We start from the raw sequence: 52197 nt of genomic DNA on the forward strand, positions 1-52197 counted from the left end.
CCGGTGGACCTCCGCAAGGGGATCGACGGCCTTGCGCTGGCCGTGCAGGAGATGGTCGGGCTGGACCCGTTCTGCGGCGCGGTCTTCGTGTCCCGTGCGAAGCGGGCCGACCGGATCAAGCTGCTGGTCTGGGGCCAGACCGGGATGGTGCTCGTTCACAAATGCCTGGAGGGGGCCGCGTTCGTCTGGTCCCCGATACGCCTGCCGCCGCTGTTCGCAGGCCGTGGCGCAGGTCCATCCCCGGCGAACAAAAAAAGCAGTCGGCGCGAAATCGTTTGAGCTCAGAGGATTAACCGGGCGGTGCGGCGCGTATGTCGGATACGAACCCCGAATCCGGCCGGGGCAGCGGCAGCGCCCCACCGCAATGCCGACAGGATCCGGCCTCCAACGCCAAAGGAAAGGAAAGACTGATGAAAGCTGTCCCGAAACCCAACCTCGCCGGAGCCATCGCCTCGTTCGGGGCGGTGCTGATCGTGATCAGCCCGTGGGTGTCCAGCCTCTATGGCGGTGGCGCGCGTCTGGCCTTTGTGCTGGGGCTGGCGGGCGTCCTGGTGGCGGCCAAGGCGCTCTTGCGTCCCTCGGCTGTCGATTCCCTGCTGATGATCGGCGCCGGAGGAGTGGCCGCCCTGTTCGCGGTCATCACGGGCGGCGCCGCGATGTGGCTGCTGCTGCCGGGCGCAGCGGCGATCCTGGGCGCAGGGCTGTGGCTGCGCGCCGCTGATCGGTCCAGCGGGGGGAATACGCTTGGCACGTCCTGACAGGCCCGATGCCCCCGTTACAAAGGCCGCCCTCCGGGGCGGCCTTCTTCATGTCAGGAATGCCCTTTGAAAGAGCCTGCGGGCGAAAACCCGCAGGCATGGCTCAGGGACAGGCTCAGCCCTCCTGAAGCCGGGTCATCAGGTCCAGCCACGGCTCAAGCAGCGGCTGCGTCTCATCGCTGGCCGCGCCGTCCAGCAAATGTGTCCGCAGCCTCTCGGCCAGCCTGAGGCGCCAGTCGGGGGCCAAGGTAATGCCCTCGTCGCGCGCCCATTCCAGAACCTGCGGCATGAAGGGCCGCGACTGGATCAGCACGTCCGAGAACATGCGCTCGGGGCGGCGCTCGATCCGGTCCAACAGGGCAGCCAGCCGCGCCTTGGGCAGCAGATCCTCGATCGTCTCGACCTCGCGGCCGGAAATGTCGTCAAGCCGCACCAGCCGCTTGGCGTCGGCGACGGCCATCGCGGCTGCCAGTTCGGCGCCTGCCGTTGTGCCGTCCACGACCAGGCTGGGAGGGCGCGCGTCGGCTCCGCCCAGCATTCGGGCCAGAACCGGCATGACGCCCAGCCCACAGACCGGTGCAAAGATCAGGTCGCGCCGCGGCCGGAACCGTCCCGAAGCAATGCAGAGCGTGCGGATCAGCGACAGATAGGTCTGTTCGACCTGTCCCTGCACCAGCACCGGCTGCGCGCCCCCAAGCGTGGCCTCGGCCACCGCAAGGTTCAGCGCCGCGCGCACCACAAAGGCCGCCCCGCGCTGACTGTCGCGCCCCTCGCCCTCCAGCAGGTCGCTGCTGGCGCGGGTAGAGCCGTCGCGGTCCACATAGACCTTGCGCGCCCGCGCCAGCCTGTCCGCGTCGATGAGAAACGGCGAATGCGTCGTGTAGATGATCTGGTTGCGTTCGGCCAAGGCCTCGAAAAAGGCCGACAGGTCGCGCTGCGCCAGAGGGTGCAGCGAATGGCCCGGCTCGTCCAGCAGCAGAACGCAGTTTTCGTGCCGACCACGCGCCTCGTGCAGAAAGACCAGAAAGAAGCTGAGAAACCACTGAAGCCCGGTGGAGCGGTGCTCCAGCTCGACCTCTTGCGGGCGGCGGCTGTCCGAGACCCATATACGGAAATGATTTCCATCTGCCTCGAACCGGAAGCGGTAATCACCCTGCAGCCACCATTCGCCAAAGCGCTCGGTCAGCTTGGTTCCCGCCGATTGCAGCAGGATCGAACGCGTGCGTTTGGCCTCGGCGATCCTGGCCAGCAGGTCGGCATCGGGGGCATCGTTCTCGCCCCTGGCCCGCTGCCACAGCGTGCGGATCCGCGCCTTGTGACCCTCTTCGGCGATCTGGCGGCGTTCGGCATCCTCGCGCAGGTCGCGAAAATCGCGGCCCAGTTCCAGGATCTCGGAGGCCTGAAGCCCGACGAAGTCGAACAGCACCCGCAGCGTGCGCGCCTTGGCGGCCTCCTTCGCGCCCAGATCGGCGCGGCCCATGTTCTCGACGACATGGGGCAGATAGATCTCGCTGTCGAGATTGCCGTAATTCGAATAATAGACGAAGCGCGGCAGATGGTCGATGATCCATTGCCGGACCTCATCGCGGCTGGCCGGGTCGGGTGACATCATCGCCGCCATCTGCTGGCCAAGCGTCTTCTGCAAGGCGCGCAGATGAGGGATGACCAGGCTGCTCGCCGGCGGCATGGCCGGGATCAGCGCGCCCACCGCGTTGCGCGCAAGGCGCAAATCATTGCCTGTGACGCGGGCAGGGCCGTCGATCTCGGTCAGCAGACGACCGACAAGTTCCAGCGCCTCGGCGCGCAGATCGGTGCCGGCGGGGACGGCTTTCAGCGCCTTCAGCGTGTCGCGCAGGGCCTCGACGGCAAGGCGCAGCGCCTTGCCCTCGTCCCGGATGGCGGCGGGCAGGGCGGCCTGATAGCTCCCGTCATAACAGCGCGAGACGCTGACACGGCGGGCCTGTTCAACGGAAACGCCCGCCAGCGCGGCCAAGGTCTCGGCCTGTGTGCCAGTATCGAATTCCGCCGTGACAAAGGGGAATTGCCCCGGCGCCGCCCGGATCGCGGCGAAAAGGGTCTTGGGGTAATCCGAGGTCGGTTGAAGCTCGCCCCCGCTGGCCGGGTTCAGCTTCCACAGGGGGAGCAGCAGGTTGGTCTTGCCGGATTCATTCACGCCGATCAGGGCCGTGACGTGATCCGCCGAAAGCCATCCGGAATCCGTGACCGAGCGGAAGTTGCTGACCCGGTATCGCAGCAGCGTCAAGCCCTTGGATTCGGTTCGTGCCGACTGGTCCGTCATGGCTTCCTGCCGGGGGAAGTTGCTTTCATGGCGCATGTTCTCCTGCCTTTCGTGATGTCAGAGGTTTCCTTCGGTTACGGCACCCGATGTGCCGGGCGAATCGGGGATCACGCTGGCGCGCGGCTCCGAAGCCAGATGAAGCGCCATGACCAGCGCAATGAGGACGAGGATCGCGGTTTGGGCCAGCCGCCATTCGAGGGTCCGCGCGGCGATCTGGCGGGGCACCTGCACCGACAGGCGGCGCAGCGCGCGCTGCCGGACCGCCACCACGCGCGTCAGCCGGGCGCGCGCGGCGCGGAAGGGTGCCAGAAGCTGCGCGGCAAAGACTGCCGGCCCGATCCGCCGCGCATGAGCGTCCAGCCCCGCGCCAAGCGCGATGGCCAGCCCCGCCGCCACGGGCCAGAGCGGCCCGGTGCCGGCTTGGGCAAGGGGCGCGCCGGCCGAACCGGCCAGCCAGGGCCAGAGGGCGGGCAGCATGACCGCGCCTAGGGCCAGCCCGAGGAAGGGCAGGGCGATGGCCTCGGGCGCCACGGCCTGCGGTGCGGGCGGCGACTGGCGGGCCAGCAGGAACAGGTGGCGCGCCATCAGCAGCGTCGTCGCGATCCCCGACAGTGTCAGCGCCACCACCAGCCAAGGAAGCCACACGGCCGAGCCTGCGGCCAGTGCGGTCTTCAGCGTCTCTTTTCCCAGGGCGCCCGAGGTGGCGGGCAGGCCCGCCAGCACCAGCGCGGGCAGGGCCAGCGCCACCAGCATCAGCCAGCGCCCCCTGCCGTCCGGCTGCGCGGCAACCGCGCCCACGCCAAGGAACAGCGCCCCCTTGGCCAGCGCATGATGCGCCGCCAGAAAGACCAGCGCCGGCAGGATCGCGGGCCAGGCCTCGGGCGCCAGCAGGCCCGCACCGAGGCCGAGCGCGATGATTCCCATCTGGCTGACGCTGGAATAGCCCAGAACCGCCTTGGGATTGGTCTGCTGGACGCCAAGAAGCAGCGCGGCGAAGATCGTGACCAGCCCCGCCGACATGACCAAGGGCCCCAGATCGTCGAAAGCGGTCACGCCAAGGGGCAGCGTGGCGATCATTCCAAACAGCCCCGCCTTGATCATCGCGCCCGACAGGACGGCGCTGGCCGGGACCGGCGCTGCGCCATGGGCTGGCGGCAGCCAGAAATGCAGCGGCACCAGCCCCAGCTTGACCCCGAACCCGGCCAACAGCAGCAACGCGGCCAGCCCGTCCGGTGCGGATGCGCGCAGGTCGGACAGAAGCAGCGATCCGGCCTGCGCCGCCGTCAGGGCCAGCCCCGCGAACAGCGCCAGCTCGCCCGCGATGACAAAGCCGATGTAGAGGCGCGCAGCCGATCGCGCCTTGTCGCTCCGCTCGTGCAGGACCAGCCCATAGGACGAAAAGCTCATCAACGCGAAGAAGGCGTAGAAGCTGGCGGCGTCGCGGGCAAGGATCAGGCCCAGATTGCCCGTCATCGCCATCAGGAAGCAGATGCCGAAGGCCGCCGCGCGCGGATCGTCGCGCATCCAGTGCCGCGCGGCGGAGCCGGCCGCGATCCACAGGACTGCCGTGAAAGCCAGAAACAGCCGCGAGACGGAGTCGAGGCCAAGTTCTGTTCCCAGGATCAGCCAGTCGCTCCGCAGGACCGGCGCGGAATCGGGCGCGGTCATCAGGGCCAGTGCCAGCGCGGGCATGGGGGCCAGCGGCACCAGCCGCCAGGCCGCCGCGCGCAGGGCGGGCGAGGCAAGAGCCACGGTCAGCAGGCCGGGCAGGATCAGGACAAGGGCAAGCGACAGGCCGGTCATGCGTTACTCCCGGTATTCCAGTTCGACGATGAAGCGGGTCCATTCCAGCGGGCTGAAGGGCGCATTGGCCATCAGCCCCGCCGCCAGCACCAGCGCCGCCGTCACCAGGGGCGGCGCGGCCAGCATCCAGCCGATGCGCGGGCGCGGGGCTTCGGCTTCGGGCGCATCGCGGAACCAGGCGCGGTGCAGCATGGGCAGGAAATAGAGCGCGTTCAGCAGGCTCGATCCCAGAAGCAGCGGGATCACCCAGTCCTGCCCGACGGCCAGACCGCCCTGCGCCAGATACCACTTGCTGACGAACCCCGCCAAGGGCGGCAGGCCGATCATGGCCAGCGCCGCCAGCGAGAAGGCCAGCATCGTGCCCGGCAGGGCGCGCCCGACCCCGTCCATCTGGCTGACGCGCTTGACGCCCAGGGCCTCGGCCAGGTTTCCGGCGGCCATGAACATGGTGATCTTCATCAGGCCCTGATGGATCAGATGCGCCAGCGCCCCCACCGCCGCCACCGGCCCGGCCAGCGCCACGCCAAGCGTGATGTAGCTGACCTGGCTGACGGTGGAATAGGCCAGCCGCTTCTTGATGTCGTCCTGCGTCATCGCCCGGACCGAGCCGTAGAGGATCGTCACCGCCGCCAGCGCGGCCAGAGGCATGGTCAGGCCGAGCTCGCGGACGGTTTCGATCCCGAAAACCTCGAAGACGACGCGGATGATGCCGAAGGCTCCGGCCTTGACCACAGCGACCGCGTGCAACAGCGCCGAGACAGGGGCGGGGGCGACCATGGCGATGGGCAGCCAGCGATGCAGCGGCACCAGCGCCGCCTTGACCCCGAGCGCCAGGATCAGGACCACGAACAGCGCCTGCGCTGCAAGGGGCTGGGCGGCTGCCACGTCCGCCATGATCCCGCCCGCCACGAAATCGGTCGTGCCCGCCAGAACCCACAGGCCAAGCGTGCCCAGAAGCAGCACCAGACCACCGGCCAGCGTGTAGATCAGGTAGATCCGCCCCGCCCGCAGCGCCTCGGCCGTGCCGCGATGGATGACCAGCGGATAGGTCGCCAGCGTCAGCAGCTCGTAGAAGACAAGGAAGGTGAACAGGTTGCCCGCCAACGCGACGCCCACGGTCGCGCCGACGCACAGGCTGAAGAAGCCGAAGAACCGCGCGCGGTGCGGCCCGCGCTCGAGATACCCGACCGAGTAGATGGTGGTGATCAGCCACAGGACAGCCGACAGCGCGATGAACAGGATCGCCAGCGGATCGGCCTGCAGGCGGAATTCCAACCCCGGCAGGATCGCGAAGGACAGGCCGTGGCGAGCGCCCTGGCCGACCTCCAGCGCCAGCCAGCCGACCAGCGCGACCTTGATCGTCGCCATGGTCAGGTTGATTGCCGTGCGCAACCGCGCCGCGCTTTCGGGCAGCGCGAAGATGACCGGCGCCGCGCCGAGCGAGGTCAGCAGGATCAGGATCAGAAGGGTCGCGGATTCGGTCATGGCATGGCCCCCCCTGCGCCAAGGTCGATGAAGGCGATGATCGGTCCGGCGGCCAGACCCAGCAGCACCGCCGCGCTTGCCAGGATCAGCGGCGCGGCATCCGCCCCCGACCAGCCGTGATGTTCGGCCAGCGGCCCGCCCCGCACCCGGTCAAAGCGCAGAAAGCCCGCAAGCACCCGGCTGAAATAGGCGACCGAGAACAGCGTGCCGATCATGGTGATCGCCACCCAGTGCCAGTAACCGGCCATCATCGCGCCCTCCATCAGCTGCCACTTGCCGATGAAGCCAAGGCTGGGCGGCAGGCCGATCAGGCTGATCGCGGCCAGCGCGAAGGTGACCTGCGCCAGGGTCGGGCGGATCGGACTGCGGTCCAGATCGCGGATGCGGTCATGGCCGATCTCGTCCTTGATGCGCCCGGCGGCCAGGAACATCGCGGCCTTGGCGATCCCGTGGGCCAGGATCAGCAGCGCGGCGGCTTTCCAGCTGTCCGAGAGGCCCCGTTCCCCCGCCCGTGCCAGCGCGACGAAGATCAGACCGATCTGCGCGACGGTGGACCAGGCGACGAGCAGTTTCAGCCGCTCGGCCCGCAGCGCCTGGATGCCGCCCCAGATGACGGCGCCCGCACCCATCAGGCCGATCAGGGTCAGGATGTCCTCGGTCAGGGCGGGCATGTAGCCGGCCAGCCGCAGCACGATGTAAAGCGCCCCCTTGACCACCAGCCCCGACAGCAGCGCGCTGGCGGGGGCGGCGGCATTGGCATGGGCGGCAGGCAGCCAGACATGCAGCGGAAACAGCGCCGTCTTGAGCGCAAGGCCCACGAACATCACCGCCAGCGCCGCCGTCATTGCGGCCGAAGGGGGCGCGGCAATAACGCCGGCAAAGTCCAGCCGGCCCAGTTGCAGATAGATCAGCCCGACGCCCAGCAGGAACAGCAATGCGCCCAGGATGCTGGCATAGACATAGTCCAGCCCCGCCCTCAGCGCCTCTCGCGTGCCGCCAAGGACGGTCAGGCCGACAGCGGCCAGGGCGATGATCTCGATCATCACATAGAGGTTGAAGAGGTCGGTCCCCAGATAGACCCCGTTCAGCCCGCTGAGCAGCAAGAGCCAGAGCGGCCAGAAATACTGGCGCTGGCGGGCGGTGCGATCGCCCGCAAAGGCGTCGATCGCGCTGACGCTGACCAGCAGGCCCACCATCCCGGTCAGGGCCAGCATCGCCACTGACAGCCCGTCTGCGCGCAGCTCGATCCCCAAAGGCGCGCCCCAACCGCCAAGCGGCACCGTCACCGCGCCAAGAGCGGCGACCTGATCGGCCATCATCAGCACGCAAAGTGTCGTCGCCGCGACGGTGGTCAAGCCCAGGCCTGCCGCCGCGCGCGGCAGGATGAAAGCCGCGACCGCGCCGAAAAGAGGCAGAATGATGGACAGGGTCAGCCAGTCAGGGCCGGTCATCAGCGTCCTCCAGATCATGCAAGCGGCGGATCAGGGCCAGCGCTGCGGCTGTTGCGCTGAGCATGACGACGATGCCGGTGATGACCAGCGCGTGCGGCATCGGATCGGGCGCAGCGGGCGGTTCGCGCCAGGCGCCCACGATCAGCACGAAGCCCGCCCCGACGGAACAGAGCTTCAGCCCCAAGAGCCGCCGCATCCGGTCCTGCAATGCGATGGCGCCCCACAGGCCGATGCCGAAGACGGCCAGGCCGGCCGCGCCGTAGATCAGGTCAGGGGTCATGGCGAAGATCTCCTTTCAGCGCGACCGGTTCGCGGCCGTGGAACAGGGCGGTCAGGGTGACGGCAATGGATATCGTCACCAGAGCTTCGATCAGCAGGATCAGCGTCTTGGCGTAGCTTGGCGGATATTCGAAACTGGCACGTCCTCCGCCGGCGACCAGCAGGGCCGTGGCAGCAAAGGCGACGGTGCCCAGAACGAACAGCAGTCGCGCCAACCCACGGTGATCGGGATGAGGCCGATAAAGGCCGGTCAGCAGCATCATCAGGCCGATCGCCGCCAGCATGGCCCCGCCCTGGAAGGCCCCGCCCGGCGCCTCGGCCCCGGCCCAAAGCACATAGACCCCGACCAGGGCGGCGGCAGGCAGGGTCAGCCGCGCGAACCCCTGCCATACCGGCCCAAGGGATGGTGCCGGCGCGGGACCGGCCCCGCGTTCGATTTGCCAGACGACGATGACAGCGCTCAGCAGCACCACGACCTCCATCAGGGTGTCATAGGCGCGGAAATTCAGCAGCACCGCCGTCACCGGATTTTCCACGCCGCTGAGAGGCATGGCCTCGGCCACGGCGATTTCCAGCCCCGTGACGCGCAGGGGCGAGCCGAGGATGGCGACGCCCAACCCCGCCATGACGGCCAGCGCCAGGCCCGCATTCAGCCAGGCGACGGCTCGTGGCACCGGGCGTTGGGCCACGGCGCCCGGTTGCCAGCCGGCCATGCCGCGCGCGCGCAGGTGATGCAGCGTCTTCAACAGCAGCGCGCCCGTCAGGCCCGTGCCGATGGCGGCTTCGGCCAGCGCAACATCCGGCGCGGCCAGCCGCACCCAGGCCAGAGCCGACAGCAGGCCGAAGACGACGAACAGCACGATCATCGCGAATGCGTCCCGCACCAGCAGGGCCGCAGCCGCGATCGCCACCACCGCCAGTGCCAGCAGCAGGTCAAACAAAAGCAGTGCGTCAGACATCGCGGGCCTCGCTATTGCCGCGCCGCGCATGGCGGGCGATCAGATGACCGCAAGTGGCGCCCGACAGGGCGGCAAAGGCACAGATCAGCGCGATGCGCGCGACATCGCCCGCAGACCCGGCCAGCAGCGCCGCGCCCAGCCCGATCAGCGTCAGGCCCAGCCCGTCGGCCTTGGTCAGCGCGTGAAGCTGGCAATGAAGGTCCGGAAAGCGCAGCAGACCGATTGTTCCGGCCAGAAAGAACAGCGTTCCCGCGCCGATCAGCACCATGGAGATGATTGCCGTCATCGCCCGGCCTCCTGGTTCGACAGCGCGACGAAGGCGACCAGTGCGACCGCGGCCAGGATGGCAAAGACCATCGCCACGTCCAGAAAGGCCGACTGGCCGGTCATACCCCATAGAACGAGAAGAATCGCGACAGCGGTCGTGCCCAGAAGCTGCCCGGCCATCAGCCGCGCTTCGGGGGCGGGGCCGCGGATCACGCGCACCAGACCTGCCAGCAGGCTGACCAGAAGCACAAGGACAACAAGGCCGAGATAGATATTCATGCCGCCACCTCGCCTTCCGGGAGGTGGGCGGTGAAGATCGCCGCGATCCGTGACTCCAGATCGGCAAGCGCGCGGTCGTGATCAAGCCGATTATCCAGAACGTGGATGACAAGCCGCTCGCCCTCGATCTCGGCGCTGAGCGTGCCGGGCAGAAGCGTGACCGCATTGGCAAGAACAATGCGGGGTGCGCCCTCGGGCAAGAAGGTGCGCCAAGACCGGAAGCCGGGCCGCAGCGGCATCCGCGGCGACATGGCGCGTAGCGCGACATCGACCGCGCCACGCACGGCCTGAACGGCGAACCACAGCGCAAAAAACAGTGTTGGCACCGGGGACAGCCGCCAGCGGCGTGAAGGCGGCATCGCCAGCAGAAGCCCTGCGGCGATGGCCAGCGCGGGCAGGCCGAAGACCCAGGCATCCAGCCGCCAATCCGTCAGCATCGACCAGATCAGCGCCAACAGGACAATGGGCAGGATCAGCCTGCGCAGGCGAATGCGCAACCCGGTCCGCTCAACCGGCCCGAACGGAGGCGACGGCTGAAGCGCGTGCGATCGCGTCGTGGTGGTAATGGCTGTCCGAGCCGCATCAGCGGGGCTTGGCGAGTTCGTCACCCGTGTCCTCCTGTCGGTCGCAAGGTCTTTCGCTTCGGTGAGATGCAGCTTGGGCCATCGGCCGGTCTTGCCCCGGTCGATGTCGGCCCTCTGCTGCTTTCCCGCGACACATACGGCCATACGCGCGCTTTCATCCCGGCCCTTTGCAAAAATTGCCGCCCGGCCGGCCTGTCATGTCACGACCGCGTGAAGGACGGACGAGTTCGGCCGCCCGCGCGTAATCGGGATGCAACGCACAGGAGGACAGCATGACCCATACGACGACTGGTGAATTCGAGGCGACTGACCGCAAGCATGATCGCTGGAGCCTTGATCGGCTCGCGCTGATCTGGGGCCGACTGCGCTATCGGGACAGCGCCGCCTACGAGGCATGGCTGCGCGAGCGCGACAGCACGCTGATCATCGCAGCACTGCTGCGTCTTCAGGACCGCCAGCTCAAGCGGATCGGCATGACGCGCGCCACCCTGGCGTTGGATGTGCAGATGCTGATGCAGAATGTCGAGAACATGCAGAGGATAGGCCGCGAGGCGCTGGAAGTGGTGGGCGGCACCGATCTGGACGAAGTCGAGCCCGGCGAAGATGACGTGACCGCGCGCCTTCGCGTCGCCGCCGAATAGCGCGCTGGCGACATCGCCGCCCCAACCAGGTCAACCCGGACCCTCTGGTCCGGGTTTGCCTTTCCGGGATCAGCGTCCGGCGCGGATGACGCGGGCGACCTCGTCCAGTTGCAGGATGGCGCGCTTGAGGTAGAAGCCCTGGATTTGCAGGTGATTGGCGATCAGGCTGTTCACGCCGCGACCGTTCAGCACGATCACCGGCCGCTGTTCGGCCGCGTGGCGCAGGCTGTCCAGCGACTGAGACCAGACTTTGCCCAGTCCCTGCGACTGGATCACCCGCTCGAAGTCGCGCCCCAGTTCGCGCAGCAGCAGATAGCTGGCATAGGCCATGCCCTTGTTGGCATAGAAGATGTCGTCGGACTGCGTGTTGATGACGAAATGCCCGGCGGCGATATGGGCGTCGATCAGCGCCGCCCGCGCGCCCAGTTCGTCAGCTATCTGCTCGACCGTAAACGCCAGAGCGTCGGCACGCGTCTCGAAGACGGCGGTGTTTCCGGCGATGCGCAGGTTGTAGCTGCGCAAGGCGCGGGCGGCAGCCTCGTATTGCACCTCGGCGGGCTGGACCGGCAGCAGCGACTGATTGAAGTCGAACAGCCAGACATCGGTCGGGAATTGCAGCAGACCGCTGGCGCGCTTCAGATCCTCGTCGATGGCCGAAGAGCCGCGCAGCCGTCCGATCTGGATCTCGAGTTGCAGGGTGAAGCGGCCGATCGCGCGCATCATTCCACGTTGGAAATTGGCCATGTTGTCATGCATCGCCGTCGGAAAGAATGGCGGGTCATTCGGCGCCCAACGGTTTGTCTGCACCTCGCGCAGGATCAGTGCCTCGGCCATGTTCACGGCATGGCTGCCCCCCGCGACAGGCGAAGGGGGCATGAAGTTCACATCCGCATCGACCGTGTTGAGAAGGCTGCCGATCACACCATAGTATATTGTCCCGATCAGCAGAACTGCCAGCGCCAGACGGCGAAGCGCGACGCGCGGCCCCGAAGCAAGGAACCGCCGCAGCAATCCTTGCCGGGGCGGCCGGACCGTCGCCTTGTCTGTGCTGCGGGCCTTGTCCATGAGTCTCTCCTGCTGTCCGGGTGGCTTGCCGCGATGTGGTCGCCTCTGCTCACATACGCATGGTGAGGGGGAATCATCCGCGCCCTTCTCATCGCCGGATTCCGAAAAAATGCGTCGGCCGGGGATGAAGGGCGCGGGTGGAGCGTAAGTGTGGGGTGGCAGCGGTTCAAACGGAGATGACGGGGTGGGGATCGGGTCCGAACTGAACAGACACGTGAAGAGCCTGCGGCGCTATGCGCTGGTGTTGACACGCGACGCGGCCGCGGCCGACGATCTGGTGCAAGAGACGTTGACCCGCGCCATCGCGCGGGCGGATACCTGGCAGCCGGGCAGCGATCTCAGGCCATGGCTCTTTCGCATCATGCACAACGCCCATGTCAGCGATCTGCGCCGTGCCCGAACCCGCAACGATGCTGCCCCCGACCTGCCCCGGCCCGTGACACCCGAGACGCAGCATGACCGCGTCGAGTTGCGCCAGGTGCTGGAGGCGCTGGACAGCCTGCCCGAGGCGCAGCGGACGCCTATTGTGCTGATCGCCCTGCGCGAGATGAGTTATGCCGAGGCCGCCCACGTGCTGGGTGTGCCACTTGGCACCTTCATGTCACGGCTTGGCCGCGGCCGCGAGGCTCTCAGGCGGCTGGTGGGTGGGCGGTGCGCCTCGGCGCGAAAGAACGGTCTGCCGTCTGGCAAGACCCGAAAGGAAGGACGACCTTGAGACAAGCAGAAAGAAAAATCTTCGATCCCGGCCAGGATGCCGAATTGCTGGCCTATGCCGACGGGATGCTGCCCCCAGACCGAATGCAGCATGTCACAGCAACCTTTGCCCGGGATCCCGAGGCACGCGAGGCCGTCGAGGCCTGGCGCAACCATGCCGCGGTGATCCGCGAGGCTGCCGCGCGCGCTGACGACCTGCCCGCGAACCTGGCCATCGCCGGGCTGGAGCGCCAGCTTGCGCGCCGGCTGCGCGTGCGACGGCTGCGCAGTCTGCTGACGGGCCCGCATCTGCGTAGCGCGGCGGCGGGCGTGATGATCTTCGCCGCGGGCTGGGGGGTGCACGCGCTGACCGACCAGCCCCCGATCGGCGCGCTGGGCTATCCCGCTCCGGTCGAACGCGCCTTGGGCGGGCATCTTGTCTATGCCGACAGCACCGCAGAAACGCGCCAGTTCGCCGCCGACGAGGTTGACCTGGCAGTCCGGCTGATCTCAGACGAATTCGAATATCGCTTCCGCGAGGCCGCGTTCGAATTGCCCGGCTACCGCATCGACGCGGTGCGCTACACCCGCTATGCATCCGGCCCGGCGGCGCTCTTCACCTATCGCGACGAGGCCGGTCGTCAGGCCACGCTTGCCGTCGAACGCCACCCCCCTGGCCTGCCCGATTACGATTTGAAGGTCGAGCCTGCTGCACCTGGTAGCATCGCCTACTGGACCGCTGACGCGCTGGATTACGTTGTCATCGCCTCTGTGGATGCGGAAGGGATGTTGCCTTTGATCGCCTCGATCCGCGATCAGGGCGCATGGTGATTGCGCGGCCTGACCGGCGGCGAGCAGGCACGGTCGGGGGATGAAGAGGGAGAAAAAGCCCTTCTGGTCGGCGGCTGATCTTGTCAACCCAGACGTTTCAGGCTGTGTTCCCAAAAGGGATCCGTTAATAGGGTCGCGAGTCATTCAAGACCGTGTCTGCGGGGGAAAGGGTCTTGGCACGCAACCTGATGTCGGTGGCCGAGTGGGCGTTTCTCGAACCCTTCATCGTGGCGGTGCGGCGGTCGATTGGTTGCAAGCCAAAGAACCATCGACTTGTCCTGTGTGGAATTTTCCAGGCAGGCCCGCACTGGGGCTCCACGGCACGACCTGGCCGAGGAGTTGGCAAGAGGTCGTTGACCTGCCCCCGGCAGTTCCCTCAATCTGATGGAGAATCTGCGCAACCTTTGAAGGAGCAGACGACATGAGAAAGAACCGCCTCAGCGGCTTGCTGCCTGCCGCACCGCATGCGGGGTCTGACCATAGCGGCGGCGGAACATGCGGCTCAGATGCGAGCTGTCGCAAAAGCCGCATTCCAATGCGATCTGCGATATGGGCCGGTTCCCCGTGACGACCAGGTGATGGGCCAGCGACAGGCGCATCTCGAGAAACGCGGCCTGGGGCGAGGTGCCGAGCGCGGTCCGGAAATGCCGCTCGAGCTGGCGCTTGCTGTGGCCGATACGGCGGGCGATCTCGGCCATGGTAAAGGGCTGTTCGATGTTCTGCTGCATCAGCAGCAGCGCGCGCAGCACCATCGGATCGCGGGTCTTGAAATCCATCGTGATGCCCGGCTGAGGCTTTTCGGCCTGCAGCGCCTCGTCGATGATCATGATGTTCAGGCTCTTGCGGGCTTGGGCGCGGCCCACATGCTTGTCCACCAGATAGGCCGCCAGATGGGCCGAGCTGGCACCCCCCGAACAGGTCAGCCGGTCGCGATCGACGACGAAAATCTGGTCGGTGACCGGGTTCAGCCCCTCGAATTGCGCCAGGAAATCGGCATGGTGAAACCAGCTGACGCAGCAGCGATATCCCTCCAGCAACCCTGCCTGATGCAGCAGGAAGGCGCCTGTGCAGATACCGATCAGCGGCACGCCCGCTGTCGCGGCCTCGTGCAGGAAACGGTGATAGCCGGGGGGCAGGACGGTCTTGTCCTCCATCACGCCGCCGATCACGGCGATGTAGTCGAATCGCGCCGGATCGCCCAACCGTTCCTGGGGCTGGAGGCTGATCCCGCAGCTTGATGTCACCGGCTCCATGCTGTCGGACAGCACGGCCCAGTTGCACAGGATCGGACGGCTGCGGTCGCCCTCGTCCGCGGCCAGGCGCAGCACGTCAACGAAGTTGGCAAAGGCGCAAAGCGTGAAACGCCGCGCCAGGATGAAGCCCACGGACAGCCGCACCCGGCCTGGCCGAGGGCGCAGGGCGCGGGGCGCAGAACGTGCTGGGGATGCGGCAGGGCGGATGGCGACCTCTTGGGGACTGTCTGCGGTTCCATCCTGTCGTAGGCTTCATGGCGCGGTGACGCAATCGTCCTGTTAACCAGGCCCGCGCTGCGGCATTCTCGGAACCCTAGACCGGAGGGCTTCGCCACGGCGCAGCCCCGCGCCCCAGATCCTGAGGATGACCCAGATGTCCAGCTTTCCGTCCCGCGCCCGCGTCGTCATCGTCGGCCTAGGAGGCATTGTCGGCGCCTCGGTCGCCCATCACCTGATCGAGAACGGCTGGGACGACATCGTCGGCATCGACAAGTCCGGCATCCCGACCGATATCGGATCGACGGCCCATGCCTCGGATTTCTGCTATGCGACCAGCCATGACCTGCTGTCCTGCTGGACGACCATGTATTCCATGGATTTCTATGAGAAGCTGGGCCACTACCGGCGCATCGGGGGCCTTGAGGTCGCGCGCGTGGGCGACGATGCCCGCATGGCCGAACTGCGGCGCCGGGTGGATAGCGGTCGGGCCTTCGGCACCAATGTCAGCATCATCTCGGCCGCCGAGGCCAAGGCGAAATTCCCCCTGCTGGAGGAGGACCAGATCCAGGGCGCGCTGTGGGATCCGGATGCGGGCCTTGTCGTGCCACGCTCGCAGACCGTGGCGGGCAAGCTGGTGGACATGGCCGAGGCGGCGGGCAAGCTGCGCGCCTTCGCGAACACCCCTGCGCTGGAATTGCTGCATCAGGACGGCCGCATCACCGGCGTGCGCACGACCCGCGGCACGATCATGGCCGACCGCGTCGTCGTCTGCGCGGGTCTCTGGGGGCGGCTTATCGCCGAGATGGCGGGCGAGGATCTGCCGGTCATGCCGGTCGATCATCCGCTGACCTTCTTCGGCCCCTATGACGAATTCGCGGGCACGGGGCTGGAGATCGGCTACCCCCTGTTGCGCGATCAGGGCAATTCCGCCTATCTGCGCGACACGGGCGACCCCAGCACGACCGAGGGCGGACAGATCGAGTGGGGCTATTATTATGAAAAGGACGTGCGGATGGTTCATCCGCGCGACCTGCTGGAAAAGGATCAGGCGCGGCTGTCGCCCTCGCAGCGCGATCTGGTGCTGGACGACGTGATCGAGCCCTTGGAACGCGCGATGGAGCTGACGCCCATCCTGGCCGAGCTGGGCTTCAACGAAAGCCATTCCTTCAACGGCCTGTTGCAGACCACCACCGATGGCGGCCCGTCCATGGGCGAAAGCCGCAGGTTGCGGGGGCTGTGGTATGCCGTGGCGATCTGGGTCAAGGACGCCCCCGGTATGGGCAAGCTGATCGCGGACTGGATGACAACGGGCCGCACGCCGATCGACCATAGCCGCATCGACTACGCGCGCTTCAGCGACTTTCAACTGACCGAGGACTTCATCGCCGGCCGCTGCGAGGAAACCGCCGCCAAGATCTACAACCCTCCGGTTCATCCGCGCGAGCCCTTTGCAACGGGCCGCGGCATCCGCCGGTCCCCGTTCTACGAGCGCGAAAAGGAGCTGGGCGGATATTTCATGGAACTGGGGGGGTGGGAACGCGCGCATGGCTATGCCGCCAACGAGCACCTGCTGGAAAAATATGCCGATCAAGTCCCCGAGCGCCTGAACGAATGGGACAGCCGCCATTTCTGGCGCGTCTCCAACGCCGAACAGCTGGAGATGAGTGCCGATTGCGGCATCATCAACCTGTCGCATTTCCACATCACCGACATTTCCGGGCCGGATCATGTCGAAATGATGGAATATCTGTGTGTGGCCCGGATCGGCGGCGACGGCAATATCGGCAAGGGCATCTATACCCATATGCTGGACGATGAGGGGATGGTCCGCGCCGATTTCACTGTCTTGCGCATGGCGGATCGCTGCCGTCTGGTGAACGGTGCAGATGCCGGGCCTCGCGATCTGATGTATATGCGCCGCGTGGCGCAGGATCGCGGCTTTAATGTGACGATCATCGACAGGACCGAGGATTTCACCACGATCGGCATCTGGGGCCCGAATGCGCGCGCGCGGCTGAAAACCGTGGTTGCGGATCCTGATGCACTGGATGCGGCGAATTTCCCCTTTGCCGCAATCCGGCAGATCGAGATTGCAGGCCGCAAGGTCACGGCTTTCCGGATTTCGTATGTGGGCGAGCAGGGCTGGGAACTGCACATGGCCTATGATGATGGTCTGGCCGTGTGGGACGCGCTACGCGGGGCAGGGGTGATGGCCGTGGGGATCGAGACCTACGCGAACTCGCGCCGTCTGGAGAAATCGCTGCGCCTTCAGAACGCGGACCTTCTGACGCAATACAACCTGCTGGAAGCCGATCTGGCCCGTCCCAAGGTCAAGGAGGCCGATTTCGTCGGCAAGGCCCGACATCTGGAATACCGCGCGCGCCGTCATCAGCCCGCGATGTTGTGCACGCTGGTGATGACCGACAACGTGGACAGCAATGGCGTGGCCCGTTATCCGGTCGGCACGCTGCCGGTCATGGACCCGGACACGGGCGCGGTGCTGATCGACAGCCTGGGAAGGCGGTCCTACACGACCTCGATCGCCTATGGCCCGTCGGTGGGACGCAATATCGCGCTGGCCTATCTGCCCTGGGACTATTGCCAGATGGGCCGCAGGCTGCATGTCAGCTATTTCGATGAACTCTATCCGGTCGAGGTCGCGGGAATCGGCCATGCGGCGCTATATGACCCGCAGAATCTGAAGCCGCGCAGCTGAGGCAGTTCCGCCCCGTGAATTTCGCCGCCTGGCGCGCCCGGTGTCCTTCGGCGGGCGCGCAAGGCGGCGATTCACGTCGCTTGTGAAAGATCCTCCGCCACGTCGGCCATCCGTCCCGCCTCATCGCAGCGCAGGCATTGGCGCGCTCTGTCGGCCTTGGCAGCAGGCTTCGCCATTGTCACGCTTTTGTCACATAAGTTTGGCGTCGGCGTTACAATCGCGTAATAGGTGGGGCGTGCATCGACCCACTCCACAGGAGACGACACATGAAATTCCTCGGCCTCGGCGCAACCGCGCTGTCCGTCATCGCTCTGACCGCCACGGCCGCCTCGGCGCGTGACCAGGTCCAGGTCGCGGGCTCGTCCACGGTTCTGCCCTATTCGACCATCGTGGCCGAACTGTTCGGCGAGAACACCGATTTCGCCACCCCGGTCATCGAATCGGGCGGCTCGTCCACGGGTCTGCGCCGCTTCTGCGAGGGCGTCGGTCCGAACACGATCGACATCGCCAATTCCAGCCGCGCGATGCGCGAAACCGAAGTCGCGGAATGCGCGGCCAATGGTGTGACCGACATCATCGAAGTCCGCTTCGGCTATGACGGGATCGTCTTTGCCTCGGCGGCGGACGGCAACGAATTCGCGCTGACCCCCGCCGACGTGTTCAACGCCCTGGCCGCACGCCGCGTGGTCGATGGCGCCGTGGTGGACAACACCGCCACCAACTGGGCCGAAGTGAACCCCGATCTGCCTGATCAGGAAATCCTGGTCTTCGTTCCGGGCACCCGCCACGGCACCCGCGAAGTCTTTGAAGAGAAGGTCATCATCCAGGGCTGCGCCGATTCCGGCGCCAAGGAGGTCTTCGAGGCCGAGCTGAGCGAGGAAGACGCCAAGGAAGCCTGCGTCCGCCTGCGCACCGACGGCCGCTCGATCGACATCGACGGCGACTATACCGAAACCCTGGCCCGGATCGGCAGCTCGCCCAACGGCATCGGCGTCTTCGGCCTGTCCTTCTACGAGAACAACACCGACACCCTCCGCGTGGCGACGATCAACGGCGTCGTGCCCAGCACCGAGACCATCTCTTCGGGTGAATACCCGGTCTCGCGTCCGCTGTTCTTCTACGTCAAGAAGGCGCATATCGGCGTCATCCCCGGCCTGAAGGAATTTGCCGAGTTCTTTGTCTCGGACGCGATTGCCGGCCCGAACGGCCCGCTGGCGGCCTATGGCCTGGTCTCGGACCCCGAACTGGCCTCGGTTCAGCAAACGGTCGCCGACGAAGTGACCATGCAGTGATCCAGCCCGGGGGCCGGTTTCCGCCGGCCCCCGTTTCCCCTGACCGCCCGAGGTTCGACGGATGCCCCTGTCCTGGTCCCTGCTTGCCGCCATGATCCTGGCCGCGGCGGGTTTTTTCGTTGGTCGCAGTCGCGCCTATTCCGCATCGGGCGGTGATGTGCGGCAATTGCACAGCCGTCCCGCCTATCATGGCGCGAATGTCGCGCTGGCGGTGATGCTGCCCGCCCTCACGGTGCTGGCCTTGGCCACCTTCGCGCGTATGGCCGGGGTCATTCCGGTCGAGGCTGCGGGGGTTGCCGGCCTTGTGGCACTTGGCGCGGCAGTGGCCGGTCTGGGCTGGGCTGTCACCCGCGTCGAAACCAGCTTTCGCGCCCGCAGCATGGTCGAACGCATGGTGCTGGGCATCATGATGTTCTGTTCGCTGATCGCCATCGCCACGACCATCGGCATCGTGCTGTCGCTGGTCTTCGAGACGGTCAACTTCTTCGAGAAATACAGCATCCGCCAGTTCTTCTTCAGCACCGAATGGTCGCCCCGCTTCGAGGGGAATTCCCGGCTCGGGGTGCTGCCGCTGCTCTGGGGCACGCTTTATGTCAGCTTCATCGCGCTGCTGGTCGCGGTGCCCATCGGCCTTCTGGCCGCGATCTATCTGTCGGAATATGCCGGGCCGCGCTTTCGCAGCGTCGCCAAGCCCGTGGTCGAGGTTCTGGCGGGCATCCCGACCATCGTCTATGGCCTTTTCGCGCTGGTAACGGTTGGCCCGCTCTTGCGCGACTGGATCGCGCAACCCACAGGCCTGGGCAACAGCGCCAGTTCGGTGATGACCGCCGGGCTGGTCATGGGCATCATGCTGATCCCCTTTGTCAGCTCGCTTTCCGACGACATCATCAACGCCGTGCCCCAAAGCCTGCGTGACGGGGCGCTTGGCCTCGGCTCGACCCCCTCCGAGACGGTGCGCAGCGTCGTGCTGCCTGCGGCCCTGCCGGGGATCGTCGGCGCGATCCTGCTGGCCGCCAGCCGCGCCATCGGCGAAACGATGATCGTTGTTCTGGGCGCAGGAGCGGCCGCCACGATCAGCGCCAACCCGTTCGAGGCGATGACCACCATTACGGTCAAGATCGTCAGCCAGCTGACCGGCGACAACGACTTCTCTTCGCCCGAGACGCTGGTCGCCTTTGCCCTGGGCCTGACACTGTTCGTCATCACGCTCGGGCTGAACGTCGTCGCGCTTTATATCGTGCGCAAGTATCGCGAGCAGTACGAATGACCGATCTGTCCTCGAACCCCGTCAAGGCGGTCCCGTCCGCGCGCCCGAATAGCGGCTCGCTGTATCAGAGGGACACGCGCACCCGCCGCCGCAACGCGGCCGAAAAGCGGTTCCGCGCTTACGGACTGACCGCAATCCTGATTGCGGTCCTGGCATTGGCCTTCCTGGTCACGACGATCATCCGCGACGGCTCGGGCGCGTTCCGTCAGACCTATCTGTCCATCCCGGTGGCGCTGGATGCGGAAATCCTGGATCCCCAGGGCAACCGCGACCCCGCCCAGATGGCAAGCGTGCTGACCCTGTCCTACGGGCAGGTGCTGGACCGGGCGCTGGACCGGGCGGTCGCCGATCTGAACCTCCAGATCCCCGGCCTGCAGGATGGCGACGTGGACGGTCTGGTCTCGCGCGATGCCTCGGCACAGCTGCGGCGCATGGTGCTGGACAACCCGGAACTGGTCGGCCAGACGGTCGATGTGAACGTGTTGGTGAACGGCCGGATCGACGGCTATTTCAAGGGCCGCGTCACCATGCAGTCGGCGGAACGCGACAGCAACGTGTCACCTCAGCAATTGCTGCTGGCCGAGGCGCTTCGCGACGAAGGGTTGCTGGTCACGCGCTTCAACCGCGAATTCCTGACCAATGCGGACGCATCCGACCAGCGCCCCGAGGCCGCGGGCGTGGGTGTGGCGATGCTTGGTTCGCTCTACATGATGCTGGTGGTGCTGTTCCTGGCCGTCCCGATCGGGGTCGCTGCCTCGATCTATCTTGAAGAATTCGCGCCAAAGAACCGCATCACCGACATCATCGAGGTCAACATCTCGAATCTCGCGGCGGTGCCGTCGATCGTCTTCGGCATCCTGGGGCTGGCGGTCTTCATCAACTTCGTCGGCCTGCCGCAATCGGCGCCCATCGTGGGCGGCCTGGTGCTGACGCTGATGACCCTGCCCACGATCATCATCGCGACCCGCGCCGCGCTGAAATCGGTGCCGCCCTCGATCCGCGACGCGGCGCTTGGGGTAGGGGCCTCGAAGATGCAGACGGTGTTCCACCATGTCCTGCCCCTGGCCATGCCGGGCATCCTGACGGGCACGATCATCGGCCTGGCGCAAGCCCTGGGCGAAACGGCGCCCCTGCTGCTGATCGGCATGGTCGCTTTCGTGCGCGAATTTCCCGCCGCGCCCCCCGAAGGGCTGTTCGACCCCGCCTCGGCCCTGCCGGTGCAGGTCTATAACTGGACGCAGCGAAGCGACCCCGCCTTTGTCGAACGGGCATCTGGCGCGATCATCGTGCTGCTGGTCTTCCTGCTCTGCATGAACCTGCTGGCCATCTATCTGCGCCGCAAGTTCGAGCGTCGTTGGTAAGCGGGCGCAAGGAGCTTATACATGTATGATACCACCCGAACGGAGAGCGCCGTGACACAGACGGATGTCAAGATCTCGGCCCGCAACGTGCAGGTCTATTACGGCGACAAGCACGCCATCAAGGATGTGAATGTCGAGATCCTCGACAAGACCGTGACCGCCTTCATCGGCCCCTCGGGCTGTGGCAAGTCCACATTTCTGCGTTGCATCAACCGGATGAACGACACCATCGACATTGCCCGGATCGAGGGCAGGATCCTGCTTGATGGCGAGGATATCTATGATCGCCGCGTCGATCCGGTGCAGTTGCGCGCCAAGGTCGGCATGGTCTTCCAGAAGCCGAACCCCTTTCCCAAGTCGATCTATGACAACGTGGCCTATGGGCCGCGCATCCACGGGCTTGCCCGCAGCAAGTCCGATCTGGACGAGATCGTCGAACGCAGCCTGCGCGGCGCGGCCTTGTGGAACGAGGTCAAGGACCGCCTGCACGAACCCGGCACTGGCCTTTCGGGCGGTCAGCAGCAGCGTCTGTGCATCGCCCGCGCTGTCGCCACTGCGCCCGAAGTCCTGCTGATGGACGAGCCCTGCAGCGCGCTGGACCCTATCGCCACCAGCCAGGTCGAGGAACTGATCGACCAATTGCGCGAGAAGTTCTCGGTCGTGATCGTGACCCATTCGATGCAGCAGGCCGCCCGCGTCAGTCAGAAAACCGCCTTTTTCCATCTGGGCAGCCTGGTCGAATACGGAGATACCGACGACATCTTCACCAAGCCGCGAGACAGCCGGACCGAGGCCTATATCTCGGGCCGGATCGGCTGATCGAAAGGACGCGACATGAACCGCGACAAGCATATCTCTTCAGCCTTCGACCGCGATCTTGAAACGATCCAGGCGATGGTGGTCAAGATGGGCGGCATGGTCGAGGCCGCGATCACCGACGCCGCAACCGCGCTGGACACCCGCGACGAGGAACTGGCCGAAGAGGTCCGGCGCCGCGACAAGGCCATCGACGCGCTCGAGGCGCAGATCAACGAGGATGCCGCCCGTCTGATCGCGCTGCGTGCCCCCACCGCGACCGATTTGCGCATGGTGCTGGCCGTGATGAAGATTGCCGCCTCGCTGGAGCGGGTCGGCGACTATGCCAAGAACATGGCCAAGCGGACCGAAGTCCTGTCGCATTTGCCCGCGATCGACGGTTCGGGCATGGCGCTGCGCCGGATGAGCCAGGCCGTGAACAAGATGCTCCAGGACGCGCTGGACAGCTATATCCGCCGCGACGCCGATCTGGCCCATGACGTGCGCCAGCGCGATCTGGAAATCGACCAGATGTATAATGCGCTGTTCCGCGAATTCCTGACGCACATGATGGAGGATCCGCGCAATATCACGCCCTGCATGCATCTGCACTTCATCGCCAAGAATGTCGAGCGGATGGGCGACCATGCGACCTCGATCGCAGAGCAGGTCGTCTATCTGGTGACAGGCGAACTGCCTGACGAAGCGCGTCCGAAAAGCAACAGCGTGCCGATGGCGGCGACCTTGGGCGAGGGCTGATCCATGACGCGACAGGCCCCTTGTGTTCTGGTCGTCGAGGATGAGGGCGCGCAGCGCGAGGTTCTTCACTACAATCTCGAAGCCGAAGGCTTCGATGTCGTGATGGCCGACAATGGCGAGGACGCGCTGCTTCTGGTGGCCGAAGAACAACCCGACCTGATCGTGCTGGACTGGATGCTGCCGAAGGTCTCCGGGATCGAGGTCTGCCGCCAGGTCAAGGCCGATCCCGCCACGCGCCACATCCCGATCATCATGCTGTCCGCCCGCAGCGAAGAAGTGGACCGCGTGCGCGGGCTTGAGACCGGCGCCGACGATTACGTGGTCAAACCCTATTCCGTCGTCGAATTGCTGGCGCGGCTGCGCGCACAATTGCGTCGCACCCGGCCGGCTTCGATGGGCGAGCGGCTGTCTTTCGCAGACATCATCCTCGATTCCGCCGAACATCGCGTCTTTCGCGCCGGCCAGCCCCTGCATCTGGGTCCGACCGAGTTCCGGCTGCTGTCCACGCTGATGGAAAAGCCGGGTCGTGTCTGGTCGCGCGAACAGCTATTGGACCGGGTCTGGGGCCGCGACATCTATGTCGATACGCGCACCATCGACGTTCATATCGGCCGCCTGCGCAAGGCGCTGATGAAGAACGGCGGCGACGATCCGTTGCGAACCGTGCGCGGCGTGGGATATTCGCTCGGCTGAGACCGCGCTGGACGGAACGCGCCCGGCCAGCGTCCTTCCTGCCGATCAGGATGAACGTTTTCCTGTCCGCAGCGCATCGACCATCAGCACGGAAGCGCCCAGTAAGGCGGTCAGCGCCCAGAGGTGCCACAGGATCGGCGCGATCTCGGGCAGGCTCGCGCCCATCTGCGTGACCCGCACAAACCCGTCGATGGCCGCGGTGGACGGAATCAGCTGCGCGACCGCGTTGAGATGGGCGGGGATCGCCTCGGCCGGCCAGGCAAAGCCCGACAGGAAGAAAAAGGGCAAGCCAAGCGCCAGCAGCACCACCTGCACGATCTCGGCCCGCCGGAACAGCGCCGCGACCAGTTGCGCCAGAAGCCCCGTCGCCAGCAGGAAAGGCAGGCCCAGCATCATCAGCGCGCCAGGATTGCCCAGGATCGGCAGGCCATAAAGCACCGGCAGCACGATCAGATAAACCGGCAGCAGCCCCGACCAGATCGTCAGCCACGCCCCCGCCCGGCCCAGCAGCCGCCAGACCGGATGACCGGGCAGCGAACCCCGCCGCGTTGCGGCAAGCGCCAGCCCCATCAACATCGTCTGCTGCAGGATCAGCACGAAGGCCGCGGGCAGCACATAGGTCGCGTAACCGGCGGCGGGGTTGAACAGCGGCACCTCGATCTGGGTCGCGGGGCTGACCTGCGCCGCGGCCACGGCGCGGGGCGTGCCTTGGGCGATCAGGCGCCCGGCCTCGATCTCGGCGCCCATCTGGCGCAGGGGGACGGCGGCGCCCTGCATCACGCGCTGATACATCAGGAAATAGCTGGCATCGGCGTAAAGCGCGACGGGGCTCTGGTCGCCGCGCAGCAGGGCACGCTCGAACCCGTCGGGGATCAGCATGACGCCATAGGCGCGGCGTTCATGGACCAGCCGCGTGGCCTGGGCCATGTCGGGGGCGCGATGGGTCAGAGCCACGGCTTCGGAGGCGTCCACACGCCGCGCCAGATCGGCCGATGCGGTCGATCCGTCCTGATCGACCAGCACCACCGGCACGTCGCGCAACAGTTCGGCGCGATAGGGCAGGGGGTAGATCACCGCATAGATGACCAGCGCCAGAAGGACGATCAGCCGCACCTGCCGGTCGCCCAGCACGGCGGCCAGTTCGGCGCGGAAGGCAGAGGCCAGCGAACTCATGCCGGGGCCTGCTGACGGGACAGGCGCCACAGACGCAACAGGACCAACGCCACCAGCACACCCGCGATCACCGTCAGCCACAGGACCGACATGGCCGAGATGTCGATGGGCGTTGCGCGCAGTGACTGGTCGATGCGCAACTGCACATACCAGGTGCCGGGAATGACCGCGCCCCAGGCCTGAGCCAGCGTGGACATCGCTTCGCGCGGAAAGCCCAGCCCCATGAAGCCGAAGGCCGGCGCGGTGATGATGGCGATCAGGCTGGCCGCCCGGCCCATGTCCCGGGTCAGCACGAAGGCCAGCGCGCCAATCATTTGCGACGCCAGCACGAACAGCACCGCACCAAGCGCCATAAGCCACAGCGACCCGCGCAAGGGCACGGCCAGCCAGCCATAGAGCGCCACATCCGACAGGCCCAGGATCAGCAGGAAGATCACCGTATAGGGCAGGATCTTGCCCAGCATGGCGGGCAGGATGCCGCCCGCCATGCGCATCAGCACGCGCGGATGCCGCCCCGGCCCGAAATCCAGCGAGACCGCATAGGCGGTCGCGGCGGCGGCGATGATCTGCAGCACTGTCGGGATCAGCGCGGCCAGCAGGAAATGCACATAATCAAAGGCCGGGTTGAACAGCGCATGGGCCTGCATCGGGATCGGCTGCAGGGCGACCATGGCCTGCACCGGGGCCTCGCCCTGACCCTGACGCACCGACAGGCGCAGGCCCGCCAGCGCCGTGTCGATGGCGTTGCGGGCGCCGCGGGCGACCAGCGATCCGGCGCTCATGTGCTGGTTGTCGTAGAAGGTGACGATCTCGGGGCGCGCGCCGCGGGTGATGTCGCGTTCCAGGTTCTGGGGCATCAGCACCGCGCCGCGCACCGCGCCGGACACGATCAGCGACCGCGCCTCGGACAGGTCGGATGCGCGATGGGTCACGGTCAGTTCGGGCGCCGCGTCCAGCATCCGCGTGACGGCCCGCGACAGGTCCGACCGGTCCAGGTCGATCACCGCCACCGCCATGCCCGTCGGAATCCCTGCGCGAAAGATCCCGCCCAGGACCAGCAGCATGACCAGCGGCAGAACGATGACCAGCCCCGCCAGCGCCGGGCGGCGCGGCAGCAGGCGGATCTCGCGCGCCATGACGGCCAGCATGGCCCTAGCGATCCAGCTGGATCAGGGCGGACATGCCGGGGCGCAGACCCTCCAGCGGCGCGACGGGCCGGGCCCGCAGCTCGAAGCTGCGCAGGTCGAAATCGCCCGTCGCGCGGGTAGCGCGCCAGCTGGCGAACTGGCCCTGCACGTTGATCAGGGTGATCTCGGCCTCGGTCTCGGCGTCCAACGCCGGGATACGGACGCTTAGCCGGTCGCCCATCGCCAGCCCGGCCAGCAGATCCTCGCGCAGGTTGAAGGTGAACCAGGCCTGATCCAGATCGACGATGGTAAAGAGCGGCGCGCCGGGACCGACATTTTCGCCCATCTCGATCATGCGGCCCGAGATCTCGCCCGACATCGGCGCGAAGACCCGCAATTCGTCCAGATCGGCCTGACGTTGAGCCAGCACGGCCTCGGCCTGGGCCACCTGGGCCGCCGCGACCTGCCGTTCCTCGGGCGAGGCCCCGGCGCGGGCCAGGTCAAGCTGCGCCTCGGCGGCCTCGACCCGGCCTGCAGCGGCGTCCAGGTTGCGCGTGGACTGGTCCAGCGCCGCCTGCGGGCGCAGGCCCTGCTGCGACAAATCGGTGTCGCGGCCCAGCTGTTCCTCGGCCAGGCGCAGATCGGCCCGGGCGGCGGCCAGCTCGGCCTCGCGGGCGCGGATCACCTCGGGGCGGGTGGCGCGCGCGGCGGCCTCTGAGGCGCGTGCGACCTCCAGCCCCGAGGCTGCGGCAGCATGGGCCGCGACCAGTTGCGGGTTCGAGAGTTCGGCCAGCAGTTGGCCCGCATCGACGCGCTGGCCCAGATCAGCCTCGATTCGCACGACCCGGCCCGAGATGCGCGCCGAGACATCGACCCGCGGCGCGGCGACCTCGCCCTGGATCAGCAGCGGACCGGGGCGCGTCGCCCACCAGATGGCGGCGATCACCAGTCCGGCCATCAGGGCCAGCACAAGAAAAGGGGCAAAGGCTTTGCGGGACGCCGGATCAGGCTTCATCGGTTCGGTCCTCGGAATCTCGGGCCGCCAATCTAGGCGCTAAGCTGCCGGGGCACAATTCCACAGGCCCGGAATTCGCATCCTGCCTTGTCCATCCTGCTGATCTGCGGCAAAGGCGCATCGGCTTTGCGCCACGGCTTGCGCCGCAAGGCGATGTCCGCGCCCTCGGCACCGCACCGGCCCCGGCATCTTGCAGCCCTTGGGCACGACTTGTAGGGCTGAGCCGTCGCGCTGACCCGAGGACGACCGGATGACCGATGGCCCCTATCCCACGCTTGCCGACGCCACGCGCATCTGGGCCCGTATCGGCCTTCTCAGCTTCGGCGGACCGGCCGGGCAGATCGCCCTGATGCACCGCATCCTCGTCGAGGAAAACCGCTGGCTGGGCGAAAAGCGGTTCTTGCACGCGTTGAATTATTGTATGCTTTTGCCCGGACCCGAGGCGATGCAGCTTGCCGTCTATATCGGCTGGCTGATGCATCGCGCGATCGGCGGCGTCATCGCGGGGGTTCTTTTCGTTCTGCCGGGCGTCGTGTCGATCATGGCGCTGTCCTGGATCTATGCGATCTGGGGCGATGCCGGGCCGGTCGAGGCGTTGTTTTTCGGGCTCAAGACCGCCGTCCTGGCCATCGTGGTGCAGGCTGTGATCCGCATCGGCAGCCGGGCACTGCGGAACGGCGCGATGCTGGGGATCGCGGCGGCCTCGTTCGTGGCGATCTTCGTGCTTGGCGTGCCGTTTCCGGTCATCGTCCTGACGGCGGGTCTGATCGGCTTTCTTGGCGCGCGTGCGGACATGCCCGCCTTCCGGGGCGGCGGCGGTCACGGCCAGGTCGGCGACAGGCAGGTCGCGGATGCCGACACGCTGCTGGGCGAGGAGACGCCCGAACATGCCCGCGTGAACCTGTCCTGGGCCTTGCGGCTGTCGGCGGTCGTGCTGGCGCTTTGGCTGGTGCCGGTCGGCGCGCTGCTGCTGGTGCTGGGTCCGCAGAACGTCTTTTCGCAGATTGCCGGCTTCTTCAGCGTGATGGCGGTGGTGACGTTTGGGGGCGCCTATGCCGTTCTGGCCTATGTCGCGCAGGAGGCGGTGCAGCATTTCGGCTGGCTCGCCCCCGGCGAGATGCTGGACGGGCTGGGCATGGCCGAGACGACGCCGGGCCCGCTGATCATGGTGACGCAATTCGTGGGCTTCATGGCCGCGCTGCGCGATGCGGGCGGTTTGCCGCCGCTGCTGGCGGGCGCGCTTGGCGGGCTGCTGACGACCTGGGTGACGTTCGTGCCGTGCTTTCTGTGGATCTTCCTTGGCGCGCCCTTCATCGAAAGGTTGCGCGACGACCGGATTGTCGCCGCGGCGCTGACCGCCATCACGGCGGCGGTGGTGGGGGTGATCCTGAACCTGGCGCTGTGGTTCGGGCTGCATGTGCTGTTCGGCACGCTGCGCCCGGTCGGCGGGTTGGCGCTTGAGGTTCCGGTCTGGTCAAGCCTTGACCCCTGGGCGGCGCTGCTGACCCTTGCGGCGCTGGTCGCGGTGCTGCGCCTGCGCCTGTCGCCGATCACGGTGCTGGCCGCCTGCGCGGTGGCCGGACTGGTGTTGCGCCTGACGGGAATGGCGGCGGCCTGAGTGCCTGTTGCAGGCCATGGCCGACCCTTGGCCGTGCGGCCGCGCAGCATCCGGCGGGCCTTGGGGCAGGGCAGGACGCGCCCGTTGAGGTCATCGGCCTTGCCGCAGCGCGGGCAGTCCGACGCCTGCGGCCTCGAACCCGCCATCGGCGGCCAGAACCTGCCCGGTGATATACGAGGCACGGTCCGATAGCAGGAAGGCGATGGCCTCGGCGATCTCGGCCTCGGTGCCATAGCGGTTCAGCGCGATGGCGTCGTGATAGGCGGCGCGGATTGCGGGGCTGTGGACGGCCAGCGCCAGCTTGGTGTCAACCGGGCCGGGGGCAACGCAATTGGCGCGGATGCCGTGCTCGCCCAGTTCCACCGCCTGTTGGCGCGTCAGGTGGATCACGGCGGCCTTGGACGTGCCATAGGCCACGCGCAGCGTCGAGGCGCGCAGCCCCGAGATCGAGGCGATGTTGACGATCGCGCCGCGCGTCCGCTTCAGATGCGGGATGACGGCCTGCGAGGTCAGGAACACGCCATCGAGATTGGTCGCCATGATCCGGCGCCATGTGGCAAGGTCCGTCTGCTCCAACGGGCGGAAATCGGCCACGCCGGCATTGTTCACCAGCCCGTCGATGCGGCCCGCCCATGCCGCGACGCGGGCGGTCATGGCGGCGACCTGCGCCTCGTCCGAGATGTCGCAGGGGACGGCCAGCACGCCCTGCAGCGGCAAGGCCGCTTCCGCCAGCGTCTCGGCGTCCAGGTCGATCAAGGCGACCTGCCAGCCCTGCGACAGCAGCAGCCGGGCGGTGGCAAGGCCGATGCCGCGGGCGGCGCCGGTGACGATGGCGGTTTTCGTGGTCATGGACGGGGTCTTTCGCTCAGCGCAGCCACTGGACCAGCAGCAGCGACATGGAGGGGAAGGCTGCGATGACACCCAGCCCGACCAGCGTCACCAGCAGGAAGGGCAGCGCCCCCCGTGCCACATGCTCGATCGAGAGGCGCGCCACATTCGCCGCGACATAGAGGTTGATCCCGACCGGAGGCGTGATCAGCCCGATGGCAAGGTTCACCATCACGAGGACGCCGAACCAGACAGGATCCCAGCCAAGCGTTCGCATCACCGGCAGGACGATGGGCAGGGTGATGAACATGACCGTGATCGCGTCCATGAACATGCCCGCGATCAGCAGGATCAGCATGATGACCAGCAGGACGACCCAGGGATTGTCGCTGATGCCCAGCAGACCGCTGGAATAGGTGCCGACCAGATCCTCGACCGTGATGACCCAGCCGAAGAGCGCGGCATAGGCCACGACCAGCATGACCGTGGCCGAAGAGGATGCGGCCTCGGCCAGAGTTTCATAGAGACTGCGCAGCGTCAGGCTGCGATAGACGAGGCCGCCGACCAGCAGGGCATAGACCGTGGCGACCAGGGCCGCCTCGGTCGGCGTGAAGATGCCGGAATAGATGCCGCCAAGGATCACCACGGGCGTCATCAGCCCCCAGAAACTGTCTTTGAAGCCGTGCCAGAGCCGCGCGCCATAGGGGCGTCCGGCATAGGGCTCGGGGCTCAGCGCAGCAAGGGCGCGGTGATGGCCCCCCGGCGCGATGAAGGGCAGGACGGCGATCATGGTCAGCCCCATGAACAATCCGGGCAGGATCGCGGCGATGAAAAGCTGCGAGATCGAGACCTCGGCAATGACGCCATACAGCACCAGACCGATCGAGGGCGGAATAACGATCGACAGCGCCGCCCCCGCGCAGACCAGACCCGCCGCATGGGCGCGGGAATAGCCGTCCTCCTCCATCCCCTTGATGATCATCGGGCCGATGGCCGCGACCGAGGCCGGGCCGGACCCGCTGACCGCACCCCAGAACAGGCAGACCACCGTGCCGACGACGCCCATCCCGCCGGGCAGTCCGCCGACAAGGACGCGGAAGAAGCGGATCATCCGCTCGGCGATGCCGGTGCTGCCCATCAGCGCACCCGCCAGGATGAAGAACGGAATCGCCAGCAGCGAATAGCGCGCCACGCCTGCCGTGATCAGGTCGCCCGCCAGATCAAGGCCGAACCCGATCCGCCACATCGCGTAAAGCGACGACAGGCCAAGCGCAAAGGCGACCGGCACCCGCAGCGCCAGCAGCAGGAAGAACAGCAGCACCATCTGCGTGCCGGGGCCGGGCGCGGAGACAAGGTCAATCACGGGATGCCGCCGCCCGGAATTCGGTGATGGTGTGCTGGACGAAGCGCAGCGCGATCAGGATGAAGGCAAAGGGCACCGCTGCCTGATAATACCAGGCCGGGATGCCAAGCGCATAGGATCGCAGGCCGTTGGCATAAAGCGTCGCCAGCGATTGCCATGCCAGCCAGGCCGACCCCAGCAAGAGCGCCACCGACAGCAGCACAGACAGGGCAACGGCCGCCAGCCGCAATCCGCGCGGCAAGAGGTCGATCACCGCCGTCACGGCCAAATGCTGACCATGCCGGGCCGCGATGGCCGCGCCGAACACCGTCAGCAGAAGAAAGCCATTGGTCAGCAGCTCCTCGCTGGAGGCAAAGGAATAGCTGGTGCCGTAGCGGACCACCACGTTCACGAAGCCCAACAGCGTCATGCCGAGGAACAGGACCGCGCAGACCAGCTTTTCGGCCTCGCGCATGAGGAAGGCAAACATGAAGGCCTCTCACTGGGGGAGGGTGGTCCCGGAGCGGGGGGCGTTGCCACCCGCCCCGGGGTATTTCGGGGCCAAGGCGGGATCAGGCTTCAGTTCACCGAGGCGATAGCGTCCTGGAAGGCCCGCACCAGTTCGAGCCCGACGCGCTCGGCCCATTGATCGAAGGCAGGTTGGGTGGCCTCGCGGAAGGCGGCCAGTTCCTCTTCGGAGGGCTCATGAACCTCCATCCCGCGCTCGCGCAGGAAGTCGATGCCGGTCGCGGTGCCCTCGCGCGTGATCTGGCGCTGATAGGCCATGGCCTCGGCTGCCGTCTCGCGCAGCATCTGCTGCGTCTCGGCGTCGTAGCTGTCCCATTTCGCCTTGGAGATGCCCAGGAAGATCGGGTCGTAGGAATAATGCCAGGTGGTCAGGTATTTCTGCACCTCGAAGACCTGCTGCGGGATGATCACCGCGCCGATGGGGTTTTCCTGCCCGTCCACGACGCCCTGCTGCAGCGCGGTCATGGTCTCGGTCCACTGCATCTGCTGCGGATTCGCACCAAGCGCGTTCATCACGTCGATATACATCGGACCGGCAACGCGCATGTTCAGCCCGCGCAAGTCCTCGGGCGAGGCGATCGGGCGCACATTGTTGGTGACTTCGCGAAAGCCGTTTTCGCCCCAGGCCAGGACCACGATGCCCTTGTCCTCGAGGATCTCGGCCAGTCGTTCGGCAGGCCCGCCCTCGGCGGTGGTCGCATCGACCTGATCGTAGTTCGCATAGAGATAGGGCAGCGAAAAGACCGCCATCTCGGGGACCAGAGGCGTCACGTTGATGGCCGATGTCACCACGAGGTCAAGCGCACCCCGTCCGACCATGTCGGCCTGACGCATCTGATCGCCCCCCGCCAGCTGGGCATTCGGAAAGACGCGCACCTGCATCGCGCCGCCCGAACGTTCGGCCAGAAGCTCGCCGAACTTCTCGGCACCCTTGTGCCAGGTCGTGCCGTCGCCGGTATTGTGCGACAGGCGCAGCGTTTCGGCCGCAGCCGCAGCCAGACCGATCGTGGTCGCCAGCGCCGTGGCCAGCGCGACGCGGCCAAGTCTCATGAAGCTCATCCTTGGATCCTCCCAGATCTGCCGCCCCTCTGCAGCATTGGTCCACATGATGATTTCATCTGCGACCCCATTGCAAGAATATTCTTGCCATTTCGCCTAACTTCTCATCATCCTCGGTCCGGGAGGGCGGGATCATGTGTGCCGAAAGACAACAGGTCCACGATATGGACCATGACGGCCCAAGCGGCACGCAAAGCGTGGACCGCGCCCTGATGCTGCTGCTGACGGTCGCGCGGCATGGTGCCGAAGGGATCTCGTTGTCCGGGCTGGTCACGTCCAGCGGATTGAAAAAGGCGACGGTCCGGCGGCTTGTGCTGGCGCTGATGCGCGCGGGCATGGTCGCGCAGGACGATCAAAGCCGCCTATACCATCTGGGCGATCAGGCCCAGGTGCTGGGCCATGTCGCCGCGCAGCGGCCCGGTCTGGCGCAGCTGGCCGGGGAAAGTGTCATGCGGCTGGCGGGGGATGTGGGCGATGCGGCGCTGCTGTCGGTGCGCCGCGGCGCATCTTCGCTGTGCCTTCTGCGCGAGGACGGCGGCTTTCCGATCCGCACCCATGCGCTGGTGCCCGGCCAGTCGCATCCGCTTGGGGTCGGGGCGGGCTCTCTGGCGATGCTGGCCGCCCTGCCCGAAGGCGAGCGCGCCGATGTGATGGCCGCGAACGAGGCCGTGCTGGCGCGGTCCTTCCCCCGCTACGCGCCGCATCTGCCCGCGCTGGTGGCCGAGACGGCGGCGCGGGGCTACGCGCTCAATCCCGGCCTGGTCTTCGAGGATTCCTGGGGCATGGGGGTCGCGCTGCGTCATCCGGACGGGCGGCTGGCGGGCGCGTTGTCGTTGGCCGCCGTCGCCAGCCGGATGCGCGAGGACAGGCGCCCCGAATTGCTGGAACGTCTGCGCGCCGAGGCCGCGCGCATCGAACGCAAGCTGGCGCAGGCCGCGCCGCGACACGGAGGATGAGATGGGAGACCCGATGCCAAATCCGATGCCAAATCCGATGATCGTGGGCTGGGGGCATACCGTCTTTGGCAAATCCGACCTCGAGGACACCGAGGCGCTGATGGCCGCTGCCATCGTCCCGGCGCTGGACCATGCCGGAATCGGCGCGGGCGATATCGACGGCATCTTCGTCGGCGTCTTCAACAACGGCTTTTCGCGTCAGGATTTCCAGGCGGCGCTGGTGGCGATGGGCGACGAGGCCTTCGCCCATATTCCCGCGACCCGCTACGAAAATGCCTGCGCCACCGGATCGGCCGCGCTGTTCGGGGCGATGGATTTCATCGCGTCGGGGCGCGGGCGGATCGCGCTTGTCGTGGGCGCCGAGAAAATGACGGCGACGCCCACCGCCGAGGTGGGCGACATCCTGCTGGGCGCAAGCTACCGCCGCGAAGAGGCCGGGGTCGAGGCGGGTTTCGCCGGCCTGTTCGGCCAGATCGCGGGCAGCTACTTCCAGCGCCATGGCGATCAGTCCGAGGCCTTGGCGATGATCGCCGCCAAGAATCACGCCAACGGGATGGCCAACCCCTATGCCCATATGCGCAAGGATCTGGGCATCGCCTTCTGCAACACGGTCAGCGAGAAGAACCCGCGCGTGGCGGGGCCGCTCAGGCGGTCGGACTGTTCGCTGATCTCGGACGGGGCGGCGGCGCTGGTTCTGGCGGATGCCGAGACGGCGATGGGGATGCGCCGGGCCATCGCCTTCCGCGCCCGCGCGCAGGCCAGCGACATCATGGCCCTGTCGCGCCGCGACGTGCTGGAGTTCCGCGGCGCGCGCCTTGCCTGGCGGCAGGCGCTGGAGGCGGCGGGCGTCGCGCTGGACGACCTGTCGCTGGTCGAAACCCATGATTGCTTCACCATCGCCGAGATGCTGGAATACGAGGCGATGGGTCTGGCCGAGCCGGGGCAGGGCCATCGCGTCATCCGCGAGGGGATGACCGCGCGGGGGGGGCGGCTGCCGGTGAACCTGTCGGGGGGGCTCAAGTCCAAGGGCCATCCCATTGGCGCGACAGGAGTTTCGATGCATGTCATGGCCGCGATGCAGCTGGCGGGCGAAGCGGGCGAGATGCAGCTGCCCGGTGCCACGATGGCGGGGGTGTTCAACATGGGCGGGGCTGCTGTCGCCAACTATGTCTCGATTCTGGAGCGGGCGCGATGACGCCGGTCTCGACGCGGGTGATGAATCTCTGCCACTTCCTGACGCAGAATGCGCGCAGGTTCCCGGACCGCCCCGGCTTCATCCGAGGCGAGGCGCGCACCTCCTGGTCCGGGATGCAGGCCCGCGCCGGGGCCTTTGCGCAGGCGCTGGTCACGGATTACGGGCTGCGCAAGGGCGACCGGCTGCTGGTGCAGTCCGCCAACTGCCTCGAGATGTTCGAGGCGATGTTCGCCTGCTGGCGGGTCGGAGCGGTCTGGGTGCCCGCGAACTTTCGCGGCGCGCCGGATGATCTGGCCTATCTGGCGGCCTCGTCGGGGGCGAGGCTGCTGCTCTGCGGGGCCGAGTTCGCGGACCACGCCGCATCCTGCGCCGGAACGGTCGAGGGGATCATCTCGATCGGCGCCAGCCGCTTCGGCACGGATTATGACACGCTGATCGCCCGCCACGCGGGTGCCATGCCGCCCGAGGCCGAGGTTCAACGCGACGATCCCTGCTGGTTCTTCTTCACCTCGGGCACGACGGGACGGCCCAAGGCGGCGGTGCTGACGCATGGGCAGATGGCCTTTGTCGTCACGAACCACCTCTGCGACCTGATGCCCGGCACGACCGAGGACGATGCCTCGCTGGTGGTCGCGCCGCTGTCGCACGGGGCGGGCATCCACCAGCTGGCGCAGGTGGCGCGCGGCGTGCCGACGATCCTGCCCGTGGGCGAGCGCTTCGATCCGGCCGAGATCTGGGCGCTGGTCGAGGCGCATCGCGTCACCAACATGTTCACCGTGCCGACCATCGTGAAGCTGCTGGTCGAGCATCAGGCCGTGGACCGCTTCGACCATTCCAGCCTGCGCCACGTCATCTATGCGGGCGCGCCGATGTATCGGGCCGATCAGGTCCGCGCGCTGGACAAGCTGGGACCGGTGCTGGTCCAGTATTTCGGTCTGGGCGAGGTGACGGGCAACATCACGGTCCTGCCGCCCGCGCTGCATTCGGCGGATGATGCCGCCATGCGGATCGGCACCTGCGGCTTTGCCCGCACCGGGATGCAGGTCCAGATCCAGGATGCCGAAGGGCGCGAACTGCCGCCGGGCGAAACCGGCGAGATCGCGGTGATCGGTCCGGCGGTCTTTGCGGGCTATCACGACAACCCGGACGCGAACGCCAAGTCCTTTCGCAACGGCTGGTTCCTGACCGGCGATCTGGGGCATCTGGACGCCGAGGGGTTCCTGTATCTGACCGGCCGGGCCTCGGACATGTATATCTCGGGCGGCTCGAACATCTATCCGCGCGAGATCGAGGAGAAGCTGCTGACCCATCCCGACCTGGCCGAGGTTCTGGTGCTGGGCGCGCCCGATCCGGTCTGGGGCGAAACCGGGCTGGCCGTCTGCGTGCCGCGCAAGGGCACGCAGCCGGACCCGCAGGCGGTGCTGGCCTGGCTGGAGGGCCGGATCGCCCGCTACAAGCTGCCGCGCCGGGTCGTGCTGTGGGAGGCGCTGCCGAAATCCGCCTATGGCAAGATCACCCGCAAGATGGTGCGCGAGGAACTGATCGCCCGGGGCGAGTGGCCCGCCGCATGACCCTGCGGCGCCTGACCCATCCCGGGCCGGTCGCCGGACCCCGGATCGAGACCGTGCCCTGCCGGGTCGAAGCCCTGCACCTGCGCCTTCGGGCCGGCCTGCCGCTGAACCGGGCCGTGGCCCAGGCTCTGGCCGAGGCGGGTTTCGCCGCCGGTTATCTGCGGCTTGAGGGCGTCGCGCTTGCACCTCTGGTCTGGGTCGTCCCGGCCCCCGCGCCGGGCGATGGCCGCGTGGCCTGGTTCAGCGCGCCGCACCGGATGAAGGCCGGGCGCATCACTCTGGGCGGCATCCATCTGGGCCGCGACGGGACCGCGCCCTTCGGCCATTGCCATGGTCTCTGGACAGGCGGCGACGGCCAGACGGGCATCGGGCACCTTCAGGGCGATGACAGCATCCTGGCCGCCGATGCGGTCGTGTCGGGCTGGGGGATCGCGGGCGCGCTATTGGAACGGCGCGATGATCCCGAAACGGGATTTGCGCTCTTCTCGCCCGTGGCTCTGGACCTGTCCGCGCCAAACGCGGCCCTTTGCCGGATCAGGCCGAACGAGGATCTGGTGACGGCTCTGGCCGGGCTTGACCTTGGCCAGGCCCGCATTGAAGGGCTGGGCAGCCTTGTCGGAGCCCAGCTCGAAGACGGAGCGTCGGTTGAAGGGGACGCCGCAGAATTCGTGATCGCCAGCGGCGCGGTCGTGGCCAACGCGGTGCGTCTGGAAATCGCGGCAACGGGCATGGACGGCGCCCTGCGCCGGGGCCGCCTGAGCGTCGGCCTCAACGCGGTCTGCATCACGGCCGAGCTGCTGATCCTGCCGAAACCGTAACCGCTCGACCGGTGTCAGAGCGCCGCACACCGGGCCCTGGAGCTGATGCAGCATTCAAGTATGAGACATAATCGAGATTATATCAGATCCGCGCATCGCGCGCTTGTTTGCTTTCTCGGCTCCATGTCCACCGGCTGCCGCGCATCGCCGGTGCTGCGATTGCGCGCGGCGAACCGCTTGTGGCATGGCTTCGCTTATACCTTGCGCCTGAACGAACAGATGGGCAGGCGTTTCGCCGGCCCATCTGGCTCATTTCAAAGCGACCTGCCGCGCCTCTGGCTCCGGCGTTCCTGGTCGGTTTAAGGCGAGTGATCGCGCAGCGGCTACCAGCAACAGGCCTTACCAGAAACGTCAGCGGAGCTAAGGACGGGATCAGGGGTGGTCGGGTCCGCGTGATGCCGCGCTGCGCTTTACCAGAGCGACGCCTCCCGCTCATAGTAGCGGCGCGAGGCGGCCGCGACGAAGCCCGCGGCATCCAGCGGCACGACGCCTTCGTCGCGCGTCACGCCCGCCGCCTCAAGCAGCGCTTCGGCAGTCTCGTCCGCGCCGATGGCCTTGGAATGGGCGAAGGCGTCCGAGACGAAGTCGATGGCCGGCTTGTAGCGGGACAGCGCCTTGGCATCCTCGGCCGACAGCACCAGCGCCACCGCATCGAAGAAGACCGAGGGCTGACCGGCCAGCTGTTCCTCTGCTCGGCCGCGCTGCTTGTGGATCAGCACGGCCTTTGCACCCGCCTCGGTGATCGCGGCACTCAGCGCCTCGAGCCGCGCCTTGTCTGGCGCGTCACCGATGAGGATGCCGACCTTTCGGCCCTTCAGGCTGTGATGCGCCCGCTTGGCGATGGACAGCGCATCCGAGGGCGCCATGTCCACAGGCTCTTTTGCAGGGATTGCGGCGGCAGGCAGATCTTCGGCCAGGCCCTCGGCCACGGCCTTGGCCAGATCCTCGTCGATCACACGCAGATGGGAGAGAACGCGGCTGACGACATGCGGCAGCGTCACCTTGGACAGTTCGAAGGTGATGGCGTCCGCCATGTGGCGCTGCTCGGTCTGCGTCTGGCTTTGATAGAACAGCCGCGCCTGGCTGTAGTGATCGGCAAAGCTCTCAGGTCGGACGCGCAGCTTTTCGGTCGGTTCGTTCCCCAGCTCGGTCATGTGCCGATAGGTCGCAAAGCCCTTCTCCGACGCGCGCGGGCCGGGATCCTCGCCGGCCTCGGCGAGGCTGTTCGGCTCGTAATTGGCGCGGCCCCGCGGCACCGCCATCTGCATCATCCCGTCGCGCTGGAAATTGTGCATCGGACATTTCGGCGCGTTCACCGGGATCTGGTGGAAGTTTGTCGTGCCGAGCCGCGACTTCTGCGTGTCGAGATAGCTGAAGAGACGCCCCTGCAGCAGCGGGTCCTCGGTGAAGTCGATGCCGGGCACCACGTTCGAGGGCAGGAAGGCCACCTGCTCGGTCTCGGCGAAAAAATTGTCTGGGTTGCGGTCCAGCACCAGCCGACCGACGATGCGGACGGGAATGTCCTCTTCGGGGATCAGTTTGGTCGCGTCGAGCACGTCATAGGGCTGGGCGGCGGCCCAGTCCGCGTCAAAGGTCTGGATGCCCAGCTCCCATTCCGGGAAGTCGCCGGATTCGATGGCCTCCCACAGGTCACGGCGGTGATAGTCGGGATCGGCGCCGGCGGTCTTGACTGCCTCGTCCCAGACCTGGCTCTGCAGGCCCAGCTTCGGCTTCCAATGGAACTTGACGAAGGTCGAGCGGCCCTCGTCATTGACCAGCCGGAAGGTGTGAACGCCGAAGCCTTCGATCATCCGCAGGCTGCGCGGCAGGGTGCGATCAGACATCGCCCACATGATCATGTGCATCGATTCCGGCATCAGCGAAACGAAGTCCCAGAACGTGTCATGGGCGCTGGCCGCCTGCGGATAGCCGCGATCCGCCTCCATCTTCACCGCGTGGATCAGGTCGGGAAACTTCAGCGCGTCCTGGATGAAGAAGACGGGGATGTTGTTGCCGACAAGATCCCAGTTGCCTTCATCCGTGTAGAACTTGACCGCGAAGCCCCGCACGTCCCGGGGCGTGTCCACACTGCCCGCGCCGCCGGCCACGGTCGAGAACCGCACGAAGACCTGGGTCCGGCCGGGCTTGGCCAGCACGCTGGCGCGCGTCAGTTCGGGGATGGGATCGGTGCATTCGAAATAGCCATGCGCCCCCGAGCCGCGGGCATGGACGATCCGCTCGGGAATGCGCTCGTGGTCAAAGTGGAAAATCTTTTCCCGCAGCACGAAATCTTCCAGCAGCACTGGTCCCCGGGCTCCGGCCTTGAGGCTGTTCTGGTTGTCCGAGATCGGCACGCCGTGATTGGTGGTCAGCGCCTCGCCGCCCCGTTGCTGCGTTTCTCCGCCCTTGCCCTGCTTCTGGCTGATGTCGGTCATATGCCTTTCCCCTGCTGGTGCCGGACCCCATGCCCGCGCGACCTAGCCAAACCCCTGCCGCGCCTTTGCGTTCCACGACAGCTTCATCCTTTGCCGCAAAAGACCATGTTCCGGCCCAAGATGAAGGCTTGCCTGATGCGACTTTGGCGTTCTTCAGTGCGCCCTGCCCTTCGCGTGCAGTGATGCATCGCAGGCCGGCAATCAGGCGTTTCCCGTTTCCGACAAAAGAACTGTTGTGTTTGCGTTGGCCATTCGATGCCTGGTCTCGACAGTTTTTGTCAGGATCGGACATCATCATGCGGACTCCGGGGCTTGCGGCCCTCAGCGGCCTTGCCGCGACCATTTTGGCGACCGTCGTGCAGGCAGAGCCGACCTCCTACCCCCTCACGATCGAGAATTGCGGCCAGCAGGTGACGTTCGCCAAGGCGCCCGAACGGGCGGTCGCGCTTGGCCACAACAGCGCCGAGATCCTGTTCATGCTTGGGCTCGAGGACCGGATGGCGGGCACCGCCTTCTGGCCGAACCGTGTCCTGCCCGAGCTTCAGGACGCGAATGCCAAGGTCGAGGTGCTCACCGTCGAATTTCCGACGCTCGAAGCGATCCTGGCCAGGCAGCCCGATTTCGTGCCCGCGATGCTGCTGACGCTGCTGGGACCGGACAGCAAGGTCGCCAAGCGCGAGGATTTCGAACGGCTGGGCATTCCGACCTATCTGTCGCCCAGTGCCTGCACCACCGTCGCGGATACCCGGAACGAGTCTGGCAGCAAGGCCACCGGCATCTTTGGCCTGCGCGAGACCCTCTGGAACATGGACCTGCTCTACCAGGAAATCGACGATCTGGCGCGCATCTTTGACGTGCAGGACCGGGGCGAAGCGCTGATCGCCGATCTGAGGGCCCGAGAGGCCGCGCTGCGCGAGGAATTCGCGCGACGCGAGGATCTGACCTTCCTGTTCTGGTTCTCGTCCCCCTCGCCCTCGGACGATGCCTACCTGGCAGGCGGGAACGGTCCCTCGGGCTATATCGCCGACCTTCTGGGCGGCTCGAACGCGCTTAAGACCGAGGCCGAGTGGCCCGCCCTGGGATGGGAGGGGATCATGGCCGCGAACCCGACCGTGATCGTCGCCGCGCAGGTTGATCGCAAGCGGTGGGGGCTGGACGAGTCCGAGGCCAAGATCGAGTTCCTGACCACCGATCCGGCCATCAGCCAGATGGAGGCTGTCAAGGCCGGCCGCATCGCGGTGATGAGCGGGGCGTCGATGAACCCCTCGATCCACACCCTTTATGGCGCGGAACAGCTGGCCGAACAGCTTCGGACGTTTGACCTGCCGTGACCATGGACGACGAACAACAGGGCGGGGCGGGACGACTTGCCCTGTTCCTTGGGCTGGTGCTGATCCTGCTGGCCGTCGCGGTCGCGTTTGCGGCCGCCATCGGCGATTACCGGATCGGTATGGGCACGGTGTTTCTGGCGGTGACGAACGGCCTTGGCCTGACCTCGGCCGAGATCCCGCCCATCGAGCAGAGCGTGGTCTGGGATCTTCGGCTGAGCCGGGCGCTTGTCGCGGCCCTGGCGGGGGCGGGGCTGGCCATCTGCGGCGCGATCCTGCAGGCGCTGCTGCGCAACGCCCTGGCCGAACCCTTCGTGCTGGGCATCTCGGCCGGGGCCTCGACCGGGGCGGTGGCGGTGATCGTGCTGGGGATCGGTGCGGGCAGCCTGACCCTGTCGATGGGCGCCTTCGCCGGAGCCTTCGCGGCCTTCGCCCTTGTGGCGATGCTGTCGAACGGCGCGACGAGCGGGCCGAACCATACGATCCTGGCGGGCGTGGCGGCGTCGCAGCTTTTCAACGCGCTGACATCCTCCATCGTGACCACGTCGGGCAATGCCCAGCAGGCGCGCGATGTCATGTTCTGGCTGCTGGGCAGCTTCGGCGGGGTGCGCTGGCCAGACTTTCAGCTTCTTGTGCTGGTCGTCTCGGCCGGGCTGGCCCTGTGCCTGTTCATGGCGCGCTCGCTGGACGCCTTCACCTTTGGCGACGAGGACGCGGCAGCGCTGGGCGTGCCGGTCGGCCGGACCCGGCTGATCCTCTTTGCCGCGACCGCGCTGATGACGGCCACCATCGTCAGCATGGTGGGCACGATCGGGTTCGTCGGCCTCGTCGTTCCGCATGCCGCGCGCTATGTGGTGGGGCCGTTGCATCTGCGCCTTCTGCCCGCGTGCGCAGCGGTGGGGGCGCTGTTTCTTGTGCTGGCGGACATCGCCTCGCGCGTGGTGGCCCATCAGCAGACCATTCCCATCGGGGTCGTCACCGCCCTCGTGGGCGTGCCCTTCTTCGCCATCATCCTTTACCGGGCAAGGCCGCAGACATGAGCGTGATCGCACAGAACCTGATCTGGGGCGTCCGGCGCAGGACCATCGTGAACGATGTCTCGCTGACCGTGGCCGAAGGCGAGACCTTGGGCCTGATCGGGCCGAACGGATCGGGGAAGTCGTCGCTGCTGCGGCTTCTTGCCGGGCTGAAGTCCCCCGGGTCCGGCCGCGTCGAGATCCTGGGCCAGGACATCGCCCGCGTCTCCCGCCGCGCGCTGGCGCGGCAGGTGGCATTCGTTCAGCAGAACGCGACCACCGACACCAATATGTCGGTCCGCGACGTTGTGCGGCTGGGGCGCACGCCGCACCGCTCGCCCCTGACCGGCTGGACGATGGCGGACGAGGCTGCGGTCTCGACCGCGCTGGAGCAGGTTGACATGGCGGGTCTGCGCGGCCAGGCGTGGCAGACGCTGTCGGGCGGTGAGCGTCAGCGCGTCCATATCGCCCGCGCCTTGGCCCAGAGCCCGCGCGTGATGTTTCTGGACGAGCCGACCAACCATCTGGACATCCATCACCAGATCGAGATCCTGCGCATGGTGCGTCGCCTTGACCTCACCAGCATCGTGGCCCTGCATGACCTCAATCTTGCCGCGATGTTCTGCGACCGGATCGTTGTTCTTCAGGGCGGACGTGTGGTGGCCTGCGGTGTGCCCGCCGAGGTGCTGACCCGGTCCCTGCTCCGGGACGTTTTCCGGGTCGAGGCCGAAGTAACGCCAGGTCCGTATCCTGGCCAGCCGCATATCCGCTTCATGGCCGCATGATGGCTGCGGGGCCAAGGTCGCCCGGCAGCCGAATGACCTTCCCGCCCCCGCGCTTCTGACTTACGCTCGTCGTGATCCGAAGCCAGAGTATCGCGCCGCATGAGCCGTCCGACCATTCACGATGTGGCCCGCCTTGCTGGGGTCAGCCTGTCCACGATCGACCGGGTGCTGAACGGGCGCAGGGGCGTGCGGCAGGCGACGCAGGCCCGCGTGTTCGAGGCGATGCGCGAGCTGGGCTTCCAGCGGAACGCGGCCGCGGCCAACCTTGCGCGGCGTCGGCAGGACCGGCTGCTGTTCCTGCTGCCCGCCGGGTCGAACAGCTTCATGCGCGGGCTCGAGCGCGAGTTGGTGGAACGGGCCGAGGCGTGGGAATTCACCGCCATTGCCACCCGCACCGTGCCCGCTTTCGACGATGCCGCCCTTGCGCAGGCCCTGCGCGCGGTCGATCCGGACGCGACCGACGGCGTGGCGGTCGTGGCCACCGACAGCGCCGTTGTGCGCGCCGCGCTGGCCGAGTTGCGCGACCGGGGGGTGGCCGTGGTGACGCTGGTATCCGATCTGCCCTCGTCCCGGCGCCAGTATTTCGTGGGGATCGACAACGTGCAGGCGGGGCGGACCGCGGCCAGCCTGCTGGGCCGGTTCTGCCGCGGGCGGCCGGGGAAGATCGTCATCGTCGCCGGCTCGATGCTGGTGCGCGACCATGCCGAACGGCGGCTTGGGTTCGAGCAGGTGCTGCGCGCCGAATTCGGCGACCAGCAGATCCTGCCCGCGCTGGAAGGGCTGGACGATCAGGATATCGTCGCCACCGAACTCAAGCGCGTGCTCGACCGCCACGGCGACATCACCGGCATCTACAGCCTGGGCGCCGGCACGAGGGGCGTTGCCCGCGCGCTGGCGCAACACCGTCAGCCGCAGGCGCGCCCGTCGGTCGTGGTCCACGAACTGACGCCCCATTCGCGGCAGGCGCTGCTGGACGGCAGTTTCGATGCCGTGATCCACCAGGATCCCGTGCGCGAGATTTCAGCGGCCGTCGAAATTCTGCAATCGCTGATCCGCGGCCGTGCCGTGGCCCCCGATGCCGGCCGCATCGGGATCGAGGTCTTTCTGCGCGACAATCTTCCCTGAGCCGGTCGCGGAATCGGTTGCAGGCTGGCCTGATTTGACGTACGTAAGTCATATTCTGCCCAGTATGCGTCAGAAGGCCGGTCGGGAGCCGGCTTCAGGGAGGACAAGATGAGATACCCCACCGCCGCCGCTGCCATTGCCGTCATCAGCGGCCATCATGCGGAAGGACGCGCCTGAGCCGCGTCACCATCCGAACAGGGGTCGTCTGGTCCTGGGCCGGCATATCCTGGCCGGGCTTGAGGTTCTGATCGTCGCGGATCTGATCCGGACGATCCTGCATCCGAGCATGGCGAACGTGCTGCTGCTGGGCGCCATGGTGCTGACCCGGTCGGTTATCTCCGGGGGGTGCCTGCTTCGTGGCGACGGCAGCCTTCGGCGATCCGGGGCATCCCGACGTGGCGATGCTGCGGCGGCTGCGGGAAGAGATGCTTGTCCATTCGGCGGCAGCTCGCGCCTTTATCCGGACCTGTTGGCGGATCGGCCCAAGGCTGGCCCGCACCATCCGCGCCGGCGCCCTGACCCAAGGCCGCCCGCGCGTTCACGCCGATGCGGCGCGACCGCATGGAGAAGGGCGGCGGGCCGCATTCCGCGCGGCCAAGGCGCGCGGGGGGCTCTGCCCTCACCGTCTTGCGGACGGCCCCCGGGATATTTGGACCAAGGCAAGGGGCAGGTCAGGCCAGTAGCTTCGGGTCGGGACCCATGTCGAGACCGGGGAAGATCGCCTCTTCCAAGGTGGTTCTGGGGATGCCGAACTTCTCAAGCATGGCCCAGGCTGCATAGGCGCGCATGTCGCGCATCGGCATCAGATCGCGCCCTTCATGGAGATCCCCCTGCCCCAGTCCGGGCCACTCGCCCAGAGCGCGGCCGCCGCGCACGGCGCCGCCTGCGACCAGCATCGCAACTCCGGTGCCGCGATCGGTCCCGGCCGAGCCGTTTTCATGCGCGGTGCGCCCGGATTCACCTATGGCGAGGATGGTGGTGCGGTCCCAGTTCGGGCCGAGATCGTCGCACAGGGTCAGGATCGTCTGGGCCAGGCGGCCGAGGACGCGGCGCATTCACCCGGCCTGTCCGGCATGGGTATCCCAGCCCGCCATTGAGAAGCTGGCGATGCGGGTCTGGCCACTCAGCCGGTTGGCCGCGAAGCGGGCGAGTTCCAGATGTTCCTCGACGCCTTCGTCCGCCCGGGGTTCCACCGGCAGGCCCGCAACGATGCGGAGCGTCTGTGCGCTGGTCTCGCGGAAGACCGGATCGTCGTGGTGGATGCGTTCCAGCCGCAACTGCCCCTGCGGGCCGAGATCCATGTTCGCGCGGGGCGTCCATCTGGCGGACGGCGCGAAGCCCATCTGTCCGGCCCGCCACAGCGGCAGCAGATCGGCGAGACCCGGATGCAGCGCGAAGAAGCCGTCGAGATCGGTCGCGCCGTGATCGGGGCCCAGCGACAGCGTGCAGCGCAGCCCCGGCAGGTTGCGGTCGCCATATGGCTGGAAGGCGTCCAGCCCGTTCATTGCGCCGCGCAGGATGATGACGACGAGGCGGTTCTCGCCCGGGGTGGCGGCGAAGGTGGCCGTGGACAGAAACGGATGCGCCGCGACCGGGCATCCCATCAGCAGGCCGGTCTTGAGGAACAGGCGGCGGGTCGGCATCGGATCCGCCCGTTGAAATCGGTCGAGGCCAGGACCAGCGCGATCCCCTCGCGCTGGCTTTCGGCGCTCGGGAGCGCCCAGGCCAGCACCTCGGACAGGGTGTCGCCAAGCGCTGTGTGCATGAAGTCGCGCGCCTCGGGCACCGGATCGACCAGCCGCGCCGGCTGCTTCAGCGCCCAGGTGATCCGCATGGCAAGCCCTTGGGGGGCTGGCCCAGGCCGGCGCATCTTCGAGCCAGCCGTCGGGGCCGGGTGGTCTGGCGAAGGGCTGGCCCATGACCTGAAACGGTTGCAGCAGGATCGTGGCCCTGTCGCGGGACGGCAAGGCGCGCAGCGTTGCCCCCTCGACGCCCAGGCTGCGAAGGCTGCCGACGGGGAACTTGTGAGGTTACCGCATCTTGGCGCGGAAATGTCTTTCCAGTTCAGGCGCCTCGGCCAGCGCCAGGTTCATCGCGGCAAGATCGCCGCCTCCCAAGGTGAAGTGGTTGCCCCCAGAACCCCGCCAGCCCTTCGCCGGAAACCCGACGGATCGTCCATCGCGTGGCCGAAACGGTCCAGCAGAGCCGCCTCGAGCAGGCCGCGCATCCGCTGGCGGTGCTGCCGGTCGGGCTTACGGGCGGCGTCGTCCCCCTGCCCCTGTCGGGCCTCGCGCGACAGGATCGGGCGCCGCCAGCGCAGTCGAGGCAGCCAACGCGGCCGGCTCGCCCGGCCCTGCCCCCTGCGGGGACAGGCCGAAGCCCAGGCAGACGGCTGCAAATTGTGCGTAGTCCGGCATGGTCAATTCTCGCAATCATGCTGCGCGCGCAGCACGCCGCAGGGCAGGCCATGCTGCCAGGTCACGCTTTCGGCAATTCGGCGCCGGGCCGGGCCTCGAACCGCAGGGCGGCGACGAAATCCGGAAAGGCCGCCAGGGCCGCGCTGACATTCTTGCGGCCGGAATAGAACACATTGACCGCCGCGCGGAAGCTCGTGATCCGTCATCACGGGCAGCAGGCGACCCTGCCGCAGGTCTTTCGCGACCTGAAATCGCGGCTTCACGGCAACCCCCTGCCCGTTCAGCGCCATCAGGCGCAGCAATTCGGTGTTGTTGCTGGAAAAGATCGGGTTTGATCTTGTGATAGGACACCTCGCCGTTGATGCTGAGCGGCCAGGTATTGCTGCCGTGCAGGTTGGAATAATGCCGGCAGGCATGGTCGCGCCGTTCCGCCGGGTGGGCGGGCGCGCCGTGATCGCGGATATGGGCGGGCGAGACGACCAGCGTGATCGGCACGTCATGCAGATGGCAGACATGCAGCGCGCGGTCATCAAGCGGGCCGATCCGGATGATCGCGTCGAAGCCGTCGCGCACAAGGTCGGCGCGGCTGTCCTCCAGCACGGTCTTGAGCCGGATATCGGGATATTCGCGCATGAAGCGCAGCAGGTGCGGCTGAAAGACATTCAGCATGTAGTGAACCGGCGCGCTCAGCTTCAACGGCCCCGAAGGACGCTGCGTCGAGGCGCGGCAAGCCGCCAGGATGCCCGCGATTTCGGCAAAGAACGCCGCTCCAGCCCCGTTGGGCCTGACCGCGCGGGTCGTCCGCACCAGCAGACGCGCGCCCAGATCGGCCTCGGGATCCGAGATGAGCTTGTTGCACATCACCTTGGACAGCCGCAGCCTGCGGGCGGCGGCGGTGAAGCTGCCCTCCTCGACGATCGCCGCGAAGGCGCGCAGGGCCCTGATGTCCAATGCAAACTTCGGGTTTTGCGGTTCTGGCCACGCCATACAGCAAAAGACCGCCGGCCCTGCAAAGGCGCGGCGGTCCTGGCTCGGGGCTTCGCCTGGGGCGTGGCCCGGCAGCGGGCTCGGGTTATTCGCCATTGCCCTGCTCCCATGTCTCGGGTGCGCTTGGGGCGGCGGGTCTGTTGACCCTGCCCGTGATCCGGCCCCGCAGGCCCAGGCCAGCCTGACCGAGACCATGCCCGCCGATGACGGCCCGCTGGCACCCGGCTGGAGGCGCGGTCGCTTCGGAGAGGCAGTCGTGACCATCATCGCGGACGGCGTCCGGCCCGGCCCGGGCCCCTATCCCACCTTTGGCAGCGATCAGGAGGCCGAGGCCGCCCGCAGCGCGCTGGCCCTGCGTGCCGCCGATGAGGGAATGGCGGTGATGGCCTGTCACCTGCCCTTCCCAGGGCTGGGCTACGTGATCCGCGACGGCGAGACCTTCCGCTACCTGCCCGAAAGCGTCCAGAATCTGACCGACACGCTGTAAGGCAGCCCGGCCCTGCTGAGAGCCGAGCCTTTGCGGTCAGAACCGCATCGAGGCCGTCAGGCTGACCGTGCGGCCCGGCTCGAACAGCGGCGAGATGCTGTCGAAATCCGCGCCATAGGTTGCGCGGTCGGAATAACGCTTGTCCAGCAGGTTGGCGACCTCGGCCCGGATCGTCACGTCGGGCTGTTGCGGCGGCACATATTCGACGAACAGGTCCACGACGCCGTAGCCGGGCAGCGGCAATTCGCCCTCGGCCCCGGTATGCGTGTAGCGCTGCGCGGCCTGCACGCTGCCGCCGAAGGTGAAGGCGCTGCCCGCCGGATTGTGCTGAACCTCCAGCGCAAGAACCCCGCCAAGCGGCGTGCCGTAATCCTGCGCGGCAAAGCTGCTGGCCGTGGCGCCGTTCACCCAGACACGGCTCTTGGAGTAGCTGGCGCGCAGGAAGCCCTGCTGCCAGTCATGGGTCGCGCCCAGATTGAAGCCCCGGCTGTCGAAATCGAAGTTCTGCGCCACGCCGCGCACGACGTTGCGGGCATCGTCCACATCCGTCGCGAACAGCCCGCCATCCACCCGCAGCGCGCCTGCGTCATAGTCGAACCCAAGCGTCGCATTGCGCGACCGCGCCGCGCGCAGGCCCTCATAGGTGCTGAACGTGTCGAAGATGAAGTTGTCTTCCAGCACGATGCCCCCGAAGACGGTCGAGACCCCGGCCCGCAAACGCAGCGTCTCGGTTGCCTGCCATGCGACGGCGGCGTTTCCGCTGGCGCCGGACACGTCCAGTGCGGTCCCGTCAACGCCGGTAAAGTCCTGCCAGTCCTGCCGCAGCCCGAACGAGGTCGAGATCGTCTGGGTCGGTTCAAGCCGCGCCTGAGCGTAGATGCCGGTATTCCTGGCCGTCTCGGTCAGGCCGGGCGTTGCCTCGTCGGAATAGGTGCTGCTGCGGGAATAACGGTCGATCCCCACGGTGACCGTATCGCGGTCACTGAGGTGAAAGCGGTTCTCGATCTTGCCGTTGCGATTCTGCGACCGGCCGAGGCTGCGGTCAATTCTGGCGAAGTCGGGCTGATCGACGCCGATCGTCACCCGCGAGCGCCCGATCGAGAGCGTCGGATCCCGGATCCCCTCGGCCTGGGTGTTGCGATAGGTCAGCGCGACCGTGTCGCGGGTCGTGTCATAGCGGCGCAGCGGCGTATAGGGGCGCCCGCCGATGACATCGCCGATATTGGCGCGCGAGCGGCGCAGCGTGTCGTCACGCATCCGTTGGCCGGACAGCTCGACCCGGTGACCCTGGTCGGATTTGTAGGCCAGCTTGCCAAGCGAAGAGTGTAGATCCGCCGCCGTCCCCGCCAGGACCGCGCCTCCGCCGACCTTGTAATCGTCGCCCGTCGCCGATTTCAGATAGCCCAGCCATTCCAGGCCCTGATGCTGGCCCGCCAGCGTGAGCGACCGGCTGAAGGTGCGCCCGTTATCAGCATAGGACAGCCGCGCATTCCCGCCGATGGCCGCCCCGTCGCGCAGGATGTCGGATGCCCCCACGGTTTCCATGACCACGGCCCCCGCCAGCGCGTTCGGCCCGGCATCGGCGGCGGCGATCCCGGCATCGACGCGCACGAATTTCATCAGCCCCGGATCGAAGGCATTGGCCGAGACATGGTGGAAGATCCGGTTGTTCTGCGAGACGCCGTCAACCGTCACGGCCAGGTTCAACATATCCACCCCGTTGACGAAGATCTTCTGCGCCACCGGGATCGCGCCCCCGACCGAGACCGAGGCGATCCCCTGGAACAGGTCGCGCAGATTGCCCATCCGCGCCCGGTCCAGTTCGGCATCGGCCACGTATTTGCTGGTCGCGCGGCCCTGAGCGATCTGGATCTGATGGCGCAGCACGTTCAGGCGTTCGGCCGATTCCGGAGTGTAGAGGTCGTCCAGAACGCGACCCGTCCCGCCCGGCACGTGCATCCGGTATTGCGCCGTCGCCGGGCGACCCGACAGCACGACCACATCGTCGGCCAGAAAGATCGATTCCCGCAGATCATGGGTGATCAGCAAGGTCGTGAAGGGCTCTTCGCGGCGCAGGGCGTGCATGGTCTGCCACAGATCCTCGCGGGTGAAGGCGTCCAGCGCGCCGAAGGGCTCATCCAGGATCAGCACTTCGGGCTTGTGAACGATGGCCCGGCAGAGCGAGGCGCGCTGCCGCATCCCGCCCGACAGTTCCGAGGGACGCTTGGACTCGAACCCTTCCAGCCCGACAAGGGCCAGCAATTCGCGCGCCCGCGCCTCGCGGTCGCGGCGCGGCATGTGCGGTGCCACGATTTCCAGCGGCAGGATCACGTTGTCGAGGATGCTGCGCCATTCCAGCAGGACCGGGTTCTGAAAGGCCATGCCGACCGTGTTGCGCGGCCCCCGGACAGGTTCGCCATGCAGAAAGACCTGCCCCTGATCAGGCTTCATCAGCCCCGCGATCAGCCGCGTCAGCGTGGACTTGCCGCAGTCCGACGGCCCCACGACCGCGCAGAACGCGCCCGTAGGGATGGCCAGCGACAGATCGTTCAGGACCGGAAGCGGGCCGTGGGGGGGCCGGTAGGCATGGGTGACATGCCTGATCTCGACCGTGTTTTCCATGCGCGCTTATTCCATCGACAGGCTGCCATCCTGCGGCAGCCAGGCGTCGCTGAAGTAAAGCGCGGTGTCGGGTTCGTTCTGGAATTCGTAGGTCAGCTTGATCTGCTCGACCGCGTTGGCCAGACGGTCCGGGTCGATATTGCCCATGCCGTTTTCCATGACCCAGTCGGTCATCACGTTGGTTTCCATCGCCAGCGTCAGACGCTCCAGCTCCAGCGCGGCATCCATGCCGGGATTGCGGCTGGCCAGCGCCCGGATGGCGGCTTCGGGATCGGCGGCGGTGGCCTTCCAGCCGCCGGCGACCGCGCGCAGGAAGCCCGTCACGGCCTCGGGGTTGGCTTCGGCGAAATCCGTGTTGACGATTACCGCATTGCCATAGAGATCCACGCCGTGATCGGCCATCAGGATGACCGAGATGTCTTCGGAATCAATGCCAAGGCGCTTGGTGTTCAGATACGAGGTGAAGGAGAAGCCGGTGACCGCCGCCACCTTGCCCTCGGCCAGCATCGGCTCGCGGGTGGGGAAGCCCACGGGTTCGATGGTGATCTGGTCCATGTCCAGACCGTTCTCGGCCGCGAAGATCGGGAATTGCGCCCAAGCCCCGTCGGGGGGCGGCGCGCCCAGAACCTTGCCCATCAGGTCGGCGGGCGCCTCGACGCCAAGCGACTTGCGCCCGATCACGGCGAAGGCGGGCTTGTCATAGACCATCATCGCCGCGATGACCGGCGCGCCCGGGTTCTGGTCAAGGAACCGGATCAGGCTGTTCAGATCCGCGAAACCCACCGGAAAGGCGCCCGTTGCCACCTTCGGGATCGCGTCCAGCGACCCCTCGCCCGCCGTCACCTCGACCGACAGCCCCTCTGCCGCGAAGAGGCCCTGGTCGATGGCCACGAAATAGGGCGCGGACGGGCCCTCGAACCGCCAGTCCAGGGCAAAGGGCATCGACGTCTCGGCTAGGGCGGCCCCTGCGGGCAGCAGCATCGCGGCGAGGATCAGCGGGCGGTGGAACATGGCGGCAACCTTCCTGTTGGGGGCTGTTGAAGAGGTCGTTTCAGGCCGGCACCGTGATCGGTCGGGCTTCCCGCCTTTGGAGGATGGAACAAGGAAACAGCAGCACGGCCACTGCCAGCTTCTTCAGGTTCATGGCGGTGGCGGTCAGCAGGGCCTGGATCTTCATGTTCTCCAGGCCTCTGCGGATGGCTCCGGCAAGGCCGTGCAGCGTCTTTGCCGTGCCATGCGTGCCTTCGACGCGCCAGCGATGCCGGGTGTAGATTGCCTGATCGTCTTGTTCCATGCCAGGCGCCTTCGCCGAGCTCGCAGGATGGCCGCGTGGTTCGCGACGATATGCACCCGGCGGGACGCTACGCCTTGGGGCAAGCATTGTGCCTTGAGAAGGCAGCGCGCGCAGTCGTGCCGGCAGGCCACGATACCACTTGCCCGTTTTGTGCTGTTTCTGGCGGTCAGCCGCTTCTTCGCCGGGCAGCGGACCACATCGTGACGAGGATCGAACCTGAACCGTTCGGCCGGAAAGCCTTGCGCACCCTGACGCCGGGGGCGCGAAGAGGCGGAATGACGGCATCGATCTGGCGGTCCTCAGGGGCGGCGTAGGCGCGGCCCTCACCGCAGATCGTGTTGGCAAAGATCCGGCCCGGGGTGACCCCGAGGGTTCCCTTGATGACGTCGAGGCGCTCCTTGAACCGGCGCGTGTCGTGTTCCTCGCCGTCACGATTTCCACATCGACCACGATCCCTTCAAGGTCGTCCACGGCGATGTGCTGCTTGCAGGCCGGGCGCAAGCCGAGGCCTTCGACGTTGCCGTCGCCTTTGCTGCTCGAACCAATGACGCAACAATGGCAACTGGCGTCCGGGTCCGTGCGGCAGAGCGTCTTGAACCCGGCCAGTTCGCGCGCGTCACGCTCGGCGTCGTTGGCCGCCTCGACCGCATCGAGGTGACGCGCGACCAGTGCATCCATGCTGACATTCGCCCGGATCAGGCTGGCGTCGATGTGAACGGTTT

49 protein-coding genes and 4 pseudogenes are annotated in these 52197 nt (G+C 67.1%); 25 read left to right on the forward strand and 28 right to left on the reverse strand.

The genetic code is table 11. The features are described 5' to 3' along the window. On the forward strand, positions 1–279 hold a 279-nt coding region (gene tnpB, locus KY389_RS11875; protein WP_219831190.1), incomplete at its 5' end, for an IS66 family insertion sequence element accessory protein TnpB. 131 nt (positions 280–410) lie between these two features. Continuing rightward, a complete protein-coding gene (locus tag KY389_RS11880; RefSeq protein ID WP_219831192.1) occupies positions 411–758 on the forward strand; it encodes a hypothetical protein in 348 nt (115 codons plus the stop codon). A gap of 115 nt (positions 759–873) precedes the next feature. Here KY389_RS11880 and KY389_RS15670 read toward each other — a convergent pair whose 3' ends face one another. The 9 genes from KY389_RS15670 to KY389_RS11925 are packed head-to-tail and all read right to left on the reverse strand — an operon-like array spanning position 874 to position 10077. Continuing rightward, positions 874–3093: an ATP-dependent nuclease gene (locus KY389_RS15670; protein ID WP_219831193.1), complete on the reverse strand. Its 2220-nt coding sequence runs from the start codon at positions 3091–3093 to the stop codon at positions 874–876. A gap of 21 nt (positions 3094–3114) precedes the next feature. Then, entirely contained in the window at positions 3115–4860 is a 1746-nt protein-coding gene (locus tag KY389_RS11890; protein ID WP_219831195.1) for a complex I subunit 5 family protein, read from the reverse strand. 3 nt (positions 4861–4863) lie between these two features. Next, positions 4864–6345, reverse strand: coding sequence for a complex I subunit 5 family protein (locus KY389_RS11895; protein ID WP_219831197.1), 1482 nt, complete (start codon positions 6343–6345; stop codon positions 4864–4866). Continuing rightward, the gene (locus KY389_RS11900; RefSeq protein ID WP_219831199.1) at positions 6342–7796 is read right to left on the reverse strand and encodes a complex I subunit 5 family protein; all 1455 of its coding nucleotides are present in this window, start codon (positions 7794–7796) and stop codon (positions 6342–6344) included. Before KY389_RS11900 ends, KY389_RS11895 begins: the two co-directional genes overlap by 4 nt. After that, positions 7783–8076: an NADH-quinone oxidoreductase subunit K gene (locus KY389_RS11905; RefSeq protein WP_219831201.1), complete on the reverse strand. Its 294-nt coding sequence runs from the start codon at positions 8074–8076 to the stop codon at positions 7783–7785. Before KY389_RS11905 ends, KY389_RS11900 begins: the two co-directional genes overlap by 14 nt. Next, positions 8066–9034: a hydrogen gas-evolving membrane-bound hydrogenase subunit E gene (mbhE, locus tag KY389_RS11910; protein WP_219831203.1), complete on the reverse strand. Its 969-nt coding sequence runs from the start codon at positions 9032–9034 to the stop codon at positions 8066–8068. Before mbhE ends, KY389_RS11905 begins: the two co-directional genes overlap by 11 nt. Further along, a complete protein-coding gene (locus KY389_RS11915; protein ID WP_219831205.1) occupies positions 9027–9320 on the reverse strand; it encodes a cation:proton antiporter in 294 nt (97 codons plus the stop codon). The genes mbhE and KY389_RS11915 overlap by 8 nt, the downstream gene beginning before the upstream one ends. Further along, entirely contained in the window at positions 9317–9580 is a 264-nt protein-coding gene (locus KY389_RS11920; RefSeq protein WP_219831207.1) for an MrpF/PhaF family protein, read from the reverse strand. The genes KY389_RS11915 and KY389_RS11920 overlap by 4 nt, the downstream gene beginning before the upstream one ends. Next, positions 9577–10077, reverse strand: coding sequence for a Na+/H+ antiporter subunit E (locus KY389_RS11925; RefSeq protein WP_219831209.1), 501 nt, complete (start codon positions 10075–10077; stop codon positions 9577–9579). Before KY389_RS11925 ends, KY389_RS11920 begins: the two co-directional genes overlap by 4 nt. A gap of 359 nt (positions 10078–10436) precedes the next feature. On the opposite strand from KY389_RS11925, the gene KY389_RS11930 reads away from it, so the two are divergent. Beyond that, positions 10437–10805 (forward strand): hypothetical protein, encoded by a 369-nt coding sequence (locus KY389_RS11930; RefSeq protein ID WP_219831211.1) that lies wholly within the window; start codon positions 10437–10439, stop codon positions 10803–10805. Between the two features lie 69 nt (positions 10806–10874). Here the strand turns inward: KY389_RS11930 and KY389_RS11935 are convergent, their stop codons facing one another. Beyond that, a complete protein-coding gene (locus KY389_RS11935) occupies positions 10875–11870 on the reverse strand; it encodes a DUF2333 family protein (RefSeq protein WP_219831213.1) in 996 nt (331 codons plus the stop codon). A 214-nt stretch (positions 11871–12084) separates the two neighbouring features. On the opposite strand from KY389_RS11935, the gene KY389_RS11940 reads away from it, so the two are divergent. From KY389_RS11940 to KY389_RS15450, 3 genes and pseudogenes are all read left to right on the forward strand, one after another. Continuing rightward, the gene (locus KY389_RS11940) at positions 12085–12585 is read left to right on the forward strand and encodes a sigma-70 family RNA polymerase sigma factor (RefSeq protein ID WP_219831216.1); all 501 of its coding nucleotides are present in this window, start codon (positions 12085–12087) and stop codon (positions 12583–12585) included. Then, positions 12582–13394, forward strand: coding sequence for an anti-sigma factor family protein (locus tag KY389_RS11945; RefSeq protein ID WP_219831218.1), 813 nt, complete (start codon positions 12582–12584; stop codon positions 13392–13394). The genes KY389_RS11940 and KY389_RS11945 overlap by 4 nt, the downstream gene beginning before the upstream one ends. Before the next feature lie 188 nt (positions 13395–13582). Next, a pseudogene (locus KY389_RS15450) lies at positions 13583–13742 on the forward strand (IS5/IS1182 family transposase); the annotation flags it as partial. An 89-nt stretch (positions 13743–13831) separates the two neighbouring features. Here the strand turns inward: KY389_RS15450 and KY389_RS11950 are convergent. Continuing rightward, the gene (locus KY389_RS11950; RefSeq protein ID WP_425517187.1) at positions 13832–14791 is read right to left on the reverse strand and encodes a GlxA family transcriptional regulator; all 960 of its coding nucleotides are present in this window, start codon (positions 14789–14791) and stop codon (positions 13832–13834) included. A gap of 229 nt (positions 14792–15020) precedes the next feature. On the opposite strand from KY389_RS11950, the gene KY389_RS11955 reads away from it, so the two are divergent. The 7 genes from KY389_RS11955 to phoB all read left to right on the forward strand — a co-directional run bounded on the left by KY389_RS11955 (position 15021) and on the right by phoB (position 23749). Continuing rightward, positions 15021–17582, forward strand: a complete 2562-nt coding sequence (locus KY389_RS11955) for a GcvT family protein (RefSeq protein WP_219831220.1) — start codon at positions 15021–15023, stop codon at positions 17580–17582. Between the two features lie 266 nt (positions 17583–17848). Next, entirely contained in the window at positions 17849–18874 is a 1026-nt protein-coding gene (locus KY389_RS11960) for a substrate-binding domain-containing protein (RefSeq protein ID WP_219831222.1), read from the forward strand. Between the two features lie 61 nt (positions 18875–18935). Next, positions 18936–20141 carry a phosphate ABC transporter permease subunit PstC gene (gene pstC / locus KY389_RS11965; protein WP_219831224.1) on the forward strand — a complete coding sequence of 402 codons (1206 nt, stop codon included), beginning with the start codon at positions 18936–18938 and terminating at the stop codon, positions 20139–20141. Then, a complete protein-coding gene (gene pstA / locus KY389_RS11970) occupies positions 20138–21502 on the forward strand; it encodes a phosphate ABC transporter permease PstA (protein ID WP_219831226.1) in 1365 nt (454 codons plus the stop codon). The genes pstC and pstA overlap by 4 nt, the downstream gene beginning before the upstream one ends. A gap of 21 nt (positions 21503–21523) precedes the next feature. Next, entirely contained in the window at positions 21524–22321 is a 798-nt protein-coding gene (pstB, locus tag KY389_RS11975; protein WP_219831228.1) for a phosphate ABC transporter ATP-binding protein PstB, read from the forward strand. Between the two features lie 15 nt (positions 22322–22336). After that, positions 22337–23056: a phosphate signaling complex protein PhoU gene (gene phoU / locus KY389_RS11980; RefSeq protein WP_219831230.1), complete on the forward strand. Its 720-nt coding sequence runs from the start codon at positions 22337–22339 to the stop codon at positions 23054–23056. Positions 23057–23059: 3 nt separating this feature from the next. Beyond that, positions 23060–23749, forward strand: a complete 690-nt coding sequence (gene phoB / locus KY389_RS11985; RefSeq protein ID WP_219831231.1) for a phosphate regulon transcriptional regulator PhoB — start codon at positions 23060–23062, stop codon at positions 23747–23749. 45 nt (positions 23750–23794) lie between these two features. Here the strand turns inward: phoB and KY389_RS11990 are convergent, their stop codons facing one another. Genes KY389_RS11990 through KY389_RS12000 form a run of 3 tightly spaced genes read right to left on the reverse strand, consistent with a single transcriptional unit; the run spans position 23795 to position 27064 of the window. Further along, positions 23795–24922, reverse strand: coding sequence for an ABC transporter permease (locus tag KY389_RS11990; RefSeq protein WP_219831232.1), 1128 nt, complete (start codon positions 24920–24922; stop codon positions 23795–23797). Beyond that, positions 24919–26070 carry an ABC transporter permease gene (locus KY389_RS11995; RefSeq protein ID WP_219831233.1) on the reverse strand — a complete coding sequence of 384 codons (1152 nt, stop codon included), beginning with the start codon at positions 26068–26070 and terminating at the stop codon, positions 24919–24921. The genes KY389_RS11990 and KY389_RS11995 overlap by 4 nt, the downstream gene beginning before the upstream one ends. 4 nt (positions 26071–26074) lie before the next feature. Next, complete coding sequence (locus KY389_RS12000) at positions 26075–27064, reverse strand: HlyD family secretion protein (RefSeq protein WP_219831234.1); 990 nt, start codon at positions 27062–27064, stop codon at positions 26075–26077. A 250-nt stretch (positions 27065–27314) separates the two neighbouring features. Between KY389_RS12000 and chrA the strand changes: the two genes are divergently transcribed. After that, a complete protein-coding gene (chrA, locus tag KY389_RS12005) occupies positions 27315–28682 on the forward strand; it encodes a chromate efflux transporter (protein ID WP_219831235.1) in 1368 nt (455 codons plus the stop codon). A gap of 90 nt (positions 28683–28772) precedes the next feature. Here the strand turns inward: chrA and KY389_RS12010 are convergent, their stop codons facing one another. The 4 genes from KY389_RS12010 to KY389_RS12025 all read right to left on the reverse strand — a co-directional run bounded on the left by KY389_RS12010 (position 28773) and on the right by KY389_RS12025 (position 32439). Then, positions 28773–29531 (reverse strand): SDR family NAD(P)-dependent oxidoreductase, encoded by a 759-nt coding sequence (locus KY389_RS12010; protein WP_219831236.1) that lies wholly within the window; start codon positions 29529–29531, stop codon positions 28773–28775. Between the two features lie 16 nt (positions 29532–29547). Beyond that, on the reverse strand, positions 29548–30834 hold the full coding sequence (locus KY389_RS12015) for a TRAP transporter large permease (RefSeq protein WP_219831254.1): 1287 nt from the start codon (positions 30832–30834) through the stop codon (positions 29548–29550). Positions 30835–30865: 31 nt separating this feature from the next. After that, a complete protein-coding gene (locus KY389_RS12020; RefSeq protein WP_219831237.1) occupies positions 30866–31342 on the reverse strand; it encodes a TRAP transporter small permease in 477 nt (158 codons plus the stop codon). 89 nt (positions 31343–31431) lie between these two features. Further along, positions 31432–32439, reverse strand: a complete 1008-nt coding sequence (locus KY389_RS12025) for a DctP family TRAP transporter solute-binding subunit (protein ID WP_246588094.1) — start codon at positions 32437–32439, stop codon at positions 31432–31434. A gap of 164 nt (positions 32440–32603) precedes the next feature. Between KY389_RS12025 and KY389_RS12030 the strand changes: the two genes are divergently transcribed. Genes KY389_RS12030 through KY389_RS12045 form a run of 4 tightly spaced genes read left to right on the forward strand, consistent with a single transcriptional unit; the run spans position 32604 to position 36979 of the window. After that, on the forward strand, positions 32604–33395 hold the full coding sequence (locus KY389_RS12030) for an IclR family transcriptional regulator (RefSeq protein WP_219831238.1): 792 nt from the start codon (positions 32604–32606) through the stop codon (positions 33393–33395). Between the two features lie 25 nt (positions 33396–33420). Beyond that, positions 33421–34590, forward strand: a complete 1170-nt coding sequence (locus tag KY389_RS12035; RefSeq protein ID WP_219831239.1) for an acetyl-CoA acetyltransferase — start codon at positions 33421–33423, stop codon at positions 34588–34590. Then, complete coding sequence (locus tag KY389_RS12040) at positions 34587–36161, forward strand: acyl-CoA synthetase (protein WP_219831240.1); 1575 nt, start codon at positions 34587–34589, stop codon at positions 36159–36161. Before KY389_RS12035 ends, KY389_RS12040 begins: the two co-directional genes overlap by 4 nt. Further along, the gene (locus KY389_RS12045; protein WP_219831241.1) at positions 36158–36979 is read left to right on the forward strand and encodes a PPC domain-containing DNA-binding protein; all 822 of its coding nucleotides are present in this window, start codon (positions 36158–36160) and stop codon (positions 36977–36979) included. The genes KY389_RS12040 and KY389_RS12045 overlap by 4 nt, the downstream gene beginning before the upstream one ends. Positions 36980–37389: 410 nt before the next feature. On the opposite strand, the gene KY389_RS12050 is transcribed toward KY389_RS12045, so the two are convergent. Next, positions 37390–39414, reverse strand: a complete 2025-nt coding sequence (locus KY389_RS12050; protein WP_219831242.1) for a catalase — start codon at positions 39412–39414, stop codon at positions 37390–37392. Between the two features lie 296 nt (positions 39415–39710). Between KY389_RS12050 and KY389_RS12055 the strand changes: the two genes are divergently transcribed. The 6 genes and pseudogenes from KY389_RS12055 to KY389_RS15870 all read left to right on the forward strand — a co-directional run bounded on the left by KY389_RS12055 (position 39711) and on the right by KY389_RS15870 (position 44351). Then, positions 39711–40745, forward strand: coding sequence for an ABC transporter substrate-binding protein (locus tag KY389_RS12055; RefSeq protein WP_219831243.1), 1035 nt, complete (start codon positions 39711–39713; stop codon positions 40743–40745). Positions 40746–40747: 2 nt separating this feature from the next. After that, the gene (locus KY389_RS12060; protein WP_219831244.1) at positions 40748–41782 is read left to right on the forward strand and encodes a FecCD family ABC transporter permease; all 1035 of its coding nucleotides are present in this window, start codon (positions 40748–40750) and stop codon (positions 41780–41782) included. After that, positions 41779–42543 carry an ABC transporter ATP-binding protein gene (locus KY389_RS12065; RefSeq protein WP_219831245.1) on the forward strand — a complete coding sequence of 255 codons (765 nt, stop codon included), beginning with the start codon at positions 41779–41781 and terminating at the stop codon, positions 42541–42543. Before KY389_RS12060 ends, KY389_RS12065 begins: the two co-directional genes overlap by 4 nt. A gap of 99 nt (positions 42544–42642) precedes the next feature. After that, positions 42643–43668 carry a substrate-binding domain-containing protein gene (locus KY389_RS12070; protein WP_219831246.1) on the forward strand — a complete coding sequence of 342 codons (1026 nt, stop codon included), beginning with the start codon at positions 42643–42645 and terminating at the stop codon, positions 43666–43668. Positions 43669–43825: 157 nt separating this feature from the next. Then, positions 43826–43996: pseudogene (locus KY389_RS15865) on the forward strand (DUF1622 domain-containing protein); the annotation flags it as partial. Positions 43997–44024: 28 nt separating this feature from the next. Beyond that, on the forward strand, positions 44025–44351 hold the full coding sequence (locus KY389_RS15870) for a hypothetical protein (RefSeq protein ID WP_425517189.1): 327 nt from the start codon (positions 44025–44027) through the stop codon (positions 44349–44351). Here KY389_RS15870 and KY389_RS15735 read toward each other — a convergent pair. The 5 genes and pseudogenes from KY389_RS15735 to KY389_RS15880 all read right to left on the reverse strand — a co-directional run. After that, positions 44340–44723: a DUF1501 domain-containing protein gene (locus KY389_RS15735; protein ID WP_343222950.1), complete on the reverse strand. Its 384-nt coding sequence runs from the start codon at positions 44721–44723 to the stop codon at positions 44340–44342. The genes KY389_RS15870 and KY389_RS15735 overlap by 12 nt on opposite strands. Continuing rightward, positions 44724–45311 (reverse strand): DUF1501 domain-containing protein, encoded by a 588-nt coding sequence (locus KY389_RS15740; RefSeq protein WP_343222951.1) that lies wholly within the window; start codon positions 45309–45311, stop codon positions 44724–44726. Further along, positions 45272–45502, reverse strand: coding sequence for a hypothetical protein (locus KY389_RS12085; protein ID WP_219831247.1), 231 nt, complete (start codon positions 45500–45502; stop codon positions 45272–45274). Before KY389_RS12085 ends, KY389_RS15740 begins: the two co-directional genes overlap by 40 nt. 585 nt (positions 45503–46087) lie before the next feature. Then, on the reverse strand, positions 46088–46600 hold the full coding sequence (locus KY389_RS15875; protein ID WP_425517190.1) for a LysR substrate-binding domain-containing protein: 513 nt from the start codon (positions 46598–46600) through the stop codon (positions 46088–46090). Beyond that, positions 46482–47339: pseudogene (locus tag KY389_RS15880) on the reverse strand (LysR family transcriptional regulator); the annotation flags it as partial. The pseudogene KY389_RS15880 and the gene KY389_RS15875, both read right to left, overlap by 119 nt. Between KY389_RS15880 and KY389_RS12095 the strand changes: the two are divergent. Beyond that, entirely contained in the window at positions 47266–47559 is a 294-nt protein-coding gene (locus KY389_RS12095; RefSeq protein WP_219831249.1) for a hypothetical protein, read from the forward strand. The pseudogene KY389_RS15880 and the gene KY389_RS12095 overlap by 74 nt on opposite strands. A gap of 36 nt (positions 47560–47595) precedes the next feature. Here KY389_RS12095 and KY389_RS12100 read toward each other — a convergent pair whose 3' ends face one another. The 4 genes and pseudogenes from KY389_RS12100 to KY389_RS12110 all read right to left on the reverse strand — a co-directional run. Beyond that, the gene (locus KY389_RS12100; RefSeq protein ID WP_343222952.1) at positions 47596–49356 is read right to left on the reverse strand and encodes a TonB-dependent receptor plug domain-containing protein; all 1761 of its coding nucleotides are present in this window, start codon (positions 49354–49356) and stop codon (positions 47596–47598) included. Next, positions 49244–50181: pseudogene (locus KY389_RS15455) on the reverse strand (ABC transporter ATP-binding protein). Before KY389_RS15455 ends, KY389_RS12100 begins: the two are co-directional and overlap by 113 nt. A gap of 6 nt (positions 50182–50187) precedes the next feature. Further along, positions 50188–51192, reverse strand: coding sequence for an ABC transporter substrate-binding protein (locus KY389_RS12105; protein ID WP_219831251.1), 1005 nt, complete (start codon positions 51190–51192; stop codon positions 50188–50190). Between the two features lie 40 nt (positions 51193–51232). Further along, on the reverse strand, positions 51233–52197 hold a 965-nt coding region (locus KY389_RS12110), incomplete at its 5' end, for a transposase (RefSeq protein ID WP_219831252.1).

The sequence above is a fragment of the Paracoccus bogoriensis genome, assembly GCF_019431455.1.
GTDB lineage: Bacteria > Pseudomonadota > Alphaproteobacteria > Rhodobacterales > Rhodobacteraceae > Paracoccus > Paracoccus bogoriensis.

Coding starts and splice junctions, on each gene's coding strand:
- mbhE (WP_219831203.1), bottom strand. CDS start 9,034: ATGTCTGACGCACTGCTTTTGTTTGACCTGCTGCTGGCACTGGCGGTG.
- KY389_RS11915 (WP_219831205.1), bottom strand. CDS start 9,320: ATGACGGCAATCATCTCCATGGTGCTGATCGGCGCGGGAACGCTGTTC.
- KY389_RS12050 (WP_219831242.1), bottom strand. CDS start 39,414: ATGACCGACATCAGCCAGAAGCAGGGCAAGGGCGGAGAAACGCAGCAA.
- KY389_RS11900 (WP_219831199.1), bottom strand. CDS start 7,796: ATGACCGGCCCTGACTGGCTGACCCTGTCCATCATTCTGCCTCTTTTC.
- KY389_RS12085 (WP_219831247.1), bottom strand. CDS start 45,502: ATGCGGATCACCTGGGCGCTGAAGCAGCCGGCGCGGCTGGTCGATCCG.
- KY389_RS15670 (WP_219831193.1), bottom strand. CDS start 3,093: ATGCGCCATGAAAGCAACTTCCCCCGGCAGGAAGCCATGACGGACCAG.
- KY389_RS11920 (WP_219831207.1), bottom strand. CDS start 9,580: ATGAATATCTATCTCGGCCTTGTTGTCCTTGTGCTTCTGGTCAGCCTG.
- KY389_RS11930 (WP_219831211.1), top strand. CDS start 10,437: ATGACCCATACGACGACTGGTGAATTCGAGGCGACTGACCGCAAGCAT.
- KY389_RS12055 (WP_219831243.1), top strand. CDS start 39,711: ATGCGGACTCCGGGGCTTGCGGCCCTCAGCGGCCTTGCCGCGACCATT.
- KY389_RS11880 (WP_219831192.1), top strand. CDS start 411: ATGAAAGCTGTCCCGAAACCCAACCTCGCCGGAGCCATCGCCTCGTTC.
- pstA (WP_219831226.1), top strand. CDS start 20,138: ATGACCGATCTGTCCTCGAACCCCGTCAAGGCGGTCCCGTCCGCGCGC.
- KY389_RS15740 (WP_343222951.1), bottom strand. CDS start 45,311: ATGCCGACCCGCCGCCTGTTCCTCAAGACCGGCCTGCTGATGGGATGC.
- KY389_RS12000 (WP_219831234.1), bottom strand. CDS start 27,064: ATGAAGCCTGATCCGGCGTCCCGCAAAGCCTTTGCCCCTTTTCTTGTG.
- KY389_RS12095 (WP_219831249.1), top strand. CDS start 47,266: ATGCCCGCCGATGACGGCCCGCTGGCACCCGGCTGGAGGCGCGGTCGC.
- KY389_RS11935 (WP_219831213.1), bottom strand. CDS start 11,870: ATGGACAAGGCCCGCAGCACAGACAAGGCGACGGTCCGGCCGCCCCGG.
- KY389_RS12020 (WP_219831237.1), bottom strand. CDS start 31,342: ATGTTTGCCTTCCTCATGCGCGAGGCCGAAAAGCTGGTCTGCGCGGTC.
- pstB (WP_219831228.1), top strand. CDS start 21,524: ATGTATGATACCACCCGAACGGAGAGCGCCGTGACACAGACGGATGTC.
- KY389_RS11955 (WP_219831220.1), top strand. CDS start 15,021: ATGTCCAGCTTTCCGTCCCGCGCCCGCGTCGTCATCGTCGGCCTAGGA.
- pstC (WP_219831224.1), top strand. CDS start 18,936: ATGCCCCTGTCCTGGTCCCTGCTTGCCGCCATGATCCTGGCCGCGGCG.
- KY389_RS11990 (WP_219831232.1), bottom strand. CDS start 24,922: ATGAGTTCGCTGGCCTCTGCCTTCCGCGCCGAACTGGCCGCCGTGCTG.
- KY389_RS12045 (WP_219831241.1), top strand. CDS start 36,158: ATGACCCTGCGGCGCCTGACCCATCCCGGGCCGGTCGCCGGACCCCGG.
- KY389_RS12030 (WP_219831238.1), top strand. CDS start 32,604: ATGGACCATGACGGCCCAAGCGGCACGCAAAGCGTGGACCGCGCCCTG.
- KY389_RS12015 (WP_219831254.1), bottom strand. CDS start 30,834: ATGGTGCTGCTGTTCTTCCTGCTGCTGGCGCTGCGGGTGCCGGTCGCC.
- KY389_RS12040 (WP_219831240.1), top strand. CDS start 34,587: ATGACGCCGGTCTCGACGCGGGTGATGAATCTCTGCCACTTCCTGACG.
- KY389_RS15735 (WP_343222950.1), bottom strand. CDS start 44,723: ATGCGCCGCGTCCTCGGCCGCCTGGCCCAGACGATCCTGACCCTGTGC.
- KY389_RS12010 (WP_219831236.1), bottom strand. CDS start 29,531: ATGACCACGAAAACCGCCATCGTCACCGGCGCCGCCCGCGGCATCGGC.
- KY389_RS12025 (WP_246588094.1), bottom strand. CDS start 32,439: ATGAGCTTCATGAGACTTGGCCGCGTCGCGCTGGCCACGGCGCTGGCG.
- KY389_RS11890 (WP_219831195.1), bottom strand. CDS start 4,860: ATGACCGGCCTGTCGCTTGCCCTTGTCCTGATCCTGCCCGGCCTGCTG.
- KY389_RS12035 (WP_219831239.1), top strand. CDS start 33,421: ATGCCAAATCCGATGATCGTGGGCTGGGGGCATACCGTCTTTGGCAAA.
- KY389_RS12070 (WP_219831246.1), top strand. CDS start 42,643: ATGAGCCGTCCGACCATTCACGATGTGGCCCGCCTTGCTGGGGTCAGC.
- chrA (WP_219831235.1), top strand. CDS start 27,315: ATGACCGATGGCCCCTATCCCACGCTTGCCGACGCCACGCGCATCTGG.
- KY389_RS11960 (WP_219831222.1), top strand. CDS start 17,849: ATGAAATTCCTCGGCCTCGGCGCAACCGCGCTGTCCGTCATCGCTCTG.
- KY389_RS12060 (WP_219831244.1), top strand. CDS start 40,748: ATGGACGACGAACAACAGGGCGGGGCGGGACGACTTGCCCTGTTCCTT.
- KY389_RS11995 (WP_219831233.1), bottom strand. CDS start 26,070: ATGCTGGCCGTCATGGCGCGCGAGATCCGCCTGCTGCCGCGCCGCCCG.
- KY389_RS12105 (WP_219831251.1), bottom strand. CDS start 51,192: ATGTTCCACCGCCCGCTGATCCTCGCCGCGATGCTGCTGCCCGCAGGG.
- KY389_RS11895 (WP_219831197.1), bottom strand. CDS start 6,345: ATGACCGAATCCGCGACCCTTCTGATCCTGATCCTGCTGACCTCGCTC.
- phoU (WP_219831230.1), top strand. CDS start 22,337: ATGAACCGCGACAAGCATATCTCTTCAGCCTTCGACCGCGATCTTGAA.
- KY389_RS15875 (WP_425517190.1), bottom strand. CDS start 46,600: ATGTCTGCCATCTGCATGACGTGCCGATCACGCTGGTCGTCTCGCCCG.
- phoB (WP_219831231.1), top strand. CDS start 23,060: ATGACGCGACAGGCCCCTTGTGTTCTGGTCGTCGAGGATGAGGGCGCG.
- KY389_RS12065 (WP_219831245.1), top strand. CDS start 41,779: ATGAGCGTGATCGCACAGAACCTGATCTGGGGCGTCCGGCGCAGGACC.
- KY389_RS11905 (WP_219831201.1), bottom strand. CDS start 8,076: ATGACCCCTGACCTGATCTACGGCGCGGCCGGCCTGGCCGTCTTCGGC.